This window comes from Snodgrassella alvi wkB2 (genome assembly GCF_000600005.1).
Classification (GTDB): domain Bacteria; phylum Pseudomonadota; class Gammaproteobacteria; order Burkholderiales; family Neisseriaceae; genus Snodgrassella; species Snodgrassella alvi.
The window spans coordinates 461370-519040 of the sequence record NZ_CP007446.1 but is presented as its reverse complement, the minus strand read 5'-3'; the positions used below and the strand labels follow the sequence as shown (position 1 = coordinate 519040).

General features: G+C 44.6%; 51 protein-coding genes (1 of these 51 only partly in view). 9 read left to right on the top strand and 42 right to left on the bottom strand.

Annotated features, from left to right (window positions below; all coding sequences use genetic code 11):
* Positions 1 to 168: 168 nt before the first annotated feature.
* Positions 169 to 594 (bottom strand): hypothetical protein, encoded by a 426-nt coding sequence (locus SALWKB2_RS02265; protein ID WP_025330071.1) that lies wholly within the window; start codon positions 592 to 594, stop codon positions 169 to 171.
* Positions 595 to 627: 33 nt separating this feature from the next.
* Between SALWKB2_RS02265 and SALWKB2_RS02260 the strand changes: the two genes are divergently transcribed.
* Positions 628 to 1272, top strand: a complete 645-nt coding sequence (locus SALWKB2_RS02260) for a 4'-phosphopantetheinyl transferase family protein (RefSeq protein WP_025330070.1) — start codon at positions 628 to 630, stop codon at positions 1270 to 1272.
* Here the strand turns inward: SALWKB2_RS02260 and SALWKB2_RS02255 are convergent.
* The 20 genes from SALWKB2_RS02255 to rluD form a co-directional block, all read right to left on the bottom strand.
* Complete coding sequence (locus SALWKB2_RS02255) at positions 1256 to 2482, bottom strand: beta-ketoacyl-ACP synthase (RefSeq protein WP_025330069.1); 1227 nt, start codon at positions 2480 to 2482, stop codon at positions 1256 to 1258. The genes SALWKB2_RS02260 and SALWKB2_RS02255 overlap by 17 nt on opposite strands.
* Entirely contained in the window at positions 2476 to 3210 is a 735-nt protein-coding gene (gene fabG, locus SALWKB2_RS02250; RefSeq protein ID WP_025330068.1) for a 3-oxoacyl-ACP reductase FabG, read from the bottom strand. The genes SALWKB2_RS02255 and fabG overlap by 7 nt, the downstream gene beginning before the upstream one ends.
* Entirely contained in the window at positions 3203 to 3670 is a 468-nt protein-coding gene (locus tag SALWKB2_RS02245; protein WP_025330067.1) for an ApeP family dehydratase, read from the bottom strand. Before SALWKB2_RS02245 ends, fabG begins: the two co-directional genes overlap by 8 nt.
* A complete protein-coding gene (locus SALWKB2_RS02240; RefSeq protein WP_025330066.1) occupies positions 3651 to 4871 on the bottom strand; it encodes a beta-ketoacyl-ACP synthase in 1221 nt (406 codons plus the stop codon). The genes SALWKB2_RS02245 and SALWKB2_RS02240 overlap by 20 nt, the downstream gene beginning before the upstream one ends.
* Positions 4864 to 5304 carry a hypothetical protein gene (locus SALWKB2_RS02235; protein WP_025330065.1) on the bottom strand — a complete coding sequence of 147 codons (441 nt, stop codon included), beginning with the start codon at positions 5302 to 5304 and terminating at the stop codon, positions 4864 to 4866. The genes SALWKB2_RS02240 and SALWKB2_RS02235 overlap by 8 nt, the downstream gene beginning before the upstream one ends.
* Entirely contained in the window at positions 5298 to 6551 is a 1254-nt protein-coding gene (locus SALWKB2_RS02230) for an NAD(P)/FAD-dependent oxidoreductase (RefSeq protein WP_025330064.1), read from the bottom strand. The genes SALWKB2_RS02235 and SALWKB2_RS02230 overlap by 7 nt, the downstream gene beginning before the upstream one ends.
* On the bottom strand, positions 6538 to 8886 hold the full coding sequence (locus SALWKB2_RS02225; RefSeq protein ID WP_025330063.1) for an MMPL family transporter: 2349 nt from the start codon (positions 8884 to 8886) through the stop codon (positions 6538 to 6540). Before SALWKB2_RS02225 ends, SALWKB2_RS02230 begins: the two co-directional genes overlap by 14 nt.
* Positions 8870 to 9472: a LolA family protein gene (locus SALWKB2_RS02220; protein ID WP_051506370.1), complete on the bottom strand. Its 603-nt coding sequence runs from the start codon at positions 9470 to 9472 to the stop codon at positions 8870 to 8872. Before SALWKB2_RS02220 ends, SALWKB2_RS02225 begins: the two co-directional genes overlap by 17 nt.
* Position 9473: 1 nt before the next feature.
* Positions 9474 to 9923, bottom strand: coding sequence for an acyl-CoA thioesterase (locus SALWKB2_RS02215; protein ID WP_025330061.1), 450 nt, complete (start codon positions 9921 to 9923; stop codon positions 9474 to 9476).
* Positions 9907 to 10857, bottom strand: coding sequence for an LpxL/LpxP family acyltransferase (locus tag SALWKB2_RS02210; protein ID WP_025330060.1), 951 nt, complete (start codon positions 10855 to 10857; stop codon positions 9907 to 9909). The genes SALWKB2_RS02215 and SALWKB2_RS02210 overlap by 17 nt, the downstream gene beginning before the upstream one ends.
* Positions 10850 to 11590, bottom strand: coding sequence for a glycosyltransferase family 2 protein (locus tag SALWKB2_RS02205; protein WP_025330059.1), 741 nt, complete (start codon positions 11588 to 11590; stop codon positions 10850 to 10852). Before SALWKB2_RS02205 ends, SALWKB2_RS02210 begins: the two co-directional genes overlap by 8 nt.
* Complete coding sequence (locus SALWKB2_RS02200) at positions 11587 to 13290, bottom strand: AMP-binding protein (protein WP_038648653.1); 1704 nt, start codon at positions 13288 to 13290, stop codon at positions 11587 to 11589. Before SALWKB2_RS02200 ends, SALWKB2_RS02205 begins: the two co-directional genes overlap by 4 nt.
* Positions 13291 to 13292: 2 nt before the next feature.
* Complete coding sequence (locus SALWKB2_RS02195; protein ID WP_025330057.1) at positions 13293 to 13841, bottom strand: COG4648 family protein; 549 nt, start codon at positions 13839 to 13841, stop codon at positions 13293 to 13295.
* On the bottom strand, positions 13834 to 14091 hold the full coding sequence (locus tag SALWKB2_RS02190) for an acyl carrier protein (protein ID WP_025330056.1): 258 nt from the start codon (positions 14089 to 14091) through the stop codon (positions 13834 to 13836). Before SALWKB2_RS02190 ends, SALWKB2_RS02195 begins: the two co-directional genes overlap by 8 nt.
* Positions 14092 to 14128: 37 nt before the next feature.
* The gene (locus SALWKB2_RS02185) at positions 14129 to 14386 is read right to left on the bottom strand and encodes a phosphopantetheine-binding protein (RefSeq protein ID WP_025330055.1); all 258 of its coding nucleotides are present in this window, start codon (positions 14384 to 14386) and stop codon (positions 14129 to 14131) included.
* Between the two features lie 3 nt (positions 14387 to 14389).
* Positions 14390 to 15115 (bottom strand): lysophospholipid acyltransferase family protein, encoded by a 726-nt coding sequence (locus SALWKB2_RS02180; RefSeq protein ID WP_051506541.1) that lies wholly within the window; start codon positions 15113 to 15115, stop codon positions 14390 to 14392.
* 41 nt (positions 15116 to 15156) lie between these two features.
* Positions 15157 to 15888 (bottom strand): beta-ketoacyl synthase chain length factor, encoded by a 732-nt coding sequence (locus SALWKB2_RS02175; RefSeq protein WP_025330053.1) that lies wholly within the window; start codon positions 15886 to 15888, stop codon positions 15157 to 15159.
* A gap of 402 nt (positions 15889 to 16290) precedes the next feature.
* On the bottom strand, positions 16291 to 16818 hold the full coding sequence (locus SALWKB2_RS02170) for a DUF6882 domain-containing protein (RefSeq protein WP_025330052.1): 528 nt from the start codon (positions 16816 to 16818) through the stop codon (positions 16291 to 16293).
* 320 nt (positions 16819 to 17138) lie between these two features.
* Entirely contained in the window at positions 17139 to 17930 is a 792-nt protein-coding gene (pgeF, locus tag SALWKB2_RS02165; protein ID WP_025330051.1) for a peptidoglycan editing factor PgeF, read from the bottom strand.
* A gap of 9 nt (positions 17931 to 17939) precedes the next feature.
* Positions 17940 to 19070 (bottom strand): 23S rRNA pseudouridine(1911/1915/1917) synthase RluD, encoded by a 1131-nt coding sequence (gene rluD / locus SALWKB2_RS02160; protein WP_025330050.1) that lies wholly within the window; start codon positions 19068 to 19070, stop codon positions 17940 to 17942.
* Between rluD and SALWKB2_RS02155 the strand changes: the two genes are divergently transcribed.
* Positions 19069 to 19875 (top strand): outer membrane protein assembly factor BamD, encoded by an 807-nt coding sequence (locus SALWKB2_RS02155; protein ID WP_038648650.1) that lies wholly within the window; start codon positions 19069 to 19071, stop codon positions 19873 to 19875. The two genes, rluD and SALWKB2_RS02155, sit on opposite strands and share 2 nt — an antisense overlap.
* Before the next feature lie 286 nt (positions 19876 to 20161).
* Here SALWKB2_RS02155 and speD read toward each other — a convergent pair whose 3' ends face one another.
* The 4 genes from speD to SALWKB2_RS02135 are packed head-to-tail and all read right to left on the bottom strand — an operon-like array spanning position 20162 to position 23848.
* On the bottom strand, positions 20162 to 20539 hold the full coding sequence (gene speD / locus SALWKB2_RS02150) for an adenosylmethionine decarboxylase (RefSeq protein ID WP_025330048.1): 378 nt from the start codon (positions 20537 to 20539) through the stop codon (positions 20162 to 20164).
* The gene (locus SALWKB2_RS02145) at positions 20527 to 22365 is read right to left on the bottom strand and encodes a DUF4178 domain-containing protein (RefSeq protein ID WP_025330047.1); all 1839 of its coding nucleotides are present in this window, start codon (positions 22363 to 22365) and stop codon (positions 20527 to 20529) included. The genes speD and SALWKB2_RS02145 overlap by 13 nt, the downstream gene beginning before the upstream one ends.
* Positions 22366 to 22373: 8 nt before the next feature.
* Positions 22374 to 23417: an SPFH domain-containing protein gene (locus SALWKB2_RS02140; protein ID WP_080690425.1), complete on the bottom strand. Its 1044-nt coding sequence runs from the start codon at positions 23415 to 23417 to the stop codon at positions 22374 to 22376.
* 32 nt (positions 23418 to 23449) lie between these two features.
* Positions 23450 to 23848 carry a DUF350 domain-containing protein gene (locus SALWKB2_RS02135; protein WP_025330045.1) on the bottom strand — a complete coding sequence of 133 codons (399 nt, stop codon included), beginning with the start codon at positions 23846 to 23848 and terminating at the stop codon, positions 23450 to 23452.
* A gap of 197 nt (positions 23849 to 24045) precedes the next feature.
* Here SALWKB2_RS02135 and SALWKB2_RS02130 point away from each other — a divergent pair, with 197 nt between their 5' ends.
* Positions 24046 to 25554, top strand: coding sequence for a polyamine aminopropyltransferase (locus SALWKB2_RS02130; protein WP_025330044.1), 1509 nt, complete (start codon positions 24046 to 24048; stop codon positions 25552 to 25554).
* Positions 25555 to 25567: 13 nt separating this feature from the next.
* A complete protein-coding gene (locus tag SALWKB2_RS02125) occupies positions 25568 to 27196 on the top strand; it encodes an FAD-dependent oxidoreductase (RefSeq protein ID WP_038648647.1) in 1629 nt (542 codons plus the stop codon).
* 77 nt (positions 27197 to 27273) lie between these two features.
* On the opposite strand, the gene SALWKB2_RS02120 is transcribed toward SALWKB2_RS02125, so the two are convergent.
* From SALWKB2_RS02120 to queC, 6 genes are all read right to left on the bottom strand, one after another.
* Entirely contained in the window at positions 27274 to 28683 is a 1410-nt protein-coding gene (locus SALWKB2_RS02120) for an FAD-dependent oxidoreductase (RefSeq protein ID WP_025330042.1), read from the bottom strand.
* A gap of 49 nt (positions 28684 to 28732) precedes the next feature.
* Positions 28733 to 33199 carry a glutamate synthase large subunit gene (gltB, locus tag SALWKB2_RS02115; RefSeq protein ID WP_025330041.1) on the bottom strand — a complete coding sequence of 1489 codons (4467 nt, stop codon included), beginning with the start codon at positions 33197 to 33199 and terminating at the stop codon, positions 28733 to 28735.
* 459 nt (positions 33200 to 33658) lie between these two features.
* The gene (lipA, locus tag SALWKB2_RS02110; RefSeq protein ID WP_025330040.1) at positions 33659 to 34615 is read right to left on the bottom strand and encodes a lipoyl synthase; all 957 of its coding nucleotides are present in this window, start codon (positions 34613 to 34615) and stop codon (positions 33659 to 33661) included.
* Positions 34612 to 35256, bottom strand: coding sequence for a lipoyl(octanoyl) transferase LipB (gene lipB / locus SALWKB2_RS02105; RefSeq protein ID WP_025330039.1), 645 nt, complete (start codon positions 35254 to 35256; stop codon positions 34612 to 34614). Before lipB ends, lipA begins: the two co-directional genes overlap by 4 nt.
* Positions 35253 to 35525, bottom strand: coding sequence for an HP0495 family protein (locus tag SALWKB2_RS02100; RefSeq protein WP_025330038.1), 273 nt, complete (start codon positions 35523 to 35525; stop codon positions 35253 to 35255). Before SALWKB2_RS02100 ends, lipB begins: the two co-directional genes overlap by 4 nt.
* A 110-nt stretch (positions 35526 to 35635) precedes the next feature.
* Entirely contained in the window at positions 35636 to 36298 is a 663-nt protein-coding gene (gene queC / locus SALWKB2_RS02095; RefSeq protein ID WP_025330037.1) for a 7-cyano-7-deazaguanine synthase QueC, read from the bottom strand.
* 201 nt (positions 36299 to 36499) lie between these two features.
* Between queC and tsaD the strand changes: the two genes are divergently transcribed.
* From tsaD to SALWKB2_RS02075, 4 genes are read left to right on the top strand one after another with little or no spacing between them, the layout of a single operon-like run.
* A complete protein-coding gene (tsaD, locus tag SALWKB2_RS02090; RefSeq protein ID WP_025330036.1) occupies positions 36500 to 37522 on the top strand; it encodes a tRNA (adenosine(37)-N6)-threonylcarbamoyltransferase complex transferase subunit TsaD in 1023 nt (340 codons plus the stop codon).
* 39 nt (positions 37523 to 37561) lie between these two features.
* On the top strand, positions 37562 to 39466 hold the full coding sequence (locus SALWKB2_RS02085) for an ATP-binding cassette domain-containing protein (RefSeq protein ID WP_025330035.1): 1905 nt from the start codon (positions 37562 to 37564) through the stop codon (positions 39464 to 39466).
* A 24-nt stretch (positions 39467 to 39490) separates the two neighbouring features.
* The gene (locus SALWKB2_RS02080) at positions 39491 to 39976 is read left to right on the top strand and encodes a hypothetical protein (protein ID WP_025330034.1); all 486 of its coding nucleotides are present in this window, start codon (positions 39491 to 39493) and stop codon (positions 39974 to 39976) included.
* A 20-nt stretch (positions 39977 to 39996) separates the two neighbouring features.
* Entirely contained in the window at positions 39997 to 40425 is a 429-nt protein-coding gene (locus tag SALWKB2_RS02075) for a DUF4124 domain-containing protein (RefSeq protein WP_025330033.1), read from the top strand.
* 322 nt (positions 40426 to 40747) lie between these two features.
* On the opposite strand, the gene SALWKB2_RS02070 is transcribed toward SALWKB2_RS02075, so the two are convergent.
* The 4 genes from SALWKB2_RS02070 to SALWKB2_RS02055 all read right to left on the bottom strand — a co-directional run bounded on the left by SALWKB2_RS02070 (position 40748) and on the right by SALWKB2_RS02055 (position 47540).
* Positions 40748 to 41695: a hypothetical protein gene (locus SALWKB2_RS02070; protein WP_144353308.1), complete on the bottom strand. Its 948-nt coding sequence runs from the start codon at positions 41693 to 41695 to the stop codon at positions 40748 to 40750.
* A gap of 111 nt (positions 41696 to 41806) precedes the next feature.
* On the bottom strand, positions 41807 to 43372 hold the full coding sequence (gene proP, locus SALWKB2_RS02065; protein ID WP_080690424.1) for a glycine betaine/L-proline transporter ProP: 1566 nt from the start codon (positions 43370 to 43372) through the stop codon (positions 41807 to 41809).
* 191 nt (positions 43373 to 43563) lie between these two features.
* A complete protein-coding gene (gene yccS, locus SALWKB2_RS02060; protein ID WP_025330030.1) occupies positions 43564 to 45720 on the bottom strand; it encodes a YccS family putative transporter in 2157 nt (718 codons plus the stop codon).
* A gap of 128 nt (positions 45721 to 45848) precedes the next feature.
* Positions 45849 to 47540 (bottom strand): glutamine--tRNA ligase/YqeY domain fusion protein, encoded by a 1692-nt coding sequence (locus SALWKB2_RS02055; RefSeq protein WP_025330029.1) that lies wholly within the window; start codon positions 47538 to 47540, stop codon positions 45849 to 45851.
* A gap of 841 nt (positions 47541 to 48381) precedes the next feature.
* Here SALWKB2_RS02055 and SALWKB2_RS02050 point away from each other — a divergent pair.
* Positions 48382 to 48810, top strand: coding sequence for a hypothetical protein (locus tag SALWKB2_RS02050; RefSeq protein ID WP_025330028.1), 429 nt, complete (start codon positions 48382 to 48384; stop codon positions 48808 to 48810).
* A gap of 494 nt (positions 48811 to 49304) precedes the next feature.
* Here SALWKB2_RS02050 and SALWKB2_RS02045 read toward each other — a convergent pair whose 3' ends face one another.
* The 7 genes from SALWKB2_RS02045 to SALWKB2_RS02015 form a co-directional block, all read right to left on the bottom strand.
* Positions 49305 to 50087, bottom strand: coding sequence for a DUF3304 domain-containing protein (locus tag SALWKB2_RS02045; RefSeq protein ID WP_025330027.1), 783 nt, complete (start codon positions 50085 to 50087; stop codon positions 49305 to 49307).
* 67 nt (positions 50088 to 50154) lie between these two features.
* A complete protein-coding gene (locus tag SALWKB2_RS02040) occupies positions 50155 to 50931 on the bottom strand; it encodes a DUF3304 domain-containing protein (RefSeq protein ID WP_025330026.1) in 777 nt (258 codons plus the stop codon).
* 67 nt (positions 50932 to 50998) lie between these two features.
* Entirely contained in the window at positions 50999 to 51775 is a 777-nt protein-coding gene (locus SALWKB2_RS02035; protein WP_025330025.1) for a DUF3304 domain-containing protein, read from the bottom strand.
* Positions 51776 to 51845: 70 nt separating this feature from the next.
* Positions 51846 to 52622 carry a DUF3304 domain-containing protein gene (locus tag SALWKB2_RS02030; protein ID WP_025330024.1) on the bottom strand — a complete coding sequence of 259 codons (777 nt, stop codon included), beginning with the start codon at positions 52620 to 52622 and terminating at the stop codon, positions 51846 to 51848.
* Positions 52623 to 52686: 64 nt separating this feature from the next.
* Positions 52687 to 53463 carry a DUF3304 domain-containing protein gene (locus tag SALWKB2_RS02025; protein ID WP_025330023.1) on the bottom strand — a complete coding sequence of 259 codons (777 nt, stop codon included), beginning with the start codon at positions 53461 to 53463 and terminating at the stop codon, positions 52687 to 52689.
* A 396-nt stretch (positions 53464 to 53859) separates the two neighbouring features.
* Positions 53860 to 54636 (bottom strand): DUF3304 domain-containing protein, encoded by a 777-nt coding sequence (locus tag SALWKB2_RS02020; protein ID WP_025330022.1) that lies wholly within the window; start codon positions 54634 to 54636, stop codon positions 53860 to 53862.
* Positions 54637 to 54974: 338 nt separating this feature from the next.
* Positions 54975 to 57671, bottom strand: partial view of a T6SS phospholipase effector Tle1-like catalytic domain-containing protein gene (locus tag SALWKB2_RS02015; protein WP_025330021.1) — the 3' portion only. It continues 1812 nt past the right edge of the window; 2697 of the gene's 4509 nt are visible here — the last part of the coding sequence; its start codon lies beyond the right edge, outside the window — the gene reads right to left on this strand; it ends in the stop codon at positions 54975 to 54977.

The window sequence follows — 57671 nt, the reverse complement described above, 5'->3', positions numbered from 1 at the left end:
TTAGACATTAAAGCAAGTTAAATTTCTATTTTTCTTAATAGAATAATTTTATTTAGACATTTTAGACAAAAGAGAGATAATTATTTTTGAGTTTATACTTGTGATAAAAAACCGCCGGTTTATCTTTTATTCAGATAAATGGCGGTTGTATGGCAAACAGCTGTGATTTTAATTTGCCAGATCCCCTTTCAGAGCAACACCTGCAACCACTCCGCCGGCATGACACTCATATTCTTTTGTACTAGCCATACTGTTTTTCTTATAATAGCTGACAATATTGGTTACTTTACTGGCATTATGTGCAACGGCCTGTTCCTGTAGCTGTTTTACAGCAGATAGAAATGCCCAACGGCAGGCTTCTTCATCTGTTTTGCCTACACTATTGGTTTTACGGTTGCTAACCAGACCGGCACGCACTACCCGTCCGGAACTCTGAGCAAAATAAACTTTTATTTTCGGATTCAATACCTGTGCAGCTTCCGGTGCATTAATTGCATCCTGAATAGACAAAAGCAATTTATCATCACGTGCATAAGCAGCAGACACACAAGCCAGCAATGCTGCCAGCGTTATTACTTTAGAAAACTTTTTCATTCCTTACTCCTTTTAATTAATGAAGTGTACTACATGATGAATCAAGATTGTCTGATTTTGCTTGCATCATCCGAAGTCTCCGGACAATATAGTAACCTGAAACTGGATCAGGCAGACAAACAGCGTTTACAGAAAAATCCGCATTTAGCTCAGCGTACCGACTGGCAAAGCAGCCGGTTTTTGAAACAGCAACTTTCAGCTTTCTATAAACGGCTTTCTCTAACACATAAGAAAGGTTTTGCCGGTTTAATCGCCTGTTCTTCAATACAGCATATTCCAGGTATTGATATGGAGTATGCACAGGAACGTGATTTTATATCACTGGCAAAGCTCTGCTGTACAGATAACGAACAGAAATGGCTATCTGAACAGCAGAATCTATCTTGCTCTTTCTACCAGTTATGGACGCTTAAAGAAGCATTGATTAAAGTCAGACATGGTCAGTTATCTGATATGCACCAATATAATTTAATACCTGACGGATATGATGGAATTTATATTCCGGCATTGGATAATCCGGTTCAGGCATACAGCTGTATTGTCGATAATTGCTGGCATATCAGTGTAGTCTATCCTGCTGTCTGCTCTGCATCCCCGTTAAATTGTACTTATGGATTTGGTCACTGGCATAACTACAAATTTAACTGGCATCAATGGCCCGTTAGCTCATCCGTTTAAATATCAGAGATGAATTTACCCCTCCGAAAGCAAAATTATTATTCATAACAAACTCTGTATCAATTTTGCGGGCTTTGTTGACAATATAATCCAGCTCACCGCACCGGCTATCAATCTGATTAAGATTCAAAGTTGGTGCAAACCAGCCTTCATTCATCATGTGAATTGAAAACCATGATTCCAGTGCACCGCAGGCGCCAAGAGTATGTCCAAGATAACTTTTTTGCGAACTGATCGGCACATATCCGAATACATCCGCCGTAGCAAGAGTTTCCGCAATATCTCCCTGTTCAGTTGCTGTACCGTGACCATTAATATAACCAACCTCAGCAGGCGGCAGATGCGCATCTTCAAGTGCCATCTGCATACAACGGCGCATTGTCGTACGTTCCGGTCGGGTGATGTGCGAGCCATCACTAGTACAGGCAAATCCCACAACTTCAGCATAAATTCTGGCTCCGCGTGCTTTAGCCATTTCGTACTCTTCCAGTACAAGAATACCTGCACCTTCACCAATAACCAGACCATCACGATCAGCATCATAAGGACTTGGTGATAGCTCCGGATTCTCATTACGCAAGCTTGTTGCATATAACGAATCAAACACGAAAGCTTCAGAAACACATAATTCCTCACCACCTCCGGCTAGCATCATATCAATTTTGCCAGATTTAATTGCTTCATAAGCATAACCAATTGCCTGATTACCTGAAGCACAGGCACTGGATGTAGGAATTACCCTTCCGGTCAGACCAAAGAAAATTGACAGATTAGCAGCCGTAGTATGCGGCATTATACGTACGTAGGTATTGGCATTAAAATTTGCAGAGCTGCCATTAAGAACAAGTTCGCTGATGTCGCGAATATCCTGCGGACTGCCTGTAGACGAACCACATGCTACACCCATCCGCCCGTCCTTAATAGACTCATCTCCGAGCAGTCCTGCATCTGCCAGTGCATTTTCAGCAGCCTGTGTACACATCTGGGCTACTTTTCCCATACTGCGCAGTTGTTTGCGCGTCCAGTGTGCAGGAGGAGAATAGTCTGTCACCGGCGCAGCCAGTCTGGTATTTAAATCCTGATACCGATCCCAGCTTTCCATACGGACTACTTTATTTTTATAAGCCAGCAAACCGCTTTTAACTGTAGACCAGTCATTTCCCAGCGCGCTGACACCGCTCATGCCTGTAATCACAACACGTCTCAACATAAACCTCCGTTTACAGCCAGCACCTGCCGGGTAATGTAAGCAGCCTGCTCTGATACCAGAAAAGCTACTGCATGGGCTACTTCCTCAGCCCGTCCCATACGATTCATAGGTATAGCCTTCAGAATCTCAGCAACAGGTACATGTTCATCAATCATTTCTGTTTCGATCAGCCCGGGCGCTACACAATTAACAGTAATTTTGCGTCTGGCCAGCTCAACTGCCAGTGCCTTGGCTGCCCCAATCATACCGGCTTTGGATGCACTGTAATTTACCTGTCCCCGATTACCTATTATTCCGGAAACAGAAGCAACGCAAACAATACGCCCGGCTTTCCGCCGGCGTATCATAGGCATCATCAGCGGATGCAGTACATTGAAAAAACCATCCAGATTGGTATCCAGCACCTGATCCCAGTCATCGTTACTTAATGCCGGAAAAGCGTTATCACGGGTAATACCAGCATTCAGTACTACACCATAATAAGCACCATGCTGTTCTATATCATTTAGTAAAACTTCCTGACAGGCTTGCCGGTCACTGATATCAAAAGTCAGTATGCGGCTGTGAGAGCCAAATGCCGCTATTTCAGCAGCTACTTTTTCAGCATCAGCACGCCGGCTGCGACAATGCAGCACAATATCCCAGCCAGCCTGAGCCAGCGTCAGTGCGATTGCTCTGCCGATTCCGCGCGCGGAACCGGTAACCAGAATGGTTTTATCATTATTCATCATGTATTAGATCATTTTCAGTAGGACTGTATACATTAAGTGCTGCTTCCGCCAGTAACTGATTCGGATTTCTGGCTTCATCACACAGCCATAACTGGCTGTCAAAAACGCCAAAGCCGTTTGTATCCTGTAAAGAAGCATGAATTTTAATCTGCAAGATAACGGGTACTGGTAATGCTGAAAAATAAAGCTGAAGCTTTCTTGTTCCCAGCAAAAATCCCAGACGTACCGGTTCACCGGCGTCATGGGCTAATGCGCCAGCCCATGCCGCTACGCCCTGAGCCATGATTTCCATTGCTGCCCATGAATGAAGACATTCTCCCGTAACCAGGATCTGATTTGGTTTTACGTATGCATAGGCTGTTAAGCTATGTTCATCATAATTTACGATTTCATCCAGTAACACCATTTTGCCACTATGTGGCAACAGGGAAGCCACATCATAAATCGGGGTTTGCATTATTGCTCCCCATAATCAGTGCGGTATTATTACCACCAAAGGCAAATGAAGTACTTAATGCGATGCGCGGATTATCAGCATTGAATGCTTCCTGAAATTGTGTCAGATGAATGAATGCTAATTCGGGATCAAGATTTGTTTTTGCCCGATGCGGGGGTAATTTACCATCAGGATTAATTTGGCGACTGATTACTGTCCATAAGAAAGCTGCTTCGAGTGCACCTGCTGCTCCAAGTGTATGACCTGTAAGTGCTTTAGTTGAAGCACAGGATACTTCCTCACCCAATTCGTTATGAATAGCCAGCGCTTCCATAGCATCATTCTGAGTAGTGCCAGTACCATGCAGATTAACCCAGCCAATAGCACTGGCCGGCAACTGTGCTTTAAGTAAAGCCTGCTGAATTACTTTTCTGGCTCCTTCTGCATCAGGTCGCGGACTGGACATATGATAGGCATCACTGCTTGAACCATATCCTAATAGAGGCAGACCTCTGGACGGATTCCGGGTCATTACAAATACAGCTGCTGCTTCACCAATATTGATACCATCACGCATGGCGGTAAATGGCTGACATTGCCCGGAAGATAATACCTGTAATGCATGAAAACCATTAATAGTCAGCGCTGAAAGAGTATCTACTCCGCCACAAATTACAGCGTCGCACATACCAGTACGCAATAACCGTGCCGCACTTATGAGTGCTCGTGCTCCTGAAGTACAGGCAGTTGATATACCATAGCGGACATTACGCAACTGATACATCTCAGCCACAAAATCTGCCGGTGAAGACATTAACTGCAAGGTCTGATTATAACCACTGTTTGCCCAGTCCTGCCGCGTAAAACCATACTCAATAGCGGCCCTGTTATCATCACTGCCAGTTGTCGATGTACCGAGTACAACTGCTACCCGATCGGTCCCATATTCAGTAATGGCAGCCTGAATGTCATCTTCAATCTGTAAAAGTGCGTGCCAGAGCAACTGATTATTACGACTACAGAAATCCGGATTCAATCCGGCCGGAAAAGGTCTTAATGCTGTCTGGACTGATCCGAATAAATATGATTTACCGTTTACCCAGAAATCGCTACGGGTAAGATAGCTGTCTGCTTCACCCAGCAAAGCACTTATATGCTCATGCACACCATAGCCGAGAGCACTGACCATAGCAGGACGACTTAGAAAAACCGGTTTATTCATCAGTCACCTCCCGGATTTTCCAATGCTGTTTATGCCATTCTATTTCTGCAGCCATACCATCTGTACCAGAAGAAACTCTTACATCATTCAGTTCAGCAGGTACAGACCAGTGATACTGATGACCAAGATAAACATAGGCAGCAGTAAATAGCTGACGTGCTTTGGGATTAGGAGGTAAAAAACCGTCATTATGCCATTTTCCCTGTTGCAGAATCTGTCTGGATATCGGCGCACCTAAACCATCAACCTGTACAAACCGCCATTGCTGCTCCGACAACGGTTCTATTAACAGCAGACTGTTACTGCCATCTTTATCTGTAACCTGCAAAGTGAGCGTTTGCTTCAATACCGGTAACGAATCAATCACAGGTAAACTTTGACAGGCGCTCAGACAAAATAACATCATCAGCCAAATAACAAAATTCTTTAACATATTTTGGCTTGACCACAAATTTCTGCCAGAACAGCCAGACGACGTTCTGAATTGATAACATAAGGGTTGGTTTCATCCCATGCATAGCCGGCAAGAATAGAGCTTATCATGCGTCTGATTTCAGGATTAATTTTTTCAGCATATATAACATCCTGAAAAGCTGTGCTATACCAGCCATTGACATAAGTCTTAAAGGTGTTAATACCTATCTGTAATTTATCAGCAAAATCCTGCTGCCAGTTTACTGTTTCTCCGGAAAACTGCCGGTGCAACACATCTGTAGCCAGTTTGGCCGAATGCATGGCAATCGTTACGCCGGATGAAAAAACCGGATCAAGAAATTCTGAAGCATTTCCTAATAAAGCAAAGCGTTTTCCATACAGACTTTTAACGTTAGCAGAATAATTGCGTAAGGTCCGGAATGGTACATCGTTGTGCCATTGTGCATTGACCAGAATGCGTTTGAGCATTGGCACTTCACTGACAAATTTTTGTAAAATAGCCTCCGCACCCTCTGCTCCATGATTGTTCAGACATTCCGGCAAGCCGACCACACCAATAGAGGTACGATTGTTACTGAACGGAATAAACCAGAACCACACATCACGTAAATCTGGATGGGTACATATCAGAATTTTGTTACGGTCAAATACCGGATCTGTAACATTATCATCAATATGAGTAAAATAAGCCATGCGTTCAGGCAAGGAAGACGGCTGTTCCAGATCAAGCAATTTTGCTAATACCCGTCCGTATCCGCTGGCATCCAGCACAAATTGCGTCCGAATCTGGTAAGGCACTCCCTGTGTATCCGTTACTGACAGAACAGCAGCATCCTCCTCAAACTCAATTCCGTTAACACTGTGCTCAAAACGAACTTCTACGCCCTGTTTCTGTGCTTCACTAATAAGAATATGATCAAAACGTCCCCGCATTACCTGAAAGGTAGTACCCGGACCCGGTGAAAACTTATCGGTAAAATCTATAGTGGTATAGCGATTACCCCAGCTAAATGCCGCACCATTTTTAAACTGGAAACCATCGGCAACACCTGCATTTACTGCTTCTAGCATTCCGGCCTCTGCAATAAATTCCATGCAATGAGGTAACAGGCTTTCACCAATCACAAACCGGGGAAAAACTTGTTTTTCAAGTACACAAACCCGATAACCTTTTTTATTTAATAAAGCACCGGCAATAGATCCGGACGGACCGGCACCAATTATTACCACATCAAACTGACTCATTACACCTCCCCCTGTTATCGGCTCCAGGCAGCAAGGCCAGAGCCAGTATCAAGCTAAAAAATACCCCAAGAGCAACACTGCGACCAAAACTGGCAATAGCCGGAGTTGCGCTGAAACCAAGAATAGCAAACGAAATCATTGTTGTTGTCGCAGCCAGCAATACACCGGCCAGACGTTCGGCTACTGCCATCTGTTTAACAGAAACATAGATTGCATAATCCATACCTATTGCCGTAACCAGAAACAGACCAAAAATAGCAAATAAAGACAATGGCCAGCCTGCATAAGCAAATACAGCCAGACAGGCTAATGAAGACAGAACAGGTACAGCCAGCATTAAAAGTCCTTTACGCCAGCCAAAAGCATAAGCCAGCAATACGATGGCTACCAGATAAGAAGCTATCTTCAATACAATTGCCTGATTTCGCGTATGTGTAAATAACTGATTTAATGCCTGTAAATTATTGACAAAATAAATACCGTTATTTTTGTCGGCCAGCTTCTGTAAAGCAGTAACCTGACTTACTCCTGACAAACTGACAATAGCCGCAACTTTTCCGTTACTCATTTTGCCCAGATACAAATCCTGCCATGCGGTTCCCAGTTCATTATCAAGACTTTGAGAAATTGTTTGCAAAGGTAGTTTTTGTAAACCAGTCAGATAATCCCGGATACTGTGTTCATCTATGCCCAAATTAACTAAATCACGCCAGTTATCTGTATTGCTTAACAGACGACTTACATCCTGCTGGCGCTGCTTTTGGATGCTAAACGGCATAACCCACTGATCAAGAGACTGAAAACCGGATAATTGTTTTTGTATAACTAAATCCTGTAATGATTTGCCCAGAGTACGACTTTTCAGTAACAATTCATCATCATTATCTGCCTGTAATACAAAATACTGTCCGGACGGCATCGTCTGAGTAAGTAAACCGATTTTTTGTGCCTGTGCCATCCATTGTGGTGACAGATTAGCCCACTGGCGGATATCATCCTGAGTGTTCAGCCTTAATAAGCCTCCGCCCATAAGCAGCAGAATCAGTAATACCGGCCATTTTTTCTGTACCATAATCTGCCTCTTGCGGACAATAAATTTACCGAAAGACAACATGGCACTCAAAGCCTGAGGATAGATATATGCCTGAGTAGTAGAAAAAAATGCAGGTAAGCAAAGTAAGCTGAATAAAAATGCACTAATCAGCGCAGCAGCAGAAAATATCGCCGTCTGCTGCAATATCGGCAAAGGTGTAATCAGTAAAGCCGCATAACCCAGTAAAGTAATAATCAAACTTAATAAAAAGGCTTTAGCTGCAATATGTAAAGCCTGCCAGCGATTCCATTGCTGCTGAATCACGCCACTGGCCAGCCAGTGCAAAGGAAAATCCAGCAATACACCCATCAGACTGGTTCCCACTACCAGAGTGAGAATATGGATATGTCCGAAGAGCATTACGGTAGCTGCCAGACCAAATAAGATACCTACTGCCAGAGGAAGCAACAAATATAAAATACGCAGACTGCGGAAAAGCAACAACAGCAGCAGAAAAGTTAAACCCATACCCAGTATACTCATATACTGGCTTTCCTTCTCTCCGGTGGCTTTATTTTCTGCGGCAAAAATAGCACCACCAGCCATCAGTACCTGCACATCCTGAGATGCCTGAGTATCATGAATTACTTTAAGAAGACCATCTGGTACATTAATCAGTCCGGCTTTTTCCGGTAAACGCGCCCGTAATAAAACCCATGTAGTATCACCATCATCTATATTCAGCCAGCCTGTCTGAAAATTATAATAAACAGGTCCGTCCTGACTGGCCTGATGCATAATGATGTTACCCAATCCGAGCCAGTCCTGGTCAACAGGCAATATGCTACGCTCAGCAAACGGATTAACAAGTGTTTGCGCCTGTCTGGCAAAAGCTTCTTCAGGTTGATTGATAATATTGCGCCAGCTTTGTTCTGAAACAACAGCCAGGCTCAGTCGTTGCATACTGGCCTGCAAAGCGGCAACATCTGGCTCAAGTTTACCTGTAACAGACTGGAATATATGACTATCCTGCCATTTTTGCTGAATCATCTGTGCCGCTTCAACCGCCTTGTCAGGCGATTTACTGCCCACTAAAACCACAATATCACGGTTCATGCGCTGATTCATGCGCATTTTAGCCATTTGCTGTGCCTGTGTATTCTGCCCGTCATCAGGCAACAGGCTGGTTAAATCAGTATCCAGACGATTCTGTTGCAGAAAGCTATAAAATAACGCTCCCGCCACAAAAAATATCAGCAGTAAATAAAGACCAGCCCAGACGCGTTTACGGTAAAACGGCATTTTGCTCAAACCTGTTCAGGGCTGTATTAATTTTCAAAGCGGAAAATGTAATTTCCGTACGATCGCCCTGTACTTCAGACAGTATAATTTTTTTCACCGACTCATCACCCTGAATATCAATTCTGGTGAAAATTTGTTTCATCAATACACTTTTCGGCTGTAATTGTAATTTCCAGTTTTGAGCAGTACCTTGCAACTGCATAGTAAACTGGCTTTGTATGCTATTGGTTTGCCCGGCAAGCAGATCCAGAAAAAGCTTTACCTGATTTTTTTGCGCACTGGCTGATTGTTTGCTGGCAATCCATTTATTATTGGCGTTTAGCTGATCAATACCTGATTTACGCACCCTCATGGTATCTGCAAAAGGTTTTTTCATCTGCCATAATAAGCCGGCTTTTGGTACCAGTACAAACTGTCCCTGTGCAATAATGGGTTTATTGGTACCACGCAAAAAACGCTGCTGCGTGAAATCACCTTTTATATTTTGCGGCCGTTGCAATTGATTTTGTAACTCAGTTAAATCAAAAGCCCATAACAATCCACTAAACAGGCAACACCAGCAAATAAATAAAATTTTTCTCAACATATTAATCTTCCCCTTTCAAACCATTTTGCATGGCACTCCGCACTGCCTGTAACCAGCTTTCCGGCGTCTGAAACTGAGTTTCTCGTGTCCGCATACACACAGCAACCTGCATACTTGATGCCTTGGTAAGCTTTTTGCCGCTGATTATGTCACTAATGACATAATCAAACTTCAAACAGCTTTCATATTCTTTTAATACAACTTCAACGCGGATTTTCTGTCCGAAAACAGCCGGTCGTACATACTTGAGATTAAGTTGCACAATCGGCCAGCCATAACCGTTGGCTTTCATGACATTGTAATCATAGCCTATAGCACTTAAAAAAGCACAGCGTGCTACTTCCAGATATTTGACATAATGTCCGTGCCAGACAATATCCATTGAGTCGACATCAAAGAAAGGTACTTCAATAATCACACTGTGCCGTAACTGCTTATATTGCCCTGTCATCCTGATTCCAAAAATCAAAAAAATTAAACCATTGTCTTGGTGCTTTACAGCAATAAGTACCTAACAATTGAGCATATTGCTGAACATATTGTTTAATACAATGCTCTCTTTTTTGCCGTTTCCAGTTCACATTTGCTGCAAAACGCTGAATATGTAAATGATACTTACCCTGCTGTTTAAAACAGAACAAGGTATTGACTGGTACTTTTAATAATCCGGCTAATAACCATGGTCCCTGTGGCCAGTTTGCTGTCTGCCCAAGAAATGGGATGGCTACAATTTTCTCTCCTCTTACCGGTACACGGTCAGCAGCAATAGCCAGCCACTCACCACGCTGCACTCTTTCATTCAGCTCCATCATTACCTTTGTATCCAGAGATGTCACCTGAATTAAACGAATCCGTGAAGCACCGGCGTCTTTTAAAGCCTTATTAAATTTCACTGCATGGCTGCTATGAATCAGCACATTCAGTATAAGACTTTTATGCTTTTTGACTAATGCACGGCAAATTTCTGTATTACCCAAATGTGAACAGACAAATATCTGTCCCGTAGTACCTGCAACAGGCTGATCAATATACTGAGTAAGATTATCCGGATCATGAATAATCAGATCTTCATATCTGATGCGCCCCTGCCAGACCGCGAAGCGGTCGACTATAGCCTGAGCAAAAGCATAAAACTGCCAGAATACAGATCCTTTTATGGACAGAATCCGGGACAGCTCTGTATGGCTTTTTGCTAATAAATGCTGATAACAGGCAACATTTCGACGTGCCGATGACGCGGTCAGATAAAAATATGCCACTACTATACAAACTATCGGTGACAAAAGCAGTACAGGACAATATTTAACCAGATAACGGGTCAGAAGCAAGGCAAAGCTACTTCCCCGTTCCTGTTGATTAGCCCAGTGGCGAATTGAATTAGCCATGGAGCTTCCTTTTTCTGCGATTTCGTAAAATCTCCGGTAAACTCAATAGCATATTGAAAAATAAGCGTGCATGCATTCTGGAAATCAAAACATTATCCTTCCAGACCCGAAAATGGGAAATACCATCGGAAGCATAAGTAATCGGCGTATCAATCCAAATAAAGACACAGCCCCGCCGATGCAGATACACCAGCAGCTCAGCATCAAAATCCATGTAATTACCGATATTTTTTTCTCTGATCACATCAATGGTAGGAACCAGCGGATAAATACGGAATCCGCACATTCCATCCTGAATATCCATTGATAACGTATTTATTGCCAACCAGAAATTAGTAATTTTACGTCCATAAAGACGTGCTTTTGGTGTATCGTCATTGTAAACCGGTCGCCCGCAAATAACTGCATGAGGCTGTGCTTCAGCGGCAGTTATCAGTTTTTGCGTATCTTCCAGACAATGCTGTGCATCAGCATCCACCTGCAAAATATGTGTATAGCCATGTACAGCAGCATACTTTATGCCATCCTTAACCGCAGCACCTTTGCCACCGTTACAGGCACGATAAATTATTTCAATACCGGGTTGTAATAATTCACGTAATTGCGTACGAATTGTTTCATCAGAACCGTCATCTACAATCAGACAATCTATCCCGTAGCCCAGCATCGACTGAGCCACCTTACCTACTGTATGCAAATGGTTATAATGCGGAATCAATGCCAGCAGTCTCATGATGCATCACTTTCACTATCAGGTATCACTAACCGGCCGGAAGTAATTTTTTTATCCTGCATTGTGCATTGAAAGGAAATTTTTCTGCGGACACAATCACGCTTAAATACCAGTTCAACAACATCTGCCGGCCGGAGAAAATGTTGAAATTTCAGATTTTCCATCTGTAACGGTGCCTGAACCAGCCATGAACATTGTTGTAGCAGCTCTATTATCCATTTAATCTGAATAACGCCCGGTACCAGATGAAATACATCGAAATGACCTTTGAAATACTCCAGATCCAAAGGTACCTGAATCCGTAACCAGTATTCATCTGCAGAAATCATTTTCTGATCCAGAACAACAGGGTTGATAACTGGCTGTAAAATGGCCTGTTGCACATCCTCCGGATTCAGTTTACTTTGTAAATTGCGCGGTAACACTGTTGTAAACCGCCAATGGCGCGGCAAGGCAATTTTTTCCTGACTTTTAGCCAGATAGTTTTTTAACTGATGAATAATAACTTTGCGTCCCTGCTTGCACCATTCACGAACGCCGGCATCGGTCAAAGCCACCCATGCAGCAAGATGAGTACCCTCAGGATGCTTTAGAATATGAATATCAGCAACCCATTCATGCTGCATAAGCTGATTTTCCAGTTGCATAAGGGAAATACGTTTATCTGCCAGTTTGATAATCCGGTCTATCCTGCCTAACAAATCAAAACCATTCTCATGCTCCACCACTGCATCAGCCAGTAATTGCTCGGTAGTACAGCGCTGCGACTGAACAGACAAACCATTCTGACTAACGCTATAACTAATATCAGGAAAAAACTGCCAGTATGGCTGTTTGATTCGACTGGCTACTGCGCCAGTTTCAGTACTGCCATAAATTTCAATTACTTCAGAACAGATATGTTCAAGCAAAAAATCTTTATTGGTTTGTGCCAGTATTCCGCCGGCAGAAATAACAGCACTCACATGCCCTTTAGCCAGAGAGATATCATGAGTCTGCCGGAATGTATGCAGTAAAGTCGGGCTGCTGATCCAGATCACTTTTTTAAAAGCCTGACTAGTTACCAGCAATAACTCCGGAAAAATAAGGCGTTGGCGATAAAGCGGCAATCCCAGATACATGCTGAGCATAATAAGAAAGCTCAGCCCATACATATGCTGTACACTGACACTGCCCAGCACAACCGGCCGGTCTTTGATAACTGAATCCGGTAATACCGCTGCCAGAATTTGTGCTTCAAGACACAATACGTTCCAGTCTTTTTTAATCAGTTTGGCTTTACCGGTAGAACCTGATGTTTGCAAAAATACCGCGATATTATTTATCGGCCTTCTGTCAGATTCAGTGTAGCCCTGTGAATTCCATGCAGATGCCGGTAATGAAGGAATATTCAGTTTATTATCAATTTCATCAGACAGATAAATATCTACAGTCTGCTCCAGCCACTGAGCATTTTCATCAGAAAGATTAGCTGGCAGATAAACATCTGTACCGGCCTGCACACATGCCAGTAAAGCGATAGCAAAATGAGCATTATCATCAAAATACAGACCGGCACGTTTGACAGAATGATCAGATAAATACTGGCTTAACGCCGCTATTTGTGCCATGGACTGCTGCCAGCTCAGGCTGCTCTGACCAGTAGTAAATAAAGCCTGACTTCGGGCCCGCTCTGCCCAGAATTGCTCTGACGTCATCATATTTATATTTTTAATATTAACCGCCGATACAGAAACTCTCCGCCAAACAGTATTCCCATCAGCAGATAAGAAATCAGCCCTGTATATACAGTCCATGCGTGCCAGTATTCACCGGTAATCAAACCAGCGGTAATTATGATATTCACACAAAAAAAACCGCACCATATCTGAGTAATACGTCTGGTATAGCGCACACCTGAAGCAGGCAGATCAGGACGCTGTAAGCGGGCAAGACGCTCAATTAAGGACTGCCGGCTATACAGACTTGCACCAAATACCAGCAAAAGCAGCGCACTTACCATTACCGGATACCAGTACATGGCTTTAGCTGAATGCAGCCATGCTAAAACGATAAACAGTAACATTACTGCACATGACAACAGCTTTTGTAATGGCTGACGGTTAAATAATGCCCGTAACAGCCAGATCAGCGCCATCAATACTGCAACCGGAATAACACCGGTGTATTTTTGACCAAAATACCAGATAAACGGATAAAGGATACTGACCAGAACGAGTACAGTATTAATTACCGGATATAATTTAGGCATTCTCGGCCTGTTTGGCCTTGTTCATGACTGCCTGAATTACATCAGCTACCGTACGCACATTGCGAAAATCCTCTGCCTGTAATTTGTGTCCAGTCTGGCGCTTGATATAATCAATCAGATCAATAGCATCGATACTGTCAATTTCTAAATCTGCAAATAAATCTGCTTCCGGTTTGATTCGCTCTGGAGCAATTTCAAACAGATTTTCCAGTGCATTTGCCAGAATGGCATAAATTTCCTGTTCAGTCATACACAGGTTTCCCTTTTAAAATAAAAACAGGTTATCTTTAACGTTTGCTTTGGATGTAATTTGCTAGTGTATTAACACTAAAAAAATACTCGCGCAGCTGGCTGCTGTCATTTTCCATTTGCAAACCAAATTTTTTCTGAATGGCCAGACCTAACTCCAGAGCATCTACTGAATCCAGTCCTAGACCATCATCCCCGAATAAGGCCATATCATCACCTATATCATCTGTTGTGATATCTTCCAGCCCTAAACTGTCAATAATTAATTCTTTAATCTGAATAACTAAATCGCTCATTTACTACTTTCTTCTACTGCATTCCTGCTGGAAATATTCCTGCAACTGCTGGTTAAGTTGTCTTGCCGCAATTGGCAAAGGTTTGTGTTGTAACCACTGCTGTGGATCGATATCATCACCAACATAAAAATCATAATGAATTTTCTGTTTTGGTACCTGATACCAGGGTTGGTATTTTTTCAGCGCCGGCGGATTCATGACAATCACGACCGGGGTAATTACGCTGGCACTGCGTAATCCGATAGACACAGCACCACGATTAAAACAAATTTTATTATCCCATCCGGTACGTGTGCCTTCAGGAAAAATCAGCATACTCTGCCCGCTGCGCAGTATTGCATCCGCATCCTCAATAACCTGTAAAGATTCATCATTCGGTAAAAATCCACAGGCAAGTATCGAGCTTTTCATTACCGGATTACGCAACAAATCCTTCTTAACAATACAGTTGAGCACCGGCACCTTGGCCAGCATAAACACAACATCCAGTAATGAAGGATGATTCACCAGAATCAGTTGCCCGGGGCGACCCAAACGTTCAAAACCATGATAGCGGACAGCAATAACTCCTGTGATACTCAGATAACGGATAAATGCCGCCCAGACAGATGCAACCAGCCGTCGCGCTTTTATCTGGCTATCTGCATTTTTTCTTACAGCAGGTAAGGTATAAGGCCACAGAATTATTTTAAACAGCAGCCCGAATACACCAAAAATTACAAAACCCATTGCTGTTGCACACCAGCGCCACAGCCAGTTACACCAATCTGTTAACCAATTTGCCACCGCCAGATACCTTGCTCTGCAGATTGATGACGCACGGGTTGCGCTGTAATCTGCTGTGTAATCCATTCCAGTGCACTACTGTAATAATTCAGTTCACCAGATAATAATTCGTTGCCAGTATCTGCTGTTGAATAAGTCAGGCTTACCTGTTCACCTCTGGTAATAATTAACCCCAGTGCCAGCGGAAACGGAGCACGTACAGCGGCTACGTTATATTCCTCAGCCAGAGGTTCTTCTACTACAACTACCAAAACCTGTGATGCCCCCTCTTCCAGCAGACCTACAGCCTCAGTAACTCCGATTTCCAAACCATTGTATCTGGCAGTCAGCGCAATACTTTCGCTCATATCACCCCGCATCAGCGACCATTGTCCGATAATGGCATTATGTACTGATAAGGCAAACGAAGTGGGTGATAACTCTTCTTGCTGTATCAGGCTTTTCCACAATTGAAAACTGCGGTTGATCTCACCATCATGAGAAACAAAAACTACCGGACAGGAAGCATCCTCTTGCAGCAGCGGCCATGACGCAGCAAACATCAAACGAGCAGCAGAGCCTAAGCGACGTCTTTTCATTGCCGGCAAAAAAGATAAATCCACATCTTTAGCCGGTAAATCACCTATATTTCTGCGCTGAGCAACCCATTTTTGCCAGTCTTCCGGCGTATGATGAAAAGGACTAACAGCATGCCAGTCAGATATCGAAAACTTCATATATCTGTTGAAAATCTTATAAACTTGACATTATATGTAAATATATAACAATAAACAATAAAATATTTTTGTTTATTGTTAATGTCATTTGAATCTATTTAATTTCGATATATCTGGCAAAATCTAAAGTATTTGATTATGCAATATTAAAGACCCTAAATAATTAATAGTTAATGATTAAAAACATTAAGAGTAAAAGGTTAAAAGTAATTTTAAATTTAAATTAAGTGTTAATTATTATTTAGATTTTAAATTAATGTATTTGCAGATATTAGTGTATACCTATCAGCATATAAAAGCCGCGCTCCTCTGTTAAAGCGCTTATTTATGTAAATTTCAATGTCATATCCGCAAAGCAATGCACATCTAATCTTACTGATTACTTCGATAATAGTTTGCTAGTTAGTCTTTATTACTTATTGTTACCGTACCATAGACCATGAATATTTTCGTTGTGTCTGCCGAACCGGTATAGCAGCCTTCACCACCGCTGAGGTAACACGCAAGTGCAGCAAATCCCCATGCATCTTCCATAGAAATCTCAAGTTTGCGAGTGGTGAGTGCTTCCAGATGATATTCTGTACCAAAATCTCGTACTTTTTGTGCAGCTACACTGAGCGATTCACTGACTGACGGATGATCCCATCCCCATAACCAGGTATTGTCTTCAGTATTGTATGTACCAACTATTTGTACTGGGGCAGTTACCATCAGTTTTTTTTCATGACTGACAAAAGTAATCGTACCGGTATCAAGGTCTGCACTCCATTCAGCGGTATCAAGACCCCAAGTATCTATTGCTATCTGCGTGCGTAATTGTATCTCGTTATTTGCGCGTGCAATGGTAAGCTCTGGCTCGGAAAGCTCTGTTGTATGCTGATCAGTATTTTTTTCTTTGCTGCCAAAAAGTTTTTTTAAGAAATTACCCATGTTTTATCCCCTGTTTATAATACTGGTTAAGAAAAAATTATTTTATATATTTATTGATTGTTATAACTACTTGAATTATATCACGATAATTATTAAATTCTAAATCAGTTTTTTATAGTTAACTAAACAAAGTATATACTTACAATATTATTAAGCATTTATTATCAGATATTTACCACTTTATTAGCATGCATGACCGGATTAAATTTTTCGCCAGAAGCATCTACGATTTATTTTTTAAGTTGATTATTTTCTATAAAACATTGATGCTCTGGCTAAAAAATGAATTCAATTTGTAAGCAATTTAATCCATTGCGGTTTTATTCGAGCCAGATTGCACTGAGCATACGGCCGGTTTTCCCGTCTCGACGATAAGAAAAATAACGCTCACGCTGCAATACGGTACATTCCGTTCCACCATATACCTGATGCACACCGGCATCTGCGAGAGCCAGCCGTGCCAGAGCATAAATATCAGCCAGATAGTGCTCGTTACCAATATCCGTAAATGCAGTCTGTGCCTTTGGCTGTTTCAGACAAAACACCTCCCATACATCAGCGCCGACTTCAAAAGCTTCCGGCCCGATTGCAGGACCAAGGTAAGCTAATATTTCCAGAGGGTTAACCTGCATAGCCTCTACAGTATTCTGCAATACTCCGTCTGCCAGTCCGCGCCAGCCGGCATGTGCAGCAGCAACTACAGTTCCGGCACGGTCACACAATAATACCGGCAAACAATCGGCTGTCATAATCGCACAGGCTACCGATTCGCCGCGGTGACAAAAGCTTGCATCAGCATTGGCCGGTGTACCTGACTGCAATGCAGTTAACGCAGACACAGCATTAATAACATCTGCGCTGTGCACCTGATTCAGATAAGCCAGAGGTTTTGCTACCTGTTGTTGTACTAATGCACGATTATGCTGCACGGCATCTGCGTTATCACCGACATGTGCTCCGACATTCAAGGAATTGAACGGTGGCTGGCTCACACCGCCCTGACGTGTTGTAAACAGGGTATGCACACTGGCTGGTGCCGGCCATTGTGCATTAAAAAAGACATTTTTATTCTGATTCAGACCGAGTGCCTGATTCATGTCCCATTGATTCATTCCTCTGTCCTATTCGCGTACATAAATAACATCCACATCATAATCATCGTCGTCCCAGTCATCATCTTCTGCTGCTTCCGCACTCAGCCGCTGCTGCCATTGATCTTCTGTTTTAATGGAAGAGTCCATGCCAGCCTGTAAACGCAGTACAGACAGTAAATGATAAATATCAGCCGGTAACGGAGCTTCAAATTGCATATTCTCCTGAGTTTGCGGATGAATAAAACTCAGCCGGTAGGCATGCAGTGCCTGACGTGCCAGCATTTTAATAGCGTCTCTGACTTCTGTTGTGGCGTGATGGCGCGGATTACCATAAAGAGCATCTCCGGCAAGCGGATGTCCGGCAGCTCTCATATGCACGCGAATCTGATGAGTACGGCCGGTTTCCAGCTGACATTCGATATAGCTGAAATCGGCATAACGTTCGAGTACTTTAACATGCGTAATGGCCTCTTTGCCGCCAAAAGGGACAACAGCCATACGGGTACGATTATGCGGATCACGTCCGATCAGTGTTTCAATTTTACCATCAAACGGCACTACCCCGTCAGCAACAGCACGATAGGTACGTTTGACTGTCCGTGCCTGTAACTGACGAACCAGATGAGTTTGTGCGACTATGGTTTTGGCGACAACCATTAATCCGCTGGTATCTTTATCCAGACGGTGCACGATACCGGCTCGTGGTACTTGTGTCAGTACCGGGCAATACGCGAGCAGACCATTGAGTAATGTGCCCTGCCAGTTTCCTGCTGCAGGATGTACAACCAACCCGGCCGGTTTATTCAGTACCAGTACACTATCATCTTCATATATAATATCCAGTGACATAGCCTGCGGTATGAAAGCCAGCTGACTTTCATCCTGCTGGATGGCTGCCTGTATGGCTTCGCCGCCTATCAGTTTATACTTGGGCGGGACTACGCTGCCATTGACTGTGACATGGCCGTCTTTTATCCACGCAGTCAGCCGGCTGCGGGAAAATTCTGGCGCTAGTTTTGCCAGTGCGGCATCCAGACGCAGGCCGGCCAGTTCATTAGGTACTGTCCAATTTTTATAACTTTGTGTACTATCATCTGCCGTAAATGGCAAATCATCGTTATAATCGTCATCATTCTCTAACAAAGAAGTGTCTTTCATGAAAAATTTGTTTTTGGCGGTGGCCTTAGGCCTGTTACTGAGTGCCTGTGCCAGCACAAGTACGGTAGATAAAGATTCCCAGATTACCCAGGACTGGTCAGTTCAGCGTCTGTACAATGAAGCACATGATGAGCTGATGCACCGTAATTATACTCATGCAGAGAAATTATACGAAATTCTGCAGGCACGTTTTCCTTATGGTTCTTATGCCGAACAGGCTCAGCTGGATACGGCTTATGCTTATTATAAGGATGATGAGAACGATAAGGCACTGGCAGCTATTGAACAGTTCCAGCGTCTTTATCCGCAACATCCGAATATGGATTATGCGCTATATTTGAAAGCGCTGATTCAGCTCAATGAAGACAAATCATTTGTCAGCAAACTGGCAAAACAGGACTGGTCTGACCGCGATCCTAAAGCAAACCGTGAAGCTTATGCTACTTTTGCTCTGCTCGTACAGTATTTTCCACAGAGCAAATATGCTGACGACGCCCGTGCCAAAATGCAGAAACTGCTGGATGCACTGGGTGGTAATGAACTCTCCGTGGCACGCTATTATATGAAGCGCGGTGCGTGGCTTGCTGCGGTAGGACGGGCACAGACTGTCATTTCTCAATTTCAGAATACGCCAAATGTTGAAGAAGCTCTGGCAATCATGGTTTCAGCATATGCAAATCTGGGCGAGCAGAAACTCAGTGATGATACCAAACGTGTACTGGCACAGAATTTCCCGAACAGCCCGTATTTACAGAAACCATGGCAGGATCACAATACCATTCCATGGTGGCGTTACTGGAAGTAATTACGGCTGATATTCCGGTACTCAGTCTCAGATAAGCTACACTTCTTAATCAGACCAATTCGCAGGTATTGGTCTGATTTTTTGTATATGCGCAATTGATTATTCTGCTCTGGATAGTTATTGCACATGGTGCACAGAAGTCATCAGGACTTACAAATACAAGTAATCTGTATTCTTTTTTACAGCAAATATTTATTCAATATGCTCGGAATTTCTGCAGGCATCGTTTCGGAAATTGAAAAGTATGTTCTGATTATTGTTACCCTGATTTCAGTTCAGAAAAATTTTATACTTTTGGCAAATATTCGCGTGCCAACCAGCGAATCTGCATCTGTGCATCCGGTAATAATTTTTGTAATTTTGCCACAGCAGCTTCAGTCAGTAACTGTCCGCACATAAATATATCAATGGCAGCATAGTGATGTTCAGGCCATGTATGGATACTGATATGTGATTCAGCCAATAACAATACACCCGTAACACCACCATTGCCGCCGAAAGTATGAAAATGACTGGTAAGAATATGCGCCTGTGCTGCCTGCGCAGCCTGACGCAATAATTCTTCGATGGCAACAGCATCCTGCAACCAGTTACCGTTTGTTTGATAAACATCCAGTAAACAGTGCTGCCCTACACTATGACTAAGCTGTTTTATTTGTGCCATCGCCCGCTGCTACTATAATAATGCCCGCCCGAAGAGTTTGTATCTGTTTCATGCGCGGCATAATCTATCCATGTAAATGCAATTAATAGTATTGCAGCAATATAAATATTATATTTTCTGGTTTTATTTAATTGACGAGTTTTTAATTTGGGCACAGTCGACAGTAAACTAAAAGCAAATATAAACACTAGCACCGCATCAATTCCATAGTCATAATCAGCCGGTCCGCCGACCAATATTATAAAAATTACCGGTAAATTTAAAACAACAAATAAAGCTATCCAGAAATTAGGGTTATAAATATTAAACAGAGAATTTATAAAGGTTTGCCGGGACCATTTTCTGATATTGTCGGCATTAAAATCTTTTGCTTTAATGCCTTGATGTTCACGCACAATTTCAACAGCTTTATCCCGCTCAAGGGGTTTTGCTTTAATACTGATATTTTTATCATTTTGAAACCATGCAGCCACCAGAGAAGCAGGGATGGTGCTGACCACAGACCATGATTGTTCGTTGTCCGTGAGCGTTGTAGACAGTTTATGCGCCTTGCAACCATAATCGATATAATACATTCTGTCGCCCGGAGCAACCTGCCAGTAAAATGCACCGGCAGCATACATTACATGGGCAGCATAATCATATAAAAACGGAATATCTTCTCTTTTTAAATCGAGCGGTTGTAATGGTCCGTTTAAAATAGGCCAATCCTCCAGTGTTGAAGACATTGCCCATTGATTATTTTCCAGCTCCAGCAGCCATAAAAAGCCTTTTCTGGGTGAGTAAAGCAGATATTCAGTCCAGCCAAGACTGTCTTCTTCCTCTGTCTCTTCACGCATAACCTGAACATACAAAGGTACATCCGGAAAAGCTATCTGTACTGGTAATTCCACCAGTATCATTGCACCCAGTACCCACCAGTCTTCATTGTTGATACGTGCTTTGCTGCCAATTTTAATGGTTAACTGACGCTCATACCATTCACGCTTCTCACTGATGTTTTTCTGTAATGCCGCGTCTTCACTCATATCCATCTGACCGTGGCAATACTGGCATAGTACGTAATCGGTTACCCCGCTTACCCAGAGAATTTCACCGCCGCAACTCGGGCATTTACCTCTTTTAGTTCTGCCTTTTACATAACCGGCCTGGCTGCGTATCTGTTCTTTTCTGCGAGTGTTTTGCAGTTTCAGTGATTTCAGGGTCACTCCCCGGCCTGCAAATACTTCAGGCTGTTGCTGACCGGATGAGTAATCCAGCGTAATAAATGACAAACCATTACGGCAATCAGCTACCAGTGCTGTTTCAGAATTTGGCAGCGATACAGGTAACTCACCTTCAGCCACATACTGACCGCGGCTGGTTTTGTGAATATCAGCTACAGCATACCAACGTGACTGATACTTAAAAAATGTTTTACCGACTTTCAGACTACTGAATTCGGGTAATTTTTCCTCACCGGCAGATGCCGGCTGCAAACGGGTAAAAGCAAAACGGTCATTAGTTTCAGACAGCCATGCACTGCTGCCATCTTCTAACAGTGCATGCCACTCATTCCATAAACCTGCTTCATAATGTACTTGAATACGCCCGATCAGAATAAATGACTTACCCTGCCACTTACCGGTAGTACCGATTTGCAGCGGAGATAAATCATTCAATACTGCAGAATGGCGCCCTGACTGAAGCAGTTTATTCTGATTAACTAATAAAACAGAATGACAATAGCCGCAAACCGCAGTGACTGCGGTGGCTGAACGGATTCCGATTTCAGCCCCGCAGCTGGGACAGCTTGTGTGCAGCAGATAAGAGGATGAACTATTCATACTGCGAATTAACCGGTGATTTTTTTGATAATCTCAGCCTTGGCAGTATCATAATCATTCTGACTAATCAGGTTTTGCTCCAGCAATGTTTTCAGTTGCGCGAGCCGGGCAGTTAAATCTGAAGTTCCGTTTTCAGTACTACCGGCCGGTGCAGTCTGTGCAGCCACCGTTCCGGTCAGACCTGAAGTCATCACAGTGGCTATATTCATACCGACCCCCAGTCCGGCACCAATTCCGGCAATACCGCCTTCATTCTCCGCTGCCAGCGGAATGGCCTGTGCAGTCTGATACTGGGTGTAACGTGCTATATCCCCGACAATACCCATGCCGATACGCTCATCGAGGCGCTTTTGCAGATTTTCCGGCAGAGTAATGCTTTCCACAGTAAACTTTTCCAGCTCCAGTCCGAGCTCTGCAAAAGCCGGTTTTAGTAATGTTATCATTTGCTGTGACAGCATTAGCTGGTTAGCAGCCATATCCAGAAAAGGAATAGAAGAATTGCCAAAAGCAGTGGCCATCTGAGTAATAACTAGATTACGCAGCTGCTCTTCCAATGTTTCAGTTCGGTATTCTTCACAGACACCGCTTACTTCACGAAAGAAAACTGCCGGCTGGGCAATGCGAAAAGTGTACATGCCAAACGAGCGTACAGCGATGACGCCAAAATCACTGTCGCGAATGGTAACCGGCTGTGCAGTCCCCCAGCGTCTGGATAATTGCTGACGCAGATTGAAAAAATACACATCCGATTTAAATGGAGACTGAAATAATTTACTCCAGTTTTTCAGATTGGTGAGTAAAGGCAGATTCTGGGTATTAAGGGTAAATGTTCCTGTACCAAACTGATCTGCAATCTGACCTTCATCCACAAAAAGAGCAGACTGTGCTTCACGCACCACCAGAGCGGCACCATTCTGAATTTCCTGATCCTGTAAGGGAAACCGCCACATTAACACATCCGGGTCAGGATTTTCCCACTGGATAACGTCAATAAATTGTTTCTTAATGAAGCCACCCAGACCATTACTGCCAAAAATTGAATTCATTACCATTGTTCGTATCCAGTTTAAATTAGAGTTAATTATTAACTTAATGCTGCAGCATTAAGAATACCGATAGCCACAGACAAACCAAAAAACAGAATTCCGACTGCAATATTATTATTTACCAGTTCCTGATTAGCTTTAGGTATCAGCAATGTAGCAATCAAATACACCAGAATCTGAATAATCATGGCTGCTATGCCCCAGATAATAAAACTGACCAGATTAACTGATTGCAGCATACTGGAAGTCAGAGTGATGCAAAAACCAATCATTGAGCCGCTCAGCGAAACAGCACAGGCAATATTCCCCTGTTTAATTAATTTCAGCTCAGCTACAGGAGTAATACGCATATATAACAAAGCAAATGCGATTAGCATGGATAGCGCCACCGCAAAATATTTTAAATATTGGAGATATTGCAATAAAGGAATTGTCATTATTTATTATCCCGATTATTTCTGATGTTAAACATACCGTATAATAATTATTTTGTATAGTATTGAATTTACTTTAATATGCATAAATTTAACATCTGAATATAACTATTGCCTTATCAGTATATACAGTTTAGTCAGACAGGATGCCTCACAGCAGCCTGTGCCTGAAGCAGACAAAATGAATAAAAGGATAAACGGTGAATCCTGCTTTAATTGTATCGGTATTTGTGGTAGCCAGTTGCGGTCTGGCATATGAACTGATTATTGCTGCTCTGGCCAGTTATCTGCTTGGTGATTCGATACTTCAGTTTTCTTCAATTATTGGCGTGTACATGTTTGCGATGGGTATCGGTGCACATATGACACGCTATATTAAGGATAAAGATGCATTAAACCGTTTTATTGATATCGAAATTCTGGTGGGTATCGTTGGCGGTATTTCTGCGCTGCTGCTGTTTGTTCTGTTTGGCTTCTCTGAGACACCTTTTCGTTCGATACTGTACGGAATGGTACTGACCATTGGTATTGTTACCGGAATGGAACTGCCGCTGGTCATGCGGGTACTCAATTTACGGGAAGTTGAATTTAAAGAAGTCGTTAGCCGAGTGCTGACTTTTGATTATCTGGGTGCACTGGCTGTTTCTCTGCTCTTCCCTTTGATTCTGGCACCCAAACTCGGTATGGCCAGAAGCGCTCTGCTGTTCGGTATTCTGAATACAGTTGTTGCATTATTAACTGCACGGTTATTTAAAAAAAACTTACGCCGCTACCGCAGCCTGTATCTGCGCGGTAATATGGTTCTGCTTATTCTGATTCTTCTTTTCTGCTATGCCAATAAAATTACCGATAAGGCAGAACAGCATTATTTCGGCGATCCGGTCGTATACAGCACAGCCTCTCCTTATCAGCGTCTGGTCATTACAAAATGGCATAATGATACCCGCTTATTTATCAACGGCAATTTACAATTTTCTTCAATGGATGAAGCCCGTTATCACGAAGCACTGGTCTTGCCGGTAATGGAACAGAATCCTCAGACTGCCAGTGTTCTGATACTGGGCGGCGGTGACGGACTGGCTGCTCGTGAAGTACTGAAATACCCTCAGGTTAAGCAGGTTACTCTGGTCGATCTGGATGCCAGCATGACTAAAGTATTCCGTAACTCTACTCATTTGCGCCAGCTTAACCAGAATTCACTGAATAATCCGAAAATGCATATTATCAATGCGGATGCGGCACAGTGGCTGGAACACAATCAGCAGAAATTTGATGCAATCATTATCGATTTTCCCGACCCGTCTAATTTTTCTCTGGGCAAGCTGTATTCAGTTCCGATGTACCGGATGGTTGCACAGCATTTAAATCCTCAGGGCAATATCGTAGTGCAGTCCACTTCACCTTATTTTGCCCCGAATGCGTTCTGGTGTATTGTGAACACACTGGAAACGGCCGGCTTAAAGACTCTGCCTTACCATGTTTATGTTCCGTCATTCGGTGAATGGGGTTATGTAATGGCAAATCAGAGCGGTGAATTTCTGATTCCTGATCATTATCAGGTACCAACACGCTATCTGGATGCCGATAGTACAAGAGAAATGTTTATTTTTCCGAAAGATATGCAACGCCGCTCTGTTGAACCCAATCATCTGAATACACAAAAGCTGGTAGAGTATTTTGAGGCTGACTGGCGCGCTGTCATGCGCTAAAGGAATAGCAGAAATGAAAATCAGTCGTCGCCGTTTTCTCAGCCATGTGCTCGGTGCCAGTATGGTAGGTCTAACCGGCTATGAGGCATGGCGCTATTTCAGACCCGGGCAGCCGCCAGTCAGTATAGCTTTTCCCGGTAAGGCAACCGGCCATGCTATTCGTGATGCTCGTATAAATGTCCCGGCAGAGATACCCAGATTCAGCGTGAATACTGTGATTGTCGGCAGCGGGGCGGCAGCTCTGGCTGCGGCGTGGCAATTATCCAGACAAGGCATGCAGGATTATATTTTACTTGACGGGGCTGAACGCAATGGCAATAACCGCGGCGAACAGCAGTTTGGCGTAAACTATCCGACCGGAGCCCATTATCTGCCCCTGCCTTCGCCTGAATCAGAACATATTCGCGAACTACTTAGTGATTTACAGCTCTGTCAGCATGGTGTCTATGATGAGCGGGCTTTGCTTCAAGTACCTAATGAGCGTCTGTTTTATCAGCAGCAATGGCAGAACGATTTACTGCCACACACAGATGCCGACAGTAAACGCTTTTTTCAGTTTGTACACAGGCTCAGTAGTCAGCGTGGTACGGATGGTAAGCGTTTATTCACTATTCCGCTTGATTTAGCCAGCATGGATAGCCAATGGCGCCGTCTGGAAAAAATAACATTTGCTGACTGGCTTGAGCAGCAAAACTATCGTTCGCCGACATTTTTATGGTATCTGGACTATTGCTGCCGTGATGATTATGGACAAGGTATCAGACAAATCAGTGCCTGGGCAGGTTTGCACTATTTTTGTGCGCGCGGTAATCAGCAAAATGAGCATGGCACAATAATGACATGGCCTGATGGTTTGAATGAACTGTCGCAACGGATACGCACGTTCTGCCGCCTGCATCCGGTAACCGGTCTGGCGGATATTAGTTTGCCACGCACTCAGCCATATAGCATCAATGCCTTTGCTGTTTCAATTGAGGAGCATAATCAGGGTGTTCGCCTACTTATCTGTACAGAGCGGCAACAATATTACTGGCTTGAGGCTCAGCATGCTGTATGTGCCATGCCACTTTATATTGCAGCCCATGTAGTTAAAGATATTCAGCAGTACGGATTCAAACCGGATATTCATATGCCGCAATATGCACCATGGATTGTGGCAAATTTTCTGCTGCGTGGTTTTCCGGCAGAACGCAAGGGCAGCAAACTCGCCTGGGATAATATCCTCTATCAGGGGAAAGGACTGGGTTATGTGGTGGCAACCCACCAGCAAATCCGGCAAGGGCCACCAGCCTATACCTCATTTACCGCCTATACTGCACTGAATCATGATACCCCTGCTAATGTGCGCCGCTGGATGCTGTCTGCATCAACCGATGAAATTTATCAGTGTGCGGCCGCAGAACTGGAGCAAATCTATGGAGTTAAACTACGCCGGCGTATGTTGCAGGCGCGTTTAAGTTTACGTGGCCATGCCATGGCTGTACCGCAACCGGGCTATCTGTCCAATCAGGGTTTACAGTCACTGCGTACTTATACCGGTCGCTTACAGTTTGCACACAGTGATTTATCCGGTTATTCGATTTTTGAAGAAGCCTGCTACTGGGGTAAACGTGCGGCAGTTCAGATACTGGCACAACACTAATATGCGGTATCAGAACAAACAAACAGCCTGCTGCCAGAAATATGGCAGCAGGCTGTTTGATTCAGATAACAAACTTTCTAAACTTCAAGATAATCCATAATACTTTGTGCCGCATCTCGACCTTCGGCAATAGCAGTAACCACCAGATCAGAACCACGGGTAATATCACCACCGGCAAAAATTCTGGGGTTGGCTGTCTGCTGTTTATATTCACCACAGGTCTGAATCCGGCCGCGTTCATCCACAGTAACACCAACACTGTTTAACCAGGGCATACTGTGCGGAGCAAAACCAAACGCCACAATCACCGCATCGCAGGCAATCACTTCTTCACTGCCGGCAACAATTTCAGCACGCCGGCGCCCGCGTTCATCTGGCGCACCCATTATGGTTTTTACTACCTGAATACCGCTTACTGTACCATCAGCATCAGTCACTACTGCCTGTGGCTGCACATTGAATTTGAACTGAACACCTTCTTCACGCGCATTATTGAATTCTTTTTTTGACCCGGGCATATTGGCCGCATCGCGGCGATAGGCACAGATAACCTCTTTTGCCTGCTGACGTAAAGCTGTACGCACACAATCCATGGCAGTATCACCACCGCCAAGAACCACTACGCGCTTATCGGCCATAGAAACATAATCTTTACTGGGAATATTCAGCAAATGTTCGGTATTGCCGATTAAATAAGGCAATGCTAGATAGACACCAGCGGCATCTTCATTTTCAATTCCTGCACGCAGCCCCTGATAAGTACCTACACCCAGAAATACCGCATCATACTGCTGTTCCAGCTCTTGCAGGGTAACATCTTCACCTACTGTTACCCCCAGTCTGAACTCAATACCCATATCAGTCAGTACATGACGGCGGCGCATCATCACTTCTTTTTCCAGTTTAAAAGCCGGAATACCGAAAGTCAGTAAACCGCCGATTTCTGTCGCCCGTTCGTAAACTGTAACATCCACACCATTGCGAATCAGTACATCGGCACAACCCAGCCCGGCCGGACCGGCACCGACTACCGCCACTTTTTTGCCTACTTTTTCCACCTTACTGATATCAGGATGCCATCCCTGTGCAAAAGCCTGTTCAGTAATGTATTTTTCAATGGCTCCAATCGTAACCGCTCCGAATTCAGCATTCAGCGTGCAATCACCTTCACACAAGCGGTCTTGCGGGCAAACCCGTCCGCAGACTTCCGGCAGACTGTTGGTAGAGTGTGCCAGTTCAACTGCTTCGATAATTCTTCCTTCATTGGCCAGTCGCAACCAGTTGGGAATATTATTGTGTAAAGGGCATTTATTCTGACAGTACGGATTACCACAGGCCAGACAGCGGTCTGCCTGCGCAATAGCCTGTGCAGTAGTAAACGGCTGATAAATTTCCGCAAACTCATGCCGACGTACAGTCAGCGGTTCTTTCGGGGGATCGACACGCGGCACATCAATAAACTGATAAACATTTTCGCGTTGACTCATCTGGTGTTCCTTGCAATATTTCTAATTATTTCTGCATTATCCGGCGGGCTTACTGGGTCACTGCACGCAGTTCTGTAACTGTACGCGGCTTATGTCCCAGTAACGCATCAACATCATTGGCTTTCGGTTTAACCAGCACAAAACGGCTGACATAATTATCCCATTCTGCCAGAATGCGCTCCCCTAACGGACTGTGGGTATTCTCTACATGCTCGGCAATTAACCCGCGCAGATTTTCCTGATGCATAGTTAATTCACTGATATCCAGCCCTTCCACCAGCTCCGGATTAATCCGCTGTTTAAAGCAGCCGTCTACATCCAGTACATAGGCAAAGCCGCCGGTCATACCGGCACCAAAATTAATTCCGGTTTTACCGAGTACGCATACCACACCACCAGTCATATATTCACAGCCATTGTCACCAATGCCTTCTACGACCACCGTAGCGCCGGAATTGCGCACGGCAAAACGTTCACCGGCCTTACCGGAAGCAAAAAGCTTGCCACCGGTAGCACCATACAGACAGGTATTGCCGATAATTGTCGTGTCTTCAGGACGGAAAGCTGTGCCGCCGTGCGGATGAATCACAATTTTGCCGCCGGCCATACCTTTACCCACATAATCATTGGCATCCCCGGTGAGATATAAATTTACAGTTCCGGCCAGCCATACGCCAAAACTTTGTCCGGCTGTTCCGGTCAGATAGATATCAAAACGCTGAGGTACGTGACCACGATTACCGTAAGTTTCTGCAATCCGGCCGGATAATGAGGCACCTACTGAACGGTCGGTATTATTAATATCATAATTTAATTCAACATCCTCACCGCTTTGTATCGCATCACCAATATCCTCCATGATGGTACGGTTAAGGCGCCCCGGATCAAACGGAGGATTGGTCTGGGTACAGTAGCGTGAGCTGCCATCCGGTACTTTCGGGGAATACAGCAGCTTGCACAAATCCAGCGTACCTTGTTTAGGCGTAATTCCGGAAACAATTTCCAGTAACTCAGTACGGCCGATTAAATCAGTTAACTGAGTTACACCGAGCTGCGCCATAATTTCGCGTACATCCTGTGCGATGAATTTGAAATAATTCATTGCTTTCTCAGGCAGGCCGTGGAAATGTTCATGGCGCAGAGTATCATCCTGTGTCGCTACACCGGTAGCGCAGTTATTCAGATGGCAAATGCGCAGATAGCGGCAGCCCAGTGCAATCATCGGCCCGGTACCAAAACCAAAACTTTCAGCCCCCAGAATAGCTGCCTTCACAATATCCAGCCCGGTTTTCAGACCACCGTCGACCTGTAAGCGCACTTTGTGGCGCAGATTATTTTCTACCAGAGCCTGCTGAGTTTCAGCCAGACCCAGTTCCCACGGGCTGCCGGCATATTTCACACTGGTTATCGGACTGGCACCGGTACCGCCGTCATAGCCGGAAATAGTAATCAGATCCGCATATGCCTTAGCCACACCGGTAGCAATCGTACCCACACCCGGTAAAGACACCAGCTTAACTGAAATCAGCGCACGCGGATTAATCTGTTTCAAGTCAAAAATCAGCTGTGCCAAATCTTCAATTGAATAAATATCATGATGCGGTGGCGGCGAAATCAGCGTAGACCCGGGCACGGCAAAGCGCAGCTGAGCAATGTACGGAGTCACCTTATCCCCGGGTAACTGACCACCTTCACCCGGCTTGGCACCCTGTGCCACTTTAATCTGAATAACATCAGCACTCATCAGATAAGCCGGTGTTACACCAAAACGGCCGGAAGCCACCTGTTTAATCCGTGATACCCGTTCAGTACCGTAGCGGTTCGGATCTTCGCCCCCTTCTCCCGAATTGGAGAAACCGCCCAGACGGTTCATCGCAGTAGCCAGCGCTTCATGCGCTTCCGGACTCAGTGCGCCGATAGACATTGCCGCACTGTCAAAGCGCTTATACAGATTTTCTGCTGCTTCTACTTGTTCCAGTTTAACCGGCGTTGCATTATCAGTTTTCAGACGCAGCAAATCTCGCAGCATAGCAGGCGGACGGTGGTTAACTGCATCTGCATAGCGACGGTAACGGCTATAGTCTCCGGTATTTATGGCCGCCTGCAATGTATTCACCACCTCAGGATTATAGGCATGATATTCACCCTGCGGCTTGTATTTCAGATAACCGCCGATTTCCAGTCCGCGGCTTTTCTGCCATGCCCGCTTGTGAAGCCATCTGAGCTCATCATCCAACTGGGCAAATGTTGCACCTTCAATCCGATTAATCATATTCTTAAAGCATAACTGCATCACTTCGTGATGAAAGCCCACTGCTTCAAACAAACAGGCACAACGATAGGAAGAAATCGTTGAAATACCCATTTTGGAGATGATTTTATACAGCCCCTTATTAATACCATTGCGGAAATTCAGCATTACCTGCCGTAATGGTTTGGTAATTGCACCAATGCTGACCATTCTGGCCAGACTTTCATACGCCAGATACGGATACACTGCCGTGGCACCCAGACCAATCAGTACCGCAAAATGGTGCGGATTACGTGCCGAGGCAGTTTCAACAATAATATTGGCATCACAGCGCAAATTGGTTTCGACCAGACGCTGCTGAATAGCACCGACACTGAAAACAGCAGGAATAGCAATAGCATTCCGGCTGACATTGCGGTCTGATATCACCAGCAGAACAGCACCGTTTCTGACAGCAGCCACGGCTTCATCGCATAAATGTACCAGTGCTTCCTGCAAACTGGTTTCATTCGGGTTATAAACAGCATCCAGATGATGATGCTGGTAATGCTCAGCTGATAACTGCAATAACTGCTGCATATCAGAGTACAGCAATACCGGCGATTTAAAATTCACCCGGTGTGACATTCCCTCAGCTTCAAAAAACACACTCATTTCTCGCCCGATACAAGTATTCAGGCTCATCACATGTTTTTCGCGCAAGGGGTCAATCGGCGGATTGGTTACCTGAGCAAAATACTGACGGAAATAGTCGTACAGTACCCGCGGCCGTTGTGACAACACCGCAAATGGCGTATCGTCACCCATTGATCCTACCGGTTCCTGTCCGTTTTCTCCCAGTATCCGCACCACATTTTCCAGCTCTTCCATGTCATAACCGAACAGTTTCTGATAAACCAGTAACTGGTCTGCTGACAAACTGGAGGTACCGGCCTCTTCATCCGGCAGTTTTTCAAACGGAATCAGCGATAATACATTTTTATCCAGCCATTCTTTATACGGATGCCGGGTTTTCAGCTCAGTATTGATATCCGCTGAATGCATCAGCCGGCCTTCACGCGTATCTATCACCAGCAACTCACCCGGTCCGACACGGCCTTTTTCCAGTACTTCATCCGGTGCGTAATCCCAGATACCCACTTCAGAAGCAATCGTAATCAGTTTATCCTGAGTAATAACATAGCGCGCCGGCCGTAAACCATTTCTGTCCAGCGTACAGGCCGCATAGCGGCCGTCACTCAGTACAATACCGGCCGGACCGTCCCATGGTTCCATATGCATGGAATTAAAATCGTAAAATGCACGCAAACCCTCATCCATATCCGGATTGTGCTGCCATGCCGGCGGTACCAGCAGACGCATAGCCCGGAACAAATCCATACCGCCATTCACAAACAGCTCCAGCATATTGTCCAGAGAGCTGGAATCCGAACCGGTTTCATTTACAAACGGCGCAGCAGTCTGCAAATCGGGAATCAGCGGTGTATGGTATTTATACGAGCGTGCGCGCGCCCAGGCACGATTCCCTGAAATAGTATTAATTTCACCATTGTGTGCCAGATAACGGAATGGCTGAGCCAGCTGCCAGCGTGGCAATGTATTGGTTGAAAAGCGCTGGTGAAACAGACAAATAGCACTTTGCATGCGCAAATCAGCCAGATCAGGATAAAACCGCGGCAAATCCTTGGGCATACACAGCCCTTTATAAATCATCGTCTGATTGGATAAGCTGCAAATATAAAAATCACGATGATTAATCCGTTTTTCAACACGCCGGCGGGTCATAAACAGCCGCCGTTCCAAATCACGCGGCAGCCAGCCGGCAGGCGCATTAACAAACACCTGCTGAATATAAGGCATATCCGCCAGAGCAATGGAACCAAGCATTTTCGGATTGGTGGGAACAGGCCGCCAGAATGAAATATTCAGCGTTTCACGCGTCAGTTCTTCCTCAATTATTGCTTTATATTCTTCTAGCAAAGCCTCATCTCGGGGAAAGAAAATCATCCCTACGGCAAAGTTTTTGGCCAGCGTAATTCCTTCTTCTTCGGCAACAGCCTGAAAGAATTTTTTCGGCATTTGCAGTAACAGGCCACAACCATCACCTGTTTTGCCATCCGATAAAATCGCACCGCGATGCTGCATGCGTGACAGCCCAAGAATTGCGGTACGCACCACCTTGTGGCTGGCTTCGCCTTCAATATTGGCAATCAATCCAAAACCGCAGTTTTCTTTTACCAGAGAGTGGTCATATAAGCTGGACATCGGGAAACCTCATTTGCTGCACTAACTGCAAAGCACAAATTAATTAGACAAGGTAACAAACATACAAAAATTTACCTATAAGCGTCAAAACCTTTTTTCTCCAGCACCGCAAAAAAAACTCTGTGATTTCATTTAAATTTAGATTAAATCACTACGATAATCCGTTTTACTGCGTATAAAAATGGAATTGAGTACAATATCTGCTATTTTTCACCAATTTAGAGATAATTAATAATAACTGTCTAAAAGGCCAAAAAAATTGCCAAAAGCACAAATTATGCTATTGGCAAATTATTTTAATTGAGAATAATAATCAATTATTATTCTAATTCAACAATATAAAATTATCTGATTTAATTATTTCCGGCTTTAAATATAAAAAAACAGGCGCATCCTGTTTTTATACTTTTCGGCTGTAATGAATAAAAAAGAGAGATGCCGGCATCTCCCCGATAAATATTACTCATTAACGACACCCGCATGTTCAGCCTGAACATCAGCATGATAACTGGAGCGTACCATGGCACCAATGGCACCATGCTTAAAGCCCATCTCGTAAGCACGCTTTTCAAACTCCTTAAACTGCTGCGGCGTAACATAACGCAATACCGGCAAATGGCTGTTACTTGGCTGTAAATACTGGCCGATGGTAATCATTTCCACATCATGAGCACGTAAATCCTGCATAACTTCCAGAATTTCCTCATCACTCTCTCCCAGCCCTACCATCAGACCGGATTTGGTTGCCACTTCCGGCCTTAATGCCTTGTACTGTTTCAGCAGTTTCAGTGAATGCTGATAATCGGCTCCGGGGCGAGCCTGCTTATACAGGCGCGGTGCGGTTTCCAGATTGTGATTCAGTACATCCGGCGGTGTCTGTGCCAGAATATCCAGCGCAGTATCCAGACGGCCGCGAAAATCAGGCACCAGCACCTCAATCTGTGTATGCGGGCTGGACTCGCGGATGGCAGTAATGCAGTCGGCAAAATGCTGTGCCCCGCCATCGCGTAAGTCATCACGGTCAACCGAAGTAATCACCACATAACGTAAATTCATTGCTTTCACTGAAGCAGCCAGATGCTTTGGTTCCTGCGGATCAAGCGGATTAGGACGGCCATGCCCCACATCACAGAACGGACAGCGGCGGGTGCAGATATCACCCATAATCATAAATGTTGCCGTACCTTTGCTGAAACATTCACCAATATTCGGACAGCTGGCTTCTTCGCATACAGTATGCAGCTTCTGCTCACGCACAATGCTTTTAATTTCAAAAAACTTCTGACTGCTTGGCAGCCGTGCCCGTATCCATTCCGGCTTTTTCAGTTTTTCTTCCAGCGGCACAACCTTAATCGGAATGCGCGCAGTTTTTTCCGCACCTTTATGTTTTACCCCTTGGCTGTTATCTTGATTCATAGTACAACTTTCTGTGTAGATTTCCGCTCAGGCGGCGGTGCATTCAATTCTAAAGTCAGGTAGCCGGTTAAACGCTCAGCCACATCAGCCAGCTCCGGACAGGGCTTAACAAAATCCGCTATCTGGGTCATATGCAAACCGGCATAACCGCACGGATTAATATGTGTAAACGGAGTCAGATCCATATTCACATTCAGTGCCAGCCCGTGATACACCGCGCCTTGTTTAATACGCAGACCAAGCGAAGCAATTTTTTGACCGTTCACATAAACACCGGGACGTTTCGGATCATTTACCGCTGTAATTCCATAATCAGCCAGCGTAGCAATAATACTGTTTTCCAGCCGGCTGACCAGCTCGCGCACAGTAATATGCCGGCGCTTGAAATCAATCAGCGTATATACCACCAGCTGCCCAGGACCGTGATAGGTAACCTGTCCGCCCCGGTCAATCTGCACTACCTCGATATCATCATGCACCAGAATATGTTCGGGCTTACCAGCCATACCCTGAGTGAACACCGGCGGATGTTCAACCACCCATAATTCATCTTCAGTATCAGCCGTACGCTGTGCAGTAAATTCCTGCATAGCCGCAAAAACCGGCTGATAGGAGCGTAAACCCAGCTGCACCACTTTCATAGTACAACTTTCACCATCGGATGGCTGCTTAAAGCACGATAAATATTATCCAGCTGTTCCTGATTTTCAGCACGAACCACCACCGTTGCACTAATATAATTACCCTTACTGCTCGGACGGGTATTAATATTTTCTGCTGCTGTATCCGGTGCATGCTGCTGCACCACCTCCAGCACTTTAGCCTCAAATTCCGGATGCTGTGCACCCATTACCTTAATCGGGAAATCCAGCGGAAATTCAATAATACTGGTTTTCAGATTATCACTCATTTCTGTACCTTTCCTGTCTGCTCACGTTTGTACCATGTAAATCCCATGCAAAACAGGCTTATTCACGTAAAATTTTTTAATCCAAAGCTAAGAACAGCTGCACAGCCAGACTAAACACCTGTTTTTTGTGCCAGATAGGTCTGTAATCCCCGTTCGCGCAACACACAGCTCGGGCATTTACCACAACCGCCCTCTATACCATCATAACAAGTATGTGTGTGTTTCCGTACATAATCCAGATAGCCCAGCTCATCCGCCAATGCCCAGGTTTGCGCCTTATCCAGATACATCAGCGGCGTTATCAGCCTGAATTCATAATCCATAGCCAGATTCAGCGTCACATTCATAGACTGGACAAACACATTACGGCAATCAGGATAGCCGGAAAAATCTGTTTCACAGACACCGGCAATAACATCATGAATACTCTGCCCCTTAGCGAAAATGGCCGCATACAGCAAAAACAGCGCATTCCGTCCGTCGACAAAAGTATTGGGCAACCCTTCAGCCGGTGCCTCAATCGTCTGCTGTTTATCCATCAGCGCATTATGGGTAATACTTTGCAGCAGCGACAAATCCATCACTGTCTGTGCCACACCCAGATCCTGTGCAATCCAGCGTGCTTTTTCCAGCTCAATCGCATGACGCTGACCATACTGAAACGTAATCGTCTGCACATTCTCACGCCCGTAAGCAGCAATAGCCTGCAACAGACAGGTAGTTGAGTCCTGACCGCCGGAAAAAATTACCAGAGCCTTAGAATATTGTTTCATTATCCAGATTCCTTAGTTTTGATTTCAGAACCAGCCGGAAAGCCCTCTTTCCGACCGCCTGACGTGGGAGGTTTGCGAACCACGCAGTCATTTATTACAAATTATAAAACATTTGCCCTCTTATACTGACAGTTTAGTCACGAAAGCGTGTAAAACAGGTAAAATAACCGGCTTTATTGCTGATATTTCAAATACACAAACATGTTGGTACTGGGAATAGAATCTTCTTGTGATGAAACCGGCGTCGCCCTGTACGACAGCACGCACGGTCTGCTGGCTCATCAACTGCATACACAAATTGCCATGCATGCAGAATATGGCGGTGTCGTGCCTGAACTGGCCAGCCGCGATCACATCCGCCGGCTGACACCGCTTACTCAGGCCTGTCTGCAAGAGGCAGATAAAACATACAGTGATATCGACGCTATTGCCTACACACAGGGACCGGGTCTGGGCGGTGCACTTTTGGCCGGTGCCAGCTTTGCCAATGCTCTGGCATTCGCCCTGAACAAACCGGTTATTCCGGTACATCACCTTGAAGGACACATGCTCTCGCCGTTACTGAGCGAAGACAAACCTGCCTTTCCCTTCGTCGCCTTACTGGTTTCCGGCGGCCATACCCAGTTTATGGCCGTAAAAGGGATTGGCGACTATACCCTTCTGGGTGAAAGCATCGATGACGCTGCCGGAGAAGCTTTCGATAAAACCGCCAAACTGCTTGGTCTGCCTTATCCCGGCGGTGCCAGACTGTCAGAACTGGCTAGACTGGGACAACCGGGCAGCCTGCATTTTCCCCGCCCCATGCTGCATTCACACGACTTAAACATGAGTTTTTCCGGTTTAAAAACCGCAGTATTGACCGCAGTAAACAAAATCCGCGCAGAAACAGGCTGTAAAGAACAGCTTCCGGAGCAAATCCGCAATGATATTTGCCGCGAATTTCAGAACGCCGTAGTAGATGTACTCACCAGCAAAGCCAGACAGGCATTAAAACAAACCGGTTATCAGCGGCTAGTTGTTGCCGGCGGTGTCGGCGCAAACTGGCAGTTACGCCAAAGCCTCAGCAACTTGCCGGGAATACAGACATTCTTTCCGCCAATGGCCTACTGCACAGATAATGGCGCCATGATTGCTTTTGCCGGTGCCATGCACCTGAGCAACGCACAGCCTGCTGCCGGTTTTAATGTAAAACCGCGCTGGCCGCTCAGCCAGATTGTTCAGTAATACCGTGCACCCTCAGCACGGTTAACCGCACAGATTAATATGATTGAAATTAAAAACCTTAGTTTACAACGTGGTAATAAACAACTTTTGAATAATGCCAGCCTGACCATCTATCCGGGTCAGCGTATCGGCCTGATTGGTAAAAACGGCACCGGCAAATCCAGCCTGTTCGCTCTGATTGAAGGTAAAATCAGCCATGACAGCGGTGATATCCGTTTACCCAAACACTGGCAACTGGCCACTGTCAAACAGGAAACACCGGCACTGGATATACCCGCCCTGGACTATGTTTTGCAGGGCGATAGCGAATTGCAGCAACTGCAACAGCTACTGCAACAGGCCGAAGATGACGACGACGGCTTCAAACAGGCAGAATATCATGCAAGGCTGGATGAAATCGGCGCCTACAGTGCACCGGCACGTGCAGCCAAACTGCTCAACGGCCTTGGTTTCTCACAGCAGGAACAGCAGCAACCGGTAAAATCATTCAGCGGCGGCTGGCGTATGCGCCTGAATCTGGCTCAGGCACTGATGTGCCGTACGGATTTACTCCTGCTGGATGAACCTACCAACCATCTGGATCTGGAAACAGTATTGTGGCTGGAACAGCATCTGGCCGGTCTGGATACCACCCAGATAATCATTTCGCATGACCGTGATTTTCTGAATGCCACCACCACTCAGACAGTTGAACTGACACAACAGCAGCTTATCCTCTACGGCGGCAACTATGATTTTTATCAGCAGGAACGTGCACAGCGGCTGACTCAGCAGCAGGCTGCCTATCTTAAACAGCAGGCTCATATTCAGCACCTGCAATCCTTTATCGACCGCTTTAAAGCCAAAGCCACCAAGGCAGTACAGGCACAAAGCCGAATCAAAGCACTGGCACGGCTTGAACGCATTGCGCCGGCACATCTGGACAGTGAATTTTCGTTTCAGTTTGCACAGCCTGACCATCTGCCTAATCCGCTGCTGAAACTGGAACACATCAACCTTGGCTATGGTGACAAAACCGTTCTGCACGATATCGACCTTTCAGTTGAATCCGGAGCACGTTATGGTCTGCTCGGGGTAAACGGCAGCGGTAAATCCACCCTTATCAAAGCCATTTCCGGCAGCCTGAAACCACTAAGCGGCCAGATTATCCGTGCGGAAAAACTCAAAATCGGCTATTTCGCCCAGCATCAGCTCGAAACACTGCGTGCAGACCAAAGTCCGGTCTGGCATATCCAGCAGCTGTCACCGGCCGTACGCGAACAGGAAATCCGCAACTTCCTCGGTAGCTTTGCCTTCATCGGGGATATGGCTTTACAACCAATTGCCCCCTTTTCCGGCGGTGAAAAAGCCCGTCTGGCACTGGCAATGATAGTCTGGCAAAAACCGAACCTGCTGCTACTGGACGAACCGACAAACCATCTTGATCTGGACATGCGCCATGCATTAACTGTAGCATTACAGACGTTTAAAGGCGCACTGATCGTAGTCTCTCACGACCGCAGTCTGCTTGAATCCACTACTGATGCTTTAATTTATCTCAGTGATGGCGAACTGAAACACTTTGATGGTGACCTCAGCAATTACCGCCAGTGGCGTTTAACTCAGGATCAGCATAACGGTGAACAGCCGCAGGATTCGCGTGATAATCACAATCGCAAAGAGCAGAAACGCATTGAAGCACAACAACGTCAGCAGCGTGCCCGTCTGATTAAACCGTTATTGAAAAATATCGAAAAAGCCGAACGGGATATGGGAAACTGGCAGCAGCAACGCAAACAACATGAAGCATTTCTTGCCAGTGAAGAAGCATATCTTGACGAAAATCAGACAAAATTACAACAAACCCTTACCCAATTGGCCGAGCTCAAAGTAAAATTAGCTCAGACTGAAGAAAAATGGCTTGAATGGCAGCAAGAAGTCGAAAACATTAACCAGACTACTTGAATTATTGCAGTATAAGGCTCAATAATGACATACAAAAAAATCATTCCCATACTAATATTTACCAGTGGCCTGTTTATAGGACAGAGTGCCGTTGCAAAAGTGTATACCTGTCTTGAAAACGGCGAAGTTGTCTATACCTCAAAACTAAAGGGTAATTGTGCCGTAGCCAACTTACCGGCTATCGGTAGCTACAGCGACAGCCGTCCCAGCTACCGCAACAGTAGCGCTTCGGCCACAATACGCAGCCGCCCGCGGCCTGCAACCAAGGTAGCAACAGCCTATAGCGGCCTGCAACCCACAGTTAATATCGTTCCTAAAGGCAGCGACAATACCCGTCGTGCCATTTTGCAGCAGGAGCTGACCAATGAACGTAATGCTCTTGCTCAGGCACAGCAGGCACTGAACCGCAGCCGTACCGGTAAAGGCGGTAATATTACCGAACTGCAAAGCGCAGTACTTGACCGGCAGCAGAACATTCAGGCCATACAGCGGGAACTTGGTCGTATGTAAACCCAGATAAAGGATAAATCATGAGAAAATCCCTGATACTTGCCACATTGTGTACACTGATAAGCACTTCTGCACTGGCACAGATATATGAATGCACCGACAGCCGGGGGAATCACAGTTACAGCGAAGTTCCGAAAGGTAAAAACTGCCATTCTGTCAGCAATCTGGGCGGGAATTTCTCAACCACTTCTGCCTACAAACCTGTCGTAGCTACTCCTGATACCAATTCCAAAGATGCAGATTCAGCCGCCAGCAACCAGCCCGATCAGGCCGCAATTTCTGCTGCACGTAAAAACCTTGCCGATGCCAAAAAAGCACTGGAAGACGGTAAAAAAATTCGTATGGGAAATGAACGCAACTACGTGCGCTATCAGGAACGCATAAAAGGTCTGGAAGATGCCGTAAAATCCCGGCAGCAGGATTTGGATAAAGCTCTGAATGGCAAATAAAATCTGCTTAGAATTTACCGGCTTAAAATACTTTTTAGCCGGTAAATAATTTGAATGATTCATACATAAAAGTATATATCTGAGAATTAACTCTATTATTCAGGCAGGATTATCAAATATAAATCGTAGATAAAACCATATAAAAGCATTCCTGATATAAAGTAATAACATCATCCTCAACCTCAGCGCATCGATCAAATATCTGTTAAAACTACTATCAATATTGATTAAATAATAGATAAGCATCACTATCAGTACAAAAAGATTTTTCATTTCCTGATTAATCAATTACATCTGATGATTCTTTTCTCAAATTCTTAACTTAATTACTTTGAGAATAATTCTTTAGATTTAATTTTATCGCACTGTTTGGTAACTCCACACGTAAACCTTTTGTTTTATTCTCTATTGACGGAATAAAAATTAAAGTTTTGGAACCAACGTTAGTCAGTAGAATATCTATATGTTCTAGTTCGCACATGTTATCATCACATGGATTTTTTAAATCGGATTCAGACTTTTGGGAATTTAATTCATTTATTTTTTTTTGCAGTACTAAGTTGAAATAATTTTTATCTACATATAACGAAACATCAGTTTGCCTTATACCACAAAAAGCAAAAGAATATTTAATTAAACTATTTGAAAACTGACCTACTACTAATGGAATTAAAAATAAAAGCAATATAAATATTAAATTAAATTTAACTTTTTCGTTTTTGTCTGGTTTCTTTTTCTCAATATTTTGATTTACTGTTCTTTTTATTTTTATAAAAATATGATTATTATAAAAAAATATTACCGCATATAATAGCAACATCAAAAATTGTACAAAAATTATTTTTAGTAAAGAAAAAACTCCTGAGTATACGCTAAGAAGTAAAATTATTTCCGCTATTACTCCATAAATATATATTATTATCCTATCACTCAATGACGGAATTCCTTTTAATTTATAATTTTTAAATTTATAAGATTTTATTTTATTATAATAAATATTTGGCCGTAATTTTACTCTTGATACATAAAGAAAAAAGAAAATTGCTAAATTTGCCCAATATAGTAAACCCACAAGTAACACATAAAGCATTCCAAAACTTATAGCTATTAATATAAATACTAACGTATCACTAATTTGTACATCTGGAGGATAAAAATGTATCTTCATACAGTACAAAGTAAAAATAATAATCCCAATAGCTGGGCATGTAATACTTATAATCTTGAATATATTTAGTATTAATTGAGTAATTTCTTTAATTTTTTCCATAAATAAATTTTGACATATCATCATGTTATATCAACAAAAAATCCACCAATATTAACATACACAAGTTAACATTAGTGGATTTGATTTTATTCCCTCTTTTAAATTAATTATTCACTCCAGCTTCGGATGTAAATCAATATATTGCTGCTTACGCTTTTCCAGCTCACCTATCTGCTCCTGTAAGCGGGCAATTTCTGCATCAATATCATCCACACTCTGCTCAATATGCTGATAAGTCTGCACCAGCAGCTCTCGCGCTTCCTGCTTATTCGAAGCTGAAGGAGACACACCGCGCAGCGGACGATTGGCCGTTTCTTTCAGGCAGATACCAGTAACAATACCGATAATTCCCACCAGCATCAGATAATAAGCCGGAATAAACAAATCATTAGTAGCATCCACCAGCGCAGCGGCAATAGTCGGCGTTAAACCGGCAATAATAATCGCAATATTAAACGCACTGGCCAGAGCACTGTAACGGATACGGGTAGGAAACAGTGCCGGCAGCGTAGAAGCCATAACACCGGTAAAAGAATTCAGAATCAGCGCCAGAATAAACAGCCCGAGAAAAATCAGCCCTACTTTGCCACTGGTAATCAGCTGAAAACACGGAATAGCCAGAATCAGCAATGCAATTGAGCCGCCAATCACAAATGGCTTACGTCCGATTTTATCGCTGACAAAACCAATAATCGGCTGCATAAACATCATACCAATCATAATCGCAATAATAATCAGCACACCGCGATCTTCACCATAATGCAGATTATGCGACAGATAGCTGGGCATATAAGTCAGCAGCATATAGTAAGTGATATTTGTGGTTAACACCAGCCCGACACTCATCAGCAATGTAGGCCAGAAACGCTGCATAATTTTCTTAAACGAAACCTGAGGCCGGTTACCAACGTCTTCCTGCTCAGCCTTTTCCATCATATCCAGATGTTGCTGAAAAGCCGGAGTTTCCTCCGCAGCATGGCGCAAATACAAGCCCAGCAGACCTAAAGGAGCAGCCAGAAAAAACGGAATGCGCCAGCCCCACGAGAGAAAATGTGCCGAACCCATAATATTTTCCAGCAATACCACCAGCCCTGCACCAAGCACAAACCCGCAGATTGAACCAAAATCCAGAAAACTGCCCAGAAACCCGCGCTGCCGGTCGGGTGAATATTCCGCGACAAAAATAGCCGCTCCCGTATATTCACCGCCCACAGAAAACCCTTGAGCCAGCTTACACAACAGCAACAGCACAGGTGCCCACATACCAATACTGTTATACGATGGAATCAGACCAATACAAAAAGTACTGAGTGCCATAATAATAATGGTAGTCGACAATACTTTCTGCCGGCCGAAGCGATCGCCAAGAATCCCGAAAAACACACCACCAAGCGGGCGCACCAGAAATGGTACGGAGAAGGTACCCAATGCGGCGATTATCTGCACACTGGGCGAAGCAGACGGAAAAAATACCTGTCCCAGCGCATAAGCCACAAAACCATATACCCCAAAATCAAACCACTCCATGGCATTACCCAGTGCAGCGGCAGAAATGGCCTTTTTAAGCTTATTCTGGTCAACAATAGTGATATCGTGTAATTCCAGCGTTCCGTTCTGAGTAGGAATCAGTGGTGGAACATGAGAAGAAGCCTCATTTTGTTTATTAACAGCTGTCATGATAATCCTCTCATTATTAATATTTAAATGATATTTCAATTATAACATGCGTCTGAAAAACGCTTTGTAATTGAATTTTAAAGAAAACTATCTACAGCATAATCGATAAAAGAGCGCTTGTGCTACAATTATTTTATTCCACCCCGATTTTTCATAGTTTATTAATTCACTTTCACAGCCTGTTTGCCGCATTACTGAGCCGCTATCCTGCCTGCTCCGGCATCAGCCCGCAAAGCCTGCCTGTACAGTGGCAGCTGTACATGAATCTGATGCAATTGCCGCCATAATACCTTTTCAACCACATCATCATCCGGCAGCGGCCTGCTCACTTTTAACAGCTCTGCCAATGCCTCCCACTTAGTTTGAAAAAGTGCAGAATCGGGTTTCTGCTCCATCAATTCTGCCAGACTGCCGGCAATCGTCATCCAGTATTGCACCTGTTCCGGCGTCAGCTGTGGACGCAGGCGATCCACCTGAGCACGAATCGCACCCAGTGCAGAAATACAGCTTAACAATACATAATTCAGTTGCAGCAAGGTTTTACCCTCAGCCAGATGTTGCCCGTAACGTTTTGGCTCCATCGACATATCAGCTACAGTATTACTCAGCGTAACCGCCAGCTCGTGTGCATTGCGTCGCGCCGCGCGATAAACAACATCGTCGCTTAGCCCGTTCTGCAACTGCTGCGCTACCTGTCGCAGATAGACACCATCACTGCTTAAGGCGCGTCCGGCAATCCGTCCCAGCGTCAGATAACGCCAGTCTGGCCACAAATACGATACCGCACACCATGCCAGCACAGAGCCAAGAATCGTATCCGTAAAGCGTGACAGCATGGCTGACTGCGTATCCATACCGATAATCGCAAAACCCACCAGCACCTGAACCGTGATAAAAAACGTAGAGAAACTGTAGCGGCGAACCCTGAATGCAAAAAACAGCACCGTACTAACCACCACAATTATCAGCCGGCCAGACAGCGCAGGCACAAAATAAGGCAATGCCGAACCCACTACTACCCCAAGCAGCGTACCCACAATTCTTTGTTTCAGCCTGGCTGTTGTTGCCGAATAATTCGGCTGACAGACAATAACCCCGGTCAGCAAAATCCAGTAACCCATTTTCAGATGGAAACTTTCAACCACCACACAGGTAACAGCAGTCAGAATGGCCAGACGCACAGCATGGCGCAACACATTCGACTGAAAAGTAAAATGTGCTTTTAACGCCGGCAGAATATCGCGTATCCGGTCAACATCCAGCCCGGCAATCTGCAAATCACCGATGTTTTGTTCTTTACTGTTATTCTTTACCTGTTCCAGCCACAACAGCTGCTCATTAATCGCCAGAATATTAGCCGTTAACTGCTGTAAACCCGGTAAATCCTCATCACTGCCATGTTCTGCACAATAACGTGCCACAGCCTGCTGTACACCTTCACCGGCACGCTGAAGCATCAGATTAAATGCATACGGCTTATCTTCCTGCAGGCATTCACCCATCTGCCGGCAAGCCTGAGCCTGCAACACAATCAAGCGCTGAATACGGTAAATTAAATCAGAATGTGCCAGCTTATGCGCCAGTGCCGCATAATCAACATGGCGCGAACTGATACGTTCATGGATATTCTGTGCAGTCAGATAATATTGCAGCAGCATACCAATACTACGCTGCCGGTGCTGCCGGCGCAGACGATAAAACAAAGCAGTACGGCACTGATTAAAACCATTAATCACCGCCGTATTTTTCATTGCCAGCTCAAGTTCCCTTTCTGCAAGCAAATCCACCTCATCCGGGTCAAAAAACTGAGCTTTTACCAGCATATAATCGGCCAGTCTGGCAAAAGAGCCGGCCAGATTGTCCTGCACCGGCCGGTTAGGAAACAGCAGATGCAGCACCAGCGTACACAGACTAAACAAACTGGTACCGCAAACCAGCATAATCGGATTGGTATACCAGGGTAAAAGCGGCGAATAAGTCAGCACCGTATACAGCATCACCAGCAGCGTACCAAAAGCAATCGTGCGGTATCGCACATCAATAGCACCCATCATCGTCATACTGAATGCCGCCCACACCATCAGCAGCGAAAACGCCAGCGGATGCCCGAATGTCCACTGCACCGCAGTAGCAGCCAGAGAAAAATGTATCAGCGTAAAAAACAGATTGCGTAAACGGCCGGTAAATCCATCATCCAGATCCACCAGCCCGCCGGCAATAATTCCCAGAAACAGCGCCGTACTTTCTGCCGTATTGCCCGTATACCATACCCACAGTGCCGCCAGCATCATACTGAGCAGCATCGGTAAATTGGACAGATAACCTGCACGTACCGGAATTGTTCGCATCTAATCGCCTCTAATGACCAGAAAACACAACCTGCCCCATTTTAGCAAGCTGCCGGATAAACCGGACAGATTATTTACAGCATAAAAAAACCGGCTTCAAAAAGCCGGTTTTCCATATACAGACACAATTATTTCTTCTCAGCCTGTGCCTGCCAGGTATCACGCAAAGTTACAGTACGGTTAAATACCGGATTTTCCGCAGTATGATCATAGCGGTCAGTCACAAAGTAGCCCAGACGCTCAAACTGATAGCGCGTTTCCGGTGCCAGCGTATTTGCTACAGGCTCCACCAGTGCATCAATTTCTGTTACCGAGGCCGGATTCAGAAACTCAGTAAAATCACGATACTGACCATCATCACCGCGTACTGCATCCGGACGTTCCACAGTGAACAGCCGGTCATACAGCCGCACCTTAGCCGGCACAGCATGTTCAGTAGACAGCCAGTGAATAACACCTTTCACCTTACGTCCCTGCGGCTTAGAAGCCAGCGTGTCATGGTCTATCGAGCATTTAAGCGACACCACCCGTCCGGACGCATCCTGCACCACTTCCTCACACTTAATCACATAGCTGTAACGCAGGCGCACTTCACCGCCCAGCGTTAAACGCTGCCAGCCTTTAGGCGGCTCCAGCGCAAAATCGTCTGCTTCAATATAAATCGTTTTCGTTAGCGGTATCAGACGCTCGCCCATTTCCGGATGATGCGGATGAAACGGTGCTTCGCGGCTTTGCGTTATCGCCTCATCAAAATTAATCAGCTCAACTTTAATCGGATTGAGCACCGCAATCATCCGAGGTGCCACACTTTCCAGATCTTCACGAATAGCACCTTCCAGAACACTCATATCCACCACATTTTCGCTCTTGGAAATACCTACCCGTTTGGCAAACAGACGCAGCCCTTCCGGCGTATAACCGCGGCGGCGCATACCGGAAATAGTTGGCATACGCGGGTCGTCCCAGCCGGACACATGGTCTTGCACTACCAGCTGATTCAGCTTGCGTTTGGAAGTAATCGAATACAGCAGTTCCAGCCGTGAAAACTCATACTGATGCGGCTGATGCGCAATCGTAATATTCTCCACCACCCAGTCATACAGCGGCCGGTGTGATTCAAATTCCAGCGTACACAGCGAATGGGTAATATTTTCAATCGCATCCGAAATCGCATGCGTATAATCATACATCGGATAAATAACCCATTTATCACCAGTGCGATGATGATGCACGCGGCGGATACGGTAGATTACCGGATCACGCAGATTAATATTGCCCGCAGCCATATCAATTTTCAGCCGCAGCGTTTTACTGCCATCCGGAAACTCCCCATTGCGCATACGGGCAAACAAATCCAGATTTTCTTCTATCGTACGTTCACGATACGGACTGTTTTTACCCGGCTCCGTTAACGTACCGCGATACTGACGCATTTCCTCAGCATCCAGATCATCCACATACGCCTTACCTGCTTTAATCAGCTCCAGCGCATACTCATACAAACGTTCAAAATAATCTGAAGCAAAACGTTCCTCATGCCACTGAAAACCCAGCCACTGCACATCTTCCTTAATCGAGCGCACATACTCATCCGATTCTTTCTCAGGATTCGTATCATCAAAGCGCAGATTACACAAACCATCATAAATATAAGCCAGACCAAAATTCAGGCAAATCGATTTAGCATGGCCGATATGCAGATAACCATTAGGTTCGGGAGGGAAACGCGTAATTACCTGCCGGCATTTCCCGCTTTGCAGGTCTTCCTCAATAATAGAGCGTATAAAATGATTATCGGCAAACTGATCTTTATTAAGCATAGTTCTTCTGAATATGTGCAAATGTGTTTTGCAGAATAAAAACGCCTGAAAACACCAACTAAAAGGTAATAATTATATACCCAATTTATATAAGCAATATACAATTATACTAACCAAAAACGTATCAATTAAACAGTTTAGTAATAATTAAGCAAATACTAAACCAAATCAGATGAAATACAAACAATAATTTACCGATTAATTAAATTCAGCATCCATCACCGGAAAAACCCAAATTGCCTTTGTCTGCCATCGGGCAGACTCAACAGCGACAATACCTACCTGTCAGACGCACACTGCCCGTACCAAATAAAATATTCTTAATATTCAAAGCATAAAAATCCAGCCAGCCGTAAAGCACAGAATACAACACACAAGCTGTAATACCACATCCGTTAAAATGGCATTGCGCCTTCAACACAATTCATTCCGTAAACATATTTTCAGCAAAACATCTTCCGGAAACGAACCGCATCACATCAGCCAGTTACAAAAAGCCATAATAAATCACTGAGCCGCCATAAACCCATGCATACATTAATATCTGCATTAATTTATTTCATATAATAATCAGACTACAAAACAAAGTTTTTATGTACAATTATCAGAATTAAATTTGAAAATTCATTCAAATAAAAATACACACATCTTTACCCGCACGATCAGCAACCCGAAATTTTTATCAACACATGCTTTCTTCCGGTTTCAGTGCCAGACACAATCCGGCATACAACCTGCATAGTTACCATCTTTAGTGCAGGTCTTAATACCGGTAAATAGATATTCAGGCATTAAGAGCACGAATATCCGGCAGGAAGCAACTGATATCAAAGGATTAATCATGGTACGAGTAAACAAATTCAACCGGCAGAATAAATTTAAAAAAATAAACCGGCAACAAACAGGCAGTGATAAACAGCCCCAAAGCAAAGGCAAAATCAGCCCGGAAACACAGACATCTGCACGCACCGCAACCCCTTCCCTGCTTTTGCGCCTGTATCATTACTATTTCAACCCTGATAAAACCGTAAGAAGAAAAAACCGCATAAGCTCACTGCAAACAAGCGCCAGATTCTCCGTATTAATATGTATTGCTTTAATTATCTTTGCATCGGTCAGAAATATTATCAGATTAAAACATGCCAGCATCACCAACACACACACTTTACAGAATTCCGGTATCAAAAATACACCTGCTCCCATCAAAATCCGCAATAGCAGTACACAATCCCGAAACAAAGAGCACAAAATCCGGCAAGAACATCATTAACCAGATAAATTTTTAATAGTCACATACCGTATTATTAGCGAGAGAATAATAACAGAGAAAATAATTTATAATATCAAATAAAACCATCGGCATATCTAACCAATCCGGCAAAATTAACAGCTGAACGTTTTATCTTTATATTCAGGATTTAGCTGTTAATTTATTTTTCCACTGGTCTGTATTCCTATTTATTTTTATTGCTTTATTAAAAATAATTAAATACATCCATCAGCATTTTATGCAAATATATTATCAATAACCAGCACGGAACTGGAGATTTGTTATTATTCAAACGATATTTGCCATATTCACTGCGGATAATAAAACGCCACTGCCCCAATAGAGGAACAATGGCGTTATTTTAATAAAATTCCAGATTCCGGCTATGGCTAAATCAGCCGGCTTTTTTGCAAAGACAACAGTTCAGGCTTGCCGGCGCAAGCTTACTTGCATCGGTAAATTGTCAGCCGGCGACCACAGCTAGCCTGCAAAACTTATTTACTGCTAACCGGCAACTTGCCCTGCTGCTCCAGTTCCTTTATATATTCGGGCAGAATCACCTGCTTAATATTTGCCCGCTCCTGTTTGATTGCATCCATCTTAGCTTTATTGCGCCGGTAATCTGCCATGGATTTAATTGACGGGCGCGGTGTACATAGTTTCTGGCTTTTCGCGAATAGTTCAAACTGTTTTTTTACTACTTCCGGTGCATTTTCCTGTCGGGTACCGTAATCAATAAAAATCTGATTACAGGCCAGAAAATGCACTGTGATATTTCTTACCTTGCCAAAATCATCACCAGCAAATGCTGGCGGTGGTGGTAATGGGATTACTGCGGAATAGTTTTCATAATATTGCCTCATTATACTTTTTTGACTTTCATCAAAATTAACTCCCGGCATATCTAACATACGTGCTTTCCAGCCTGGGTAAGGTAAAACCTCCCAGTTGATACGTGCTGTCATACCCGGTTTCCATTTCGCAGGCAAATAGGCAGCTCCACAAGTAGATCCTCCACCAAAGCGTTTTTTACCAACTTCATAATCGTCAACACCATTAGTATTCGGAATGCAGCCACCATTGATTGAGCCGCCGGAAATATTTTCATAGACGTATACAAGTGCCTCTACCGGCGCGGCATAGGATTTGTTTTTGCCGGAAGTAACGCCGACAAAAGGTTCGAAGCCGCCGCCACAGGAGGTGATGGCGGTAGCCGACAGCAGCAATAAACTTAGCCGAATAAGGCGGCTTGCAGTAAATATTTTTCTTCCAGACATTTAATACTCACTCTATTTTTATTTTAAAAGTTACTACAGATAATATTCAAAGCCCGTTATGTGTCGTCTATTTACCAGTAACCGGCAGTTTTCCCTGCTGCTCCAGTTCCTTTATATATTCCGGCAGGATTACCTGCTTAATATTTGCCCGCTCCTGTTTGATTGCATCCAGTTTGGCTTTATTACGCCGGTAATCTGCCATGGATTTAATTGATGGGCGCGGTGTGCATAGTTTCTCACTTTTCGCAAAAAGCTGGTAATGCATCGGGGTATTTCTGCCTTCTTCTACTGTACCGTAAGTAATATACAATTGATTACAGGCCAGAAAATGCACTGTGATATTCCTTACTTTGCCAAAATCATCACCGGCTGATGGCGGTGGAGGCGGTAAAGGAATTACCGCTGAATGATTTTCATCATATTGATCAATAATAGCTGATTCTTTTTCATCAAAATTCACACCGGGCAAATTTAACATTTTTGGATGCCATTTAGGATATGGTAGCACTCGCCAGTGAATTCGCGCAGTCATACCCGGCTTCCATTTCGCCGGCAGATAGGCAGCTCCACAAGTAGATCCTCCACCAAAGCGTTTTTTACCAACTTCATAATCGTCGACACCATTAGTATTCGGAATGCAGCCACCATTGATTGAGCCACCGGAAATATTTTCATAGACGTATACAAGTGCCTCCACTGGTGCAGCGTAGGCTTTATTTTTACCGGAAGTAACGCCGACAAATGGTTCAAAACCGCCGCCACACGAGGTAATAGCGGTAGCCGATAGCAGTAATAAACTTAGCCGGATAAAACGGTTTACGGTGAATATTTTTTTACCAGACATTTAATGCTCACTCTTCTATTCTTGTTTAAAAAAACACTACAGATAATATTCACAGCCCGTTATATGTCTATTTCCCAGTAACCGGCAGCTTGCCCTGCTGCTCCAGTTCCTTTATATATTCGGGCAGAATCACCTGCTTAATATTTGCCCGCTCCTGCTTGATTGCATCCATTTTTGCTTTATTGCGCCGGTAATCTGCCATGGATTTGATTGACGGGCGCGGTGTGCATAGTTTCTGGCTTTTCGCAAAAAGCTGGTAATGCATCGGGGTATTTCTGCCTTCTTCTACTGTACCGTAAGTAATATACAATTGATTACAGGCCAGAAAATGCACTGTGATATTTGCTACCTTGCCAAAATCATCACCGGCAGACGGTGGCGGAGGTGGTAATGGGATTACTGCTGAATAGTTTTCATAATATTGCCTCATTATACTTTTTTGACTTTCATCAAAATTAACTCCCGGCATATCTAACATACGTGCTTTCCAGCCTGGGTAAGGTAAAACCTCCCAGTTGATACGTGCTGTCATACCCGGTTTCCATTTCGCCGGCAGATAGGCAGCTCCACAAGTAGATCCTCCACCAAAGCGTTTTTTACCAACTTCATAATCGTCGACACCATTAGTATTCGGAATGCAGCCACCATTGATTGAGCCACCGGAAATATTTTCATAGACGTATACAAGTGCCTCCACTGGTGCCGCATAGGATTTGTTTTTACCGGAGGTAACACCAACAAACGGTTCAAAACCGCCGCCGCAGGAGGTGATGGCGGTAGCCGACAGCAGCAATACACTTAGCCGGATAAGGCGGCTAGCGGTGAATATTTTTTTACCAGACATTTAATGCTCACTCTTCTATTTTTGTTTTAAAAAGCACTACAGATAATATTCAAAGCCCGTTATGTGTCGTCTATTTACCAGTAACCGGCAGCTTGCCCTGTTGCTCTAATTCTTTAATGTATTCCGGTAGAATCACCTGCTTAATATTTGCCCGTTCCTGCTTAATTGCATCCATCTTAGCTTTATTACGCCGGTAATCTGCCATGGATTTGATTGATGGGCGGGGGGTACATAGTTTCTGGCTTTTCGCAAAAAGCTGGTAATGCATCGGGGTATTTCTGCCTTCTTCTACTGTACCGTAAGTAATATACAATTGATTACAGGCCAAGAAGTGAACAGTAATATTTCTTACCTTACCAAAATCATCACCGGCAGATGGTGGTGGAGGGGGTAATGGTATTACGGCTGAATGATTTTCATCATACTGAGCTATAATAGCTGCTTCATTTTTATCAACATTTACACCGGGTAAATCTAAACCTCTAGGATTCCACCTAGGATAAGGTAAAACGCGCCAATATATACGTGCAGTCATACCCGGTTTCCATTTCGCCGGCAAATAGGCAGCTCCGCAAGTAGCACCACCGCCGTAGCGTTTTTTACCAACTTCATAATCATCAACACCGTTGGTTCCCGGAATACAGCCACCATTAATCGAACCTCCGGACATATTTTCATAGTTATATTCCAGTGCCTCTACCGGCGCGGCATAGGATTTATTTTTACCTGAAGTAACGCCGACAAAGGGTTCGAAGCCTCCGCCACAGGAGGTAACAACGGTTATCGACAATAACAATAAACTCAGTCGGATAAGGCGGCTTGCCGTAAATATTTTTCTTCCTGACATTTAATGCTCACTCTATTTTTATTTTAAAAGTTACTACAGATAATATTCAAAGCCCGTGATATGTCTATTTACCAGTAACCGGCAGCTTGCCCTGTTGCTCCAGTTCCTTTATATATTCCGGCAGGATTACCTGCTTAATATTTGCCCGTTCCTGCTTAATTGCATCCATTTTTGCTTTGTTACGCCGGTAATCTGCCATGTTTTTTACTATAGGGCGCGGCGTACATAATTTTTCGCTTTTAGCAAAAAGTTTATAATGCATGGGCGTATTTCTGCCTTCTTCTACTGTACCGTAAGTAATATACAATTGATTACAGGCCAGAAAATGCACGGTGATATTCCTTACCTTGCCAAAATCGTCACCGGCAGATGGTGGGGGTGGTGGTAAAGGAATCACCGCTGAATAATTTTCAGCATACTGATCCATAATAGCTGATTCTTGACTATCAAAAACCAATCCGGGTTTATTTAATACTTTTGGTTGCCAATCAGGATAAGGCAAAACCCGCCAGTTAATACGTGCAGTCATACCCGGTTTCCATTTTGCCGGCAGGTAGGCTGCTCCACAAGTAGCACCACCTCCATAACGTTTATGACCTACTTCATTATTAGCTATACCATTAGTTCCGGGAATACAGCCACCATTGATCGAACCTCCTGACAGATCTTCATAATTATATTCCAGAGCCTCTACCGGCGCTGCATAGGATTTGTTTTTACCGGAGGTAACACCGACAAAAGGCTCAAAACCGCCGCCGCAGGAGGTGATGGCGGTAGCCGACAGCAGCAATACACTTAGCCGGATAAGGCGGTTTACGGTGAATATTTTTTTACCAGACATTTGATTCTCACTCTTTTTGGGTTAAACACTGTGATTACTGCATTGTGTATTTAATAATTGATTTCGTAGCTGCATCTCTGATTTCCGCTTTATTCCGGTTTTTGTTATCGTCCTGTTACCGGTACTGCTTACATCTGTCAGTTTTTATGCAATGATATTACCAATATCTGGCGCAGAAACGGAAATTTTTTATTAGTCGAACCGGTATTTACACTGCGGATAATAAAACGCCACTGCACCCGTATGGGAACAATGGCGTTATTTTAATAAAATTCCAGATTCAGGCTATGGCTGAATCAGCCGGCCTTTTTGCAAAGACAACTGTTCAGGCTTGCCGGCGCAAGCTTACTTGCACCGGTAAGTTGTCAGCCGGCGACCATAGCTAGCCTGCAAAACTTATTTACTGCTAACCGGCAGCTTGCCCTGCTGCTCCAGTTCCTTAATATATTCGGGCAGGATTACCTGCTGGATATTGTCACGTTCTTTTTTAATTGCATCCATTTTGGCTTTATTGCGCCGGTAATCTGCCATGGATTTGATTGACGGGCGGGGGGTACATAGTTTCTGGCTTTTCGCAAAAAGCTGGTAATGCATCGGGGTATTTCTGCCTTCTTCTACTGTACCGTAAGTAATATACAATTGATTACAGGCCAGAAAATGCACTGTGATATTCCTTACCTTGCCAAAATCATCACCGGCAGATGGTGGTGGAGGTGGTAATGGTATTACCGCTGAATGATTTTCTTCATATTGATCTATAGCTGCTGATTCTTTTTGGTCAAAATTAACCCCTGGTAAATTTAACATCTTTGGACGCCATCCTGGATAAGGCAGAACTGTCCAGTAAATGCGTGCAGTCATACCCGGTTTCCATTTTGCTGGTAGATAAGCGGCACCACAGGTAGAACCACCACCAAAGCGCTTCTTACCAACTTCATAATCATCGACACCATTGGTATTGGGAATACAACCACCATTAATTGAACCACCATGTACATTTTCATAATTGTATTCAAGAGCCTCTACCGGCGCGGCATAGGATTTGTTTTTACCGGAGGTAACACCGACAAAAGGTTCAAACCCGCCGCCACAGGAGGTGATGGCAGTAGCCGACAGCAGTAATAAACTTAGCCGGATAAGACGATTTACGGTGAATATTTTTTTACCAGACATTTGATTCTCACTCTTCTTGGGTTAAACGCTGTGATTACTGCATTGTGTATTTAATAATTGATTTCATAATTGCATTTGTACCTTCCCCTTTATTCAATTGTTAGCCATTGTATTACTTCCGGCATTTATTCCATATATCAATATATTACACAATTATACGCAGTAGCGCAGTATATTTGTTAACAGCTTAAACAATTAAGCGGCGATGATAAGGATTCTGGCTATGCGCTTTACTCACGTACAGGCAGAGCAGCAGAATAAAACGCCATTGCCCCGGCATGGCGGCAATGGCGTTGCAACAAAGGCAGCGTGAATACAACGCTGCGTGCCGCTTACGGCTACAGCAGCCAGCTTTGCAGTACTTTTTTAATCAATTCGATTTTTTGCGGCGAAATCGCCTGCATCTGCGGCGGAATATTACCGCTTTGCAGCTGCTGCAACAGGCTGGCGATTTCCGGCTGGCTGCGGCTGGCAATGTTTTCCGGCAGATACTGGTTGATTTCCAGATCGCCGAGACCAAGCCGGTTGAGCGCGGATTTACCCATCTGCTCTACTGCCTGATCGTAAATATCGCCGCTGCTGTTGTTGTAAAAAGCCTGCGCAAGGGTTTGCGGATCCTGTGCACCGCTCTCCAGCAAGGCAGTACTGTTTTGCGCGCTGATGCGGCTGTTTTGCTGGTACTGGCTGATTTGCTGGCGTAAATGCTCGGCCAGACTGTCTTTGCTGATGTCTTCCAGACCGGGCGGCTGCATCAGGCTCGCCTGCGGCAGCGCCGCTACCGGATCGGAATAAACGGTCATCCCCTGCTTAAGGGCTTCCTGCAACTGCTGCTTATCCAGTGTGCCGGCTTTAGCCTGCTGCACCGCATTTTCCAGCTGTTTCTGATTTTCGGTAACCTTATCCAGCATTTGTTTCACCTGCTCAGCCTGCTGCTTCAGCTGGGCATTGGACTCTTTCATCTTATCCAGCGCTTTTTGCTGCTCGGTAAGCAGCTCGCGGATTTCATTCAGATTCTTGATGGTTTCATCACTGCTCTGAATAACCTGACCGAGGGTCTTATCGAGAAATTCCTTATCGGTCCACGGCTTCTGCTTGTCATATTCGGCTTTAATCTGCTGGGTGGCGGTTTGCAAATCCTTGGTGAACTGACGCAGCTTTTTCAGATTGTCGGCAGTCGGCAGAATTTTACCGGTATCCGGATCAATAGCCAGTGCCTGATAGTCCTGAGTAAGCAGATTCCATGCGGCTCTGTCTGCATCGGTAACAAACAGCTCGGGATTATTCAGACCAATCAGAATATAGGCCGGATTGCCGTATTTCACGCTCATATAGGCGCTGCGGGCAATCCCGGCTATCCCGACCACGCGATTGGCCAGCAGCACCGGCGACAGCGGTTTATTTGAAAAGCCGCCGCTGAACACCAGACGGTGGGCAAAATAGCTGGTAAACGGTTCGCGGCTTTGCAGCAGCGAATCATGCATAAACCAGGCGCGCGAATCATGAATCTGGTCGTCGAAAATCTGCACCATCTGCGGATAATTGGCGGAATATTTTTCTGCATGGTTTTTCAGCCGGTTGATAATCGCCGTTTTCTCACTCAAATCTGCCTTTTGCAGCCGCTGCCAGATATCCATCACCGAACTTGTAGCCAGTTCGAGGCCGTGGAGATTCTTCTGATAGCGCTGGCGCAGGACATCGAGCAGAGTACCGGTAACCAGTGCGCCTTTATCGGCATTCTTGAACATCTCGCTGATTTCCTGCGTTGAATAATCCCATGGCATTTTGGTTTTATTCTCGCCTTTCTGCCCTTTACCGTCTGCCGGTGCACTACCGCCTGCCGGCGGACCTGAGGCAACAATATTTTTCGCCAGTGGCGGCAGCGGAAGGGTATTGGTATTACCCGATGCAGGCGTTTTAAGATCAGCAACTTTCGCGCCGAAATACAGCTCATCGCCATTATCATGGATGTCTTTGTATTCAGCCGCCTCGTCGTCGTTATTCAGCATATACATGCTGCCGGCAAACAGGGTATCAAGCAGGAAACCGGCGGAGAGCATATTCTCCAGATGAAATTCATGCAGATAATCGGCTTTAAAATCCTTGGCGCCTTCAATCAAGTCCCAGCCATCGTTGCCGGGTACGTAATTTTTATTGATAATGCCATCGAGAAACTCCTGCCGTTTTTCTTTCGGAATATCCTCGAGACCGGCCTGCTTCCACATTTCATCATTATCGGCAACCGGCTTATCGGGGAAATTGCCTTTACCGGCTTCGTTGGCTTCTTTACGCCCCTTATTGATAATATCCGTACGGCCGTTTTTAGTTTCTTTGTCTTCCTTTTCTCCGACGCTGCCATCCTTCGTAAGCTGTAAGCCGAGAAAACGCGCATAGCCGGCGATACCGGAGCGTACCCAGCGCAAAATCCGATAGGCAGTAAAATGATGGACTTGCTTTTGCAGTGCGGTGCTGATATTCGAGGTTTCCAGCGTTTTCAGCCAGGCATTAAAACGCTCCACCATTTCGGGCTGAGTATCAAACTCGCTTTCAGTATCCTTATCCATAAATTCATAGTTACGAACTTGAAAGCGTGGATGCTTCTGCATATCTTTCTTTAAAGCCGGATGATCCTGCCATACTTGCAGAGGCATCCCATGCTGCCAGCAGCGCGCATACATATCATGCAGAGTAATTTGTGACAGCACATGCCCCATACCATAATTACTCTTAAACTGCTCACCGGGCGGATAACCGCCGCCAATATCGGAATGCACACCGGGGTAGATATATTCCTTGAAATTGCCTTTCGGATAGCCGCCGTCAACACAGATACTGTCAACAGAAAAGCTTTTGCGCTGCTCATGCGCGGAAACAAAGTGGTAGCAGTTTTTAATAAAACCGGCGCTGCCGGCGCGCTGCAGCGACATGGTGCCATGCGCCCATGAGCAGTGGCCGGTAACCATAGCCACCAGCGGCGACATACCAACTGTGGCAACGGTATCAAACAAGCCACACATCTCCACATAAATCGGGATACC

Excerpts from the sequence above, each read along its gene's own strand:
- SALWKB2_RS02265 (WP_025330071.1), bottom strand. The coding sequence starts at position 594 with ATGAAAAAGTTTTCTAAAGTAATAACGCTGGCAGCATTGCTGGCTTGT.
- SALWKB2_RS02260 (WP_025330070.1), top strand. The coding sequence starts at position 628 with ATGATGAATCAAGATTGTCTGATTTTGCTTGCATCATCCGAAGTCTCC.
- SALWKB2_RS02255 (WP_025330069.1), bottom strand. The coding sequence starts at position 2,482 with ATGTTGAGACGTGTTGTGATTACAGGCATGAGCGGTGTCAGCGCGCTG.
- fabG (WP_025330068.1), bottom strand. The coding sequence starts at position 3,210 with ATGAATAATGATAAAACCATTCTGGTTACCGGTTCCGCGCGCGGAATC.
- SALWKB2_RS02245 (WP_025330067.1), bottom strand. The coding sequence starts at position 3,670 with ATGCAAACCCCGATTTATGATGTGGCTTCCCTGTTGCCACATAGTGGC.
- SALWKB2_RS02240 (WP_025330066.1), bottom strand. The coding sequence starts at position 4,871 with ATGAATAAACCGGTTTTTCTAAGTCGTCCTGCTATGGTCAGTGCTCTC.
- SALWKB2_RS02235 (WP_025330065.1), bottom strand. The coding sequence starts at position 5,304 with ATGTTAAAGAATTTTGTTATTTGGCTGATGATGTTATTTTGTCTGAGC.
- SALWKB2_RS02230 (WP_025330064.1), bottom strand. The coding sequence starts at position 6,551 with ATGAGTCAGTTTGATGTGGTAATAATTGGTGCCGGTCCGTCCGGATCT.
- SALWKB2_RS02225 (WP_025330063.1), bottom strand. The coding sequence starts at position 8,886 with ATGCCGTTTTACCGTAAACGCGTCTGGGCTGGTCTTTATTTACTGCTG.
- SALWKB2_RS02220 (WP_051506370.1), bottom strand. The coding sequence starts at position 9,472 with ATGTTGAGAAAAATTTTATTTATTTGCTGGTGTTGCCTGTTTAGTGGA.
- SALWKB2_RS02215 (WP_025330061.1), bottom strand. The coding sequence starts at position 9,923 with ATGACAGGGCAATATAAGCAGTTACGGCACAGTGTGATTATTGAAGTA.
- SALWKB2_RS02210 (WP_025330060.1), bottom strand. The coding sequence starts at position 10,857 with ATGGCTAATTCAATTCGCCACTGGGCTAATCAACAGGAACGGGGAAGT.
- SALWKB2_RS02205 (WP_025330059.1), bottom strand. The coding sequence starts at position 11,590 with ATGAGACTGCTGGCATTGATTCCGCATTATAACCATTTGCATACAGTA.
- SALWKB2_RS02200 (WP_038648653.1), bottom strand. The coding sequence starts at position 13,290 with ATGATGACGTCAGAGCAATTCTGGGCAGAGCGGGCCCGAAGTCAGGCT.
- SALWKB2_RS02195 (WP_025330057.1), bottom strand. The coding sequence starts at position 13,841 with ATGCCTAAATTATATCCGGTAATTAATACTGTACTCGTTCTGGTCAGT.
- SALWKB2_RS02190 (WP_025330056.1), bottom strand. The coding sequence starts at position 14,091 with ATGACTGAACAGGAAATTTATGCCATTCTGGCAAATGCACTGGAAAAT.
- SALWKB2_RS02185 (WP_025330055.1), bottom strand. The coding sequence starts at position 14,386 with ATGAGCGATTTAGTTATTCAGATTAAAGAATTAATTATTGACAGTTTA.
- SALWKB2_RS02180 (WP_051506541.1), bottom strand. The coding sequence starts at position 15,115 with ATGGGTTTTGTAATTTTTGGTGTATTCGGGCTGCTGTTTAAAATAATT.
- SALWKB2_RS02175 (WP_025330053.1), bottom strand. The coding sequence starts at position 15,888 with ATGAAGTTTTCGATATCTGACTGGCATGCTGTTAGTCCTTTTCATCAT.
- SALWKB2_RS02170 (WP_025330052.1), bottom strand. The coding sequence starts at position 16,818 with ATGGGTAATTTCTTAAAAAAACTTTTTGGCAGCAAAGAAAAAAATACT.
- pgeF (WP_025330051.1), bottom strand. The coding sequence starts at position 17,930 with ATGAATCAATGGGACATGAATCAGGCACTCGGTCTGAATCAGAATAAA.
- SALWKB2_RS02155 (WP_038648650.1), top strand. The coding sequence starts at position 19,069 with ATGAAAAATTTGTTTTTGGCGGTGGCCTTAGGCCTGTTACTGAGTGCC.
- rluD (WP_025330050.1), bottom strand. The coding sequence starts at position 19,070 with ATGAAAGACACTTCTTTGTTAGAGAATGATGACGATTATAACGATGAT.
- speD (WP_025330048.1), bottom strand. The coding sequence starts at position 20,539 with ATGGCACAAATAAAACAGCTTAGTCATAGTGTAGGGCAGCACTGTTTA.
- SALWKB2_RS02145 (WP_025330047.1), bottom strand. The coding sequence starts at position 22,365 with ATGAATAGTTCATCCTCTTATCTGCTGCACACAAGCTGTCCCAGCTGC.
- SALWKB2_RS02140 (WP_080690425.1), bottom strand. The coding sequence starts at position 23,417 with ATGGTAATGAATTCAATTTTTGGCAGTAATGGTCTGGGTGGCTTCATT.
- SALWKB2_RS02135 (WP_025330045.1), bottom strand. The coding sequence starts at position 23,848 with ATGACAATTCCTTTATTGCAATATCTCCAATATTTAAAATATTTTGCG.
- SALWKB2_RS02125 (WP_038648647.1), top strand. The coding sequence starts at position 25,568 with ATGAAAATCAGTCGTCGCCGTTTTCTCAGCCATGTGCTCGGTGCCAGT.
- SALWKB2_RS02120 (WP_025330042.1), bottom strand. The coding sequence starts at position 28,683 with ATGAGTCAACGCGAAAATGTTTATCAGTTTATTGATGTGCCGCGTGTC.
- gltB (WP_025330041.1), bottom strand. The coding sequence starts at position 33,199 with ATGTCCAGCTTATATGACCACTCTCTGGTAAAAGAAAACTGCGGTTTT.
- lipA (WP_025330040.1), bottom strand. The coding sequence starts at position 34,615 with ATGAATCAAGATAACAGCCAAGGGGTAAAACATAAAGGTGCGGAAAAA.
- lipB (WP_025330039.1), bottom strand. The coding sequence starts at position 35,256 with ATGAAAGTGGTGCAGCTGGGTTTACGCTCCTATCAGCCGGTTTTTGCG.
- SALWKB2_RS02100 (WP_025330038.1), bottom strand. The coding sequence starts at position 35,525 with ATGAGTGATAATCTGAAAACCAGTATTATTGAATTTCCGCTGGATTTC.
- queC (WP_025330037.1), bottom strand. The coding sequence starts at position 36,298 with ATGAAACAATATTCTAAGGCTCTGGTAATTTTTTCCGGCGGTCAGGAC.
- tsaD (WP_025330036.1), top strand. The coding sequence starts at position 36,500 with ATGTTGGTACTGGGAATAGAATCTTCTTGTGATGAAACCGGCGTCGCC.
- SALWKB2_RS02085 (WP_025330035.1), top strand. The coding sequence starts at position 37,562 with ATGATTGAAATTAAAAACCTTAGTTTACAACGTGGTAATAAACAACTT.
- SALWKB2_RS02080 (WP_025330034.1), top strand. The coding sequence starts at position 39,491 with ATGACATACAAAAAAATCATTCCCATACTAATATTTACCAGTGGCCTG.
- SALWKB2_RS02075 (WP_025330033.1), top strand. The coding sequence starts at position 39,997 with ATGAGAAAATCCCTGATACTTGCCACATTGTGTACACTGATAAGCACT.
- SALWKB2_RS02070 (WP_144353308.1), bottom strand. The coding sequence starts at position 41,695 with ATGGAAAAAATTAAAGAAATTACTCAATTAATACTAAATATATTCAAG.
- proP (WP_080690424.1), bottom strand. The coding sequence starts at position 43,372 with ATGACAGCTGTTAATAAACAAAATGAGGCTTCTTCTCATGTTCCACCA.
- yccS (WP_025330030.1), bottom strand. The coding sequence starts at position 45,720 with ATGCGAACAATTCCGGTACGTGCAGGTTATCTGTCCAATTTACCGATG.
- SALWKB2_RS02055 (WP_025330029.1), bottom strand. The coding sequence starts at position 47,540 with ATGCTTAATAAAGATCAGTTTGCCGATAATCATTTTATACGCTCTATT.
- SALWKB2_RS02050 (WP_025330028.1), top strand. The coding sequence starts at position 48,382 with ATGGTACGAGTAAACAAATTCAACCGGCAGAATAAATTTAAAAAAATA.
- SALWKB2_RS02045 (WP_025330027.1), bottom strand. The coding sequence starts at position 50,087 with ATGTCTGGAAGAAAAATATTTACTGCAAGCCGCCTTATTCGGCTAAGT.
- SALWKB2_RS02040 (WP_025330026.1), bottom strand. The coding sequence starts at position 50,931 with ATGTCTGGTAAAAAAATATTCACCGTAAACCGTTTTATCCGGCTAAGT.
- SALWKB2_RS02035 (WP_025330025.1), bottom strand. The coding sequence starts at position 51,775 with ATGTCTGGTAAAAAAATATTCACCGCTAGCCGCCTTATCCGGCTAAGT.
- SALWKB2_RS02030 (WP_025330024.1), bottom strand. The coding sequence starts at position 52,622 with ATGTCAGGAAGAAAAATATTTACGGCAAGCCGCCTTATCCGACTGAGT.
- SALWKB2_RS02025 (WP_025330023.1), bottom strand. The coding sequence starts at position 53,463 with ATGTCTGGTAAAAAAATATTCACCGTAAACCGCCTTATCCGGCTAAGT.
- SALWKB2_RS02020 (WP_025330022.1), bottom strand. The coding sequence starts at position 54,636 with ATGTCTGGTAAAAAAATATTCACCGTAAATCGTCTTATCCGGCTAAGT.